This is a genomic window from Streptomyces sp. TBY4 (assembly GCF_024213195.1).
In the GTDB taxonomy this organism is placed as follows: domain Bacteria; phylum Actinomycetota; class Actinomycetes; order Streptomycetales; family Streptomycetaceae; genus Streptomyces.
Genome location: NZ_JANAVF010000015.1, coordinates 57672 through 115342, shown reverse-complemented (window position 1 = coordinate 115342; position 57671 = coordinate 57672). Strand labels below are relative to the sequence as shown.

Annotated in this window: 43 protein-coding genes (1 of these 43 only partly in view); 8 read left to right on the top strand and 35 right to left on the bottom strand. The window is 72.8% G+C overall.

Features of this window, described 5'->3' with window-relative positions; genetic code table 11:
* The 3 genes from NLX94_RS29575 to NLX94_RS29565 all read right to left on the bottom strand — a co-directional run.
* On the bottom strand, positions 1–821 hold the 5' portion of the coding sequence (locus NLX94_RS29575; RefSeq protein ID WP_254386168.1) for a cation acetate symporter. Its footprint begins 772 nt before the window's first position; 821 of the gene's 1593 nt are visible here — the first part of the coding sequence; it begins with the start codon at positions 819–821; the stop codon falls past the left edge of the window.
* Positions 818–1357, bottom strand: a complete 540-nt coding sequence (locus tag NLX94_RS29570) for a DUF485 domain-containing protein (protein WP_254386167.1) — start codon at positions 1355–1357, stop codon at positions 818–820. Before NLX94_RS29570 ends, NLX94_RS29575 begins: the two co-directional genes overlap by 4 nt.
* A gap of 185 nt (positions 1358–1542) precedes the next feature.
* On the bottom strand, positions 1543–3663 hold the full coding sequence (locus NLX94_RS29565) for a DNA topoisomerase IV subunit B (protein ID WP_254386166.1): 2121 nt from the start codon (positions 3661–3663) through the stop codon (positions 1543–1545).
* A gap of 446 nt (positions 3664–4109) precedes the next feature.
* On the opposite strand from NLX94_RS29565, the gene NLX94_RS29560 reads away from it, so the two are divergent.
* Positions 4110–4346 (top strand): hypothetical protein, encoded by a 237-nt coding sequence (locus tag NLX94_RS29560; protein ID WP_112449103.1) that lies wholly within the window; start codon positions 4110–4112, stop codon positions 4344–4346.
* 132 nt (positions 4347–4478) lie between these two features.
* Here NLX94_RS29560 and NLX94_RS29555 read toward each other — a convergent pair whose 3' ends face one another.
* From NLX94_RS29555 to NLX94_RS29515, 9 genes are all read right to left on the bottom strand, one after another.
* On the bottom strand, positions 4479–5438 hold the full coding sequence (locus NLX94_RS29555) for a serine protease (protein ID WP_254386165.1): 960 nt from the start codon (positions 5436–5438) through the stop codon (positions 4479–4481).
* Between the two features lie 140 nt (positions 5439–5578).
* Positions 5579–7168 (bottom strand): RNA polymerase sigma factor, encoded by a 1590-nt coding sequence (locus tag NLX94_RS29550; RefSeq protein WP_302170654.1) that lies wholly within the window; start codon positions 7166–7168, stop codon positions 5579–5581.
* A gap of 389 nt (positions 7169–7557) precedes the next feature.
* Positions 7558–8499 (bottom strand): FadR/GntR family transcriptional regulator, encoded by a 942-nt coding sequence (locus NLX94_RS29545; protein ID WP_308402574.1) that lies wholly within the window; start codon positions 8497–8499, stop codon positions 7558–7560.
* A gap of 150 nt (positions 8500–8649) precedes the next feature.
* Positions 8650–10557, bottom strand: a complete 1908-nt coding sequence (locus NLX94_RS29540) for an ATP-binding cassette domain-containing protein (protein ID WP_254386163.1) — start codon at positions 10555–10557, stop codon at positions 8650–8652.
* A 143-nt stretch (positions 10558–10700) separates the two neighbouring features.
* Complete coding sequence (locus NLX94_RS29535; RefSeq protein ID WP_254386162.1) at positions 10701–11447, bottom strand: NUDIX domain-containing protein; 747 nt, start codon at positions 11445–11447, stop codon at positions 10701–10703.
* Positions 11448–11713: 266 nt separating this feature from the next.
* Positions 11714–13714, bottom strand: coding sequence for a glycogen debranching N-terminal domain-containing protein (locus tag NLX94_RS29530; protein WP_254386161.1), 2001 nt, complete (start codon positions 13712–13714; stop codon positions 11714–11716).
* 281 nt (positions 13715–13995) lie between these two features.
* Positions 13996–15396 carry a DUF4192 domain-containing protein gene (locus tag NLX94_RS29525; protein WP_254386160.1) on the bottom strand — a complete coding sequence of 467 codons (1401 nt, stop codon included), beginning with the start codon at positions 15394–15396 and terminating at the stop codon, positions 13996–13998.
* Between the two features lie 132 nt (positions 15397–15528).
* Positions 15529–16146: a hydroxymethylglutaryl-CoA synthase gene (locus NLX94_RS29520; protein ID WP_254386159.1), complete on the bottom strand. Its 618-nt coding sequence runs from the start codon at positions 16144–16146 to the stop codon at positions 15529–15531.
* 226 nt (positions 16147–16372) lie between these two features.
* Complete coding sequence (locus NLX94_RS29515) at positions 16373–17254, bottom strand: hypothetical protein (RefSeq protein WP_254386158.1); 882 nt, start codon at positions 17252–17254, stop codon at positions 16373–16375.
* A gap of 847 nt (positions 17255–18101) precedes the next feature.
* Between NLX94_RS29515 and NLX94_RS29510 the strand changes: the two genes are divergently transcribed.
* Positions 18102–18848, top strand: coding sequence for a hypothetical protein (locus NLX94_RS29510; protein WP_254386157.1), 747 nt, complete (start codon positions 18102–18104; stop codon positions 18846–18848).
* Between the two features lie 90 nt (positions 18849–18938).
* On the opposite strand, the gene NLX94_RS29505 is transcribed toward NLX94_RS29510, so the two are convergent.
* Positions 18939–21089 (bottom strand): ATP-dependent DNA helicase RecQ, encoded by a 2151-nt coding sequence (locus NLX94_RS29505; RefSeq protein WP_254386156.1) that lies wholly within the window; start codon positions 21087–21089, stop codon positions 18939–18941.
* Positions 21090–21384: 295 nt separating this feature from the next.
* Between NLX94_RS29505 and NLX94_RS29500 the strand changes: the two genes are divergently transcribed.
* Entirely contained in the window at positions 21385–22011 is a 627-nt protein-coding gene (locus tag NLX94_RS29500) for a hypothetical protein (protein ID WP_254386155.1), read from the top strand.
* Positions 22012–22188: 177 nt separating this feature from the next.
* On the opposite strand, the gene NLX94_RS29495 is transcribed toward NLX94_RS29500, so the two are convergent.
* The 3 genes from NLX94_RS29495 to NLX94_RS29485 form a co-directional block, all read right to left on the bottom strand.
* Positions 22189–22788 (bottom strand): hypothetical protein, encoded by a 600-nt coding sequence (locus tag NLX94_RS29495; protein WP_254386154.1) that lies wholly within the window; start codon positions 22786–22788, stop codon positions 22189–22191.
* Positions 22789–22837: 49 nt separating this feature from the next.
* Positions 22838–23548 carry a ribonuclease HII gene (locus NLX94_RS29490; protein ID WP_254386153.1) on the bottom strand — a complete coding sequence of 237 codons (711 nt, stop codon included), beginning with the start codon at positions 23546–23548 and terminating at the stop codon, positions 22838–22840.
* Between the two features lie 179 nt (positions 23549–23727).
* Complete coding sequence (locus NLX94_RS29485; protein ID WP_254386257.1) at positions 23728–24336, bottom strand: TetR/AcrR family transcriptional regulator; 609 nt, start codon at positions 24334–24336, stop codon at positions 23728–23730.
* Between the two features lie 134 nt (positions 24337–24470).
* On the opposite strand from NLX94_RS29485, the gene NLX94_RS29480 reads away from it, so the two are divergent.
* Positions 24471–26024 (top strand): MFS transporter, encoded by a 1554-nt coding sequence (locus tag NLX94_RS29480; protein WP_254386152.1) that lies wholly within the window; start codon positions 24471–24473, stop codon positions 26022–26024.
* Positions 26025–26066: 42 nt separating this feature from the next.
* On the opposite strand, the gene NLX94_RS29475 is transcribed toward NLX94_RS29480, so the two are convergent.
* The 7 genes from NLX94_RS29475 to nrdR form a co-directional block, all read right to left on the bottom strand.
* Positions 26067–27788: a DUF4173 domain-containing protein gene (locus tag NLX94_RS29475; RefSeq protein WP_254386151.1), complete on the bottom strand. Its 1722-nt coding sequence runs from the start codon at positions 27786–27788 to the stop codon at positions 26067–26069.
* A 134-nt stretch (positions 27789–27922) separates the two neighbouring features.
* On the bottom strand, positions 27923–28837 hold the full coding sequence (locus NLX94_RS29470; protein ID WP_254386150.1) for an ADP-ribosylglycohydrolase family protein: 915 nt from the start codon (positions 28835–28837) through the stop codon (positions 27923–27925).
* 11 nt (positions 28838–28848) lie between these two features.
* Complete coding sequence (locus tag NLX94_RS29465) at positions 28849–29508, bottom strand: histidine phosphatase family protein (protein WP_254386149.1); 660 nt, start codon at positions 29506–29508, stop codon at positions 28849–28851.
* A gap of 137 nt (positions 29509–29645) precedes the next feature.
* Positions 29646–30251: a YdbC family protein gene (locus tag NLX94_RS29460; RefSeq protein WP_254386148.1), complete on the bottom strand. Its 606-nt coding sequence runs from the start codon at positions 30249–30251 to the stop codon at positions 29646–29648.
* A 32-nt stretch (positions 30252–30283) separates the two neighbouring features.
* Positions 30284–31126, bottom strand: a complete 843-nt coding sequence (locus NLX94_RS29455) for an arylamine N-acetyltransferase (protein ID WP_254386147.1) — start codon at positions 31124–31126, stop codon at positions 30284–30286.
* Positions 31127–31333: 207 nt separating this feature from the next.
* Positions 31334–34228: a vitamin B12-dependent ribonucleotide reductase gene (locus tag NLX94_RS29450; RefSeq protein WP_254386146.1), complete on the bottom strand. Its 2895-nt coding sequence runs from the start codon at positions 34226–34228 to the stop codon at positions 31334–31336.
* A 144-nt stretch (positions 34229–34372) separates the two neighbouring features.
* The gene (nrdR, locus tag NLX94_RS29445; RefSeq protein ID WP_254386145.1) at positions 34373–34885 is read right to left on the bottom strand and encodes a transcriptional regulator NrdR; all 513 of its coding nucleotides are present in this window, start codon (positions 34883–34885) and stop codon (positions 34373–34375) included.
* A 476-nt stretch (positions 34886–35361) separates the two neighbouring features.
* On the opposite strand from nrdR, the gene lexA reads away from it, so the two are divergent.
* Positions 35362–36153: a transcriptional repressor LexA gene (lexA, locus tag NLX94_RS29440; protein WP_214953278.1), complete on the top strand. Its 792-nt coding sequence runs from the start codon at positions 35362–35364 to the stop codon at positions 36151–36153.
* 86 nt (positions 36154–36239) lie between these two features.
* On the opposite strand, the gene NLX94_RS29435 is transcribed toward lexA, so the two are convergent.
* The 5 genes from NLX94_RS29435 to NLX94_RS29415 form a co-directional block, all read right to left on the bottom strand.
* Complete coding sequence (locus NLX94_RS29435; RefSeq protein ID WP_254386144.1) at positions 36240–38210, bottom strand: ATP-dependent DNA helicase; 1971 nt, start codon at positions 38208–38210, stop codon at positions 36240–36242.
* 52 nt (positions 38211–38262) lie between these two features.
* Positions 38263–40149, bottom strand: coding sequence for an IucA/IucC family siderophore biosynthesis protein (locus NLX94_RS29430; protein WP_374684044.1), 1887 nt, complete (start codon positions 40147–40149; stop codon positions 38263–38265).
* A gap of 134 nt (positions 40150–40283) precedes the next feature.
* Positions 40284–40985, bottom strand: a complete 702-nt coding sequence (locus NLX94_RS29425) for a GNAT family N-acetyltransferase (RefSeq protein ID WP_254386143.1) — start codon at positions 40983–40985, stop codon at positions 40284–40286.
* A 32-nt stretch (positions 40986–41017) separates the two neighbouring features.
* Entirely contained in the window at positions 41018–42886 is a 1869-nt protein-coding gene (locus tag NLX94_RS29420) for an IucA/IucC family siderophore biosynthesis protein (RefSeq protein WP_254386255.1), read from the bottom strand.
* Between the two features lie 2252 nt (positions 42887–45138).
* Complete coding sequence (locus NLX94_RS29415; RefSeq protein WP_254386254.1) at positions 45139–46455, bottom strand: diaminobutyrate--2-oxoglutarate transaminase family protein; 1317 nt, start codon at positions 46453–46455, stop codon at positions 45139–45141.
* A gap of 384 nt (positions 46456–46839) precedes the next feature.
* Here NLX94_RS29415 and NLX94_RS29410 point away from each other — a divergent pair, with 384 nt between their 5' ends.
* Positions 46840–48009, top strand: a complete 1170-nt coding sequence (locus NLX94_RS29410) for a serine protease (protein ID WP_254386142.1) — start codon at positions 46840–46842, stop codon at positions 48007–48009.
* A 73-nt stretch (positions 48010–48082) separates the two neighbouring features.
* Here NLX94_RS29410 and hflX read toward each other — a convergent pair whose 3' ends face one another.
* The 6 genes from hflX to miaA form a co-directional block, all read right to left on the bottom strand.
* Complete coding sequence (hflX, locus tag NLX94_RS29405) at positions 48083–49591, bottom strand: GTPase HflX (RefSeq protein ID WP_254386141.1); 1509 nt, start codon at positions 49589–49591, stop codon at positions 48083–48085.
* A 209-nt stretch (positions 49592–49800) separates the two neighbouring features.
* Positions 49801–51249 (bottom strand): M1 family metallopeptidase, encoded by a 1449-nt coding sequence (locus NLX94_RS29400; RefSeq protein ID WP_254386140.1) that lies wholly within the window; start codon positions 51247–51249, stop codon positions 49801–49803.
* Positions 51250–51333: 84 nt separating this feature from the next.
* The gene (locus tag NLX94_RS29395) at positions 51334–53424 is read right to left on the bottom strand and encodes a bifunctional (p)ppGpp synthetase/guanosine-3',5'-bis(diphosphate) 3'-pyrophosphohydrolase (protein WP_254386139.1); all 2091 of its coding nucleotides are present in this window, start codon (positions 53422–53424) and stop codon (positions 51334–51336) included.
* 140 nt (positions 53425–53564) lie between these two features.
* Positions 53565–54440: a diaminopimelate epimerase gene (dapF, locus tag NLX94_RS29390; protein WP_254386138.1), complete on the bottom strand. Its 876-nt coding sequence runs from the start codon at positions 54438–54440 to the stop codon at positions 53565–53567.
* 67 nt (positions 54441–54507) lie between these two features.
* Complete coding sequence (locus NLX94_RS29385; protein ID WP_254386253.1) at positions 54508–55089, bottom strand: hypothetical protein; 582 nt, start codon at positions 55087–55089, stop codon at positions 54508–54510.
* 133 nt (positions 55090–55222) lie between these two features.
* Positions 55223–56161 (bottom strand): tRNA (adenosine(37)-N6)-dimethylallyltransferase MiaA, encoded by a 939-nt coding sequence (gene miaA / locus NLX94_RS29380; protein ID WP_254386137.1) that lies wholly within the window; start codon positions 56159–56161, stop codon positions 55223–55225.
* Between the two features lie 174 nt (positions 56162–56335).
* Between miaA and NLX94_RS29375 the strand changes: the two genes are divergently transcribed.
* A complete protein-coding gene (locus tag NLX94_RS29375) occupies positions 56336–56554 on the top strand; it encodes a gliding motility protein (protein ID WP_254386136.1) in 219 nt (72 codons plus the stop codon).
* 22 nt (positions 56555–56576) lie between these two features.
* Positions 56577–56822, top strand: a complete 246-nt coding sequence (locus NLX94_RS29370) for an antitoxin (protein ID WP_254386135.1) — start codon at positions 56577–56579, stop codon at positions 56820–56822.
* Positions 56823–56897: 75 nt separating this feature from the next.
* Here NLX94_RS29370 and NLX94_RS29365 read toward each other — a convergent pair whose 3' ends face one another.
* Positions 56898–57611, bottom strand: coding sequence for a hypothetical protein (locus tag NLX94_RS29365; RefSeq protein ID WP_254386134.1), 714 nt, complete (start codon positions 57609–57611; stop codon positions 56898–56900).
* Positions 57612–57671: the final 60 nt, after the last annotated feature.

Genomic DNA, 57671 nt, shown 5'->3' with positions numbered 1-57671 from the left:
GCCGTGGGCACGGTGTAGAAGCGGGACAGGATGTGCGGCAGCCCGGCCGTCCCCAGAACCAGGGCGAGCCCGAGGCTGATGAAGTCGAAGCGGGCCGTCCAGTCCCCGCCGTACTTGAGCCCGGGGCCCAGGAAGCGGTCGCCGTGCCCGCTGCGCTCGGCGGCGGTGCTGAGCAGCTGGTCGAAGTTCCCGTGGAAGCGCAGCAGGACGAGCACCGTCAGGGTGATCGCCCCGCCCATCAGCAGCACGGCCTTGACGATCTGGATCCAGGTGGTGGCCCGCATGCCGCCGAAGGACACGTAGATCACCATGAGGGCGCCGACCCCGATGACGGTCAGCGTCCGCGCGGTCCGGCCCGAATCGGCGAGCAGCAGGCCCACGAGGCTGCCCGCGCCGACCATCTGCGCGACGAGGTACAGCACGGAGACGACCACCGACGAGGTGCCGGCGGCGATCCGCACCGGCCGCTCGCTCATCCGCGCGGCGACCACGTCGGCGAGGGTGAACCGGCCGCAGTTGCGGACGAGTTCGGCGACGAGGAACAGGACGACCAGCCAGGCCACGAGGAAGCCCACCGAGTACAGCAGGCCGTCGTAGCCGAAGAGGGCGATGAGGCCGGAGATGCCGAGGAAGGAGGCGGCGGACATGTAGTCGCCGGCGATGGCGAAACCGTTCTCCATCGGGGAGAACAGCCGGCCGCCCGCGTAGAACTCCTCGGCCGAGCCGTGCCGGTTGCGGCTCACCCAGGTGGTGATGCCCAGGGTGACGGCGATGAAGACGCTGAACAGGAGCAGCGCCAGGGTCTGGTGCTCGGTGGTCACCGGCCGGCCCCCCGTGCGCGGGTGCGCTCCCCCGCGTCCGCCCGGCGGACCTGCTCCTGCTCGAAGACCGTCCAGCGCAGGTCCAGCGCCGCGCGGTCCCGTCGCAGCCGGGCGTGGCGGGCGTAGGCCCAGGTCAGCAGGAAGGTGCTGAGGAACTGGCCGAGGCCCGCCAGCAGGGCCACGTTGACGGATCCGAACACCGGCCGGGCCATCATGCCGGGCGCCGTGGTGGCGGCGATCACGTAGGCGACGTACCAGAGGAAGAAGGCGACCGTCGCCGGGACGACGAACCTGCGGTAGCGGCTGCGCACCTCCTGGAAGGCGGCGCTGCGCTGCACTTCGAGGTAGATGTCGGACGCCGCGCGCGGGGGCGTGCCGCCCGGGGAGGAGTTCGGCGGTGACGTTTCCGCGCCGCCCGCCGAGCCGCCGGGCGCCTCGCCCGTGCCGCCGCCCTCGCCCCAGCCGACGGCCAGCGCGTCGTACCAGGGGTCGTCCAGCCGGATCGTTCCGGCATCACGACCTTCGTGCTTGTCCACCGAACTCTCCTTGTCCGCCGCCGCAGTGGCCGCGTGCCCACAAGGATGTGCGGGAGGGACGGTTTCCGGACTGGTGTCCCGGTGCTCTTCACTCCATCAGGTGATGGAGCGGAGAGCACCGGTGTGCCAGTGCCGCGGAAGTGCCACCGGAGGTCCCGAGGTGGCTTCCGGCGGCCCCGGTGAGGTCAGGCGTCGATCCGCGAGCGGTCCAGCGTGGCAGCGGAGCTGGTGATGAACTCCTTGCGCGGAGCCACCTCGTTGCCCATGAGCAGGTCGAAGACCGACTCGGCCGAGTCCAGGTCGCCGATGTTGATCCGGCGCAGGGTGCGGAAGCGGGGATCCATGGTGGTCTCCGCCAGCTGGTCGGCATCCATCTCGCCGAGGCCCTTGTAGCGCTGGATCGAGTCCTTGTACCGGATGTTCTTGCGCTGGTACTCCAGCAGGGTCTGGCGCAGCTCGTTGTCCGAGTACGTGTAGACGTACTTGTCCTGGCCCTTCTTGGGCTGGACCAGCTCGATCCGGTGCAGCGGCGGAACGGCCGCGAAGACCCGGCCCGCCTCGACCATCGGGCGCATGTAGCGCTGGAAGAGCGTGAGCAGCAGGCAGCGGATGTGCGCGCCGTCCACATCGGCGTCCACGAGCAGGACGATCTTCCCGTACCGGGCGGCGTCGATGTCGAAGGTCCGGCCCGAGCCGGCTCCTATGACCTGGATGATCGCCCCGCACTCGGCGTTCTTGAGCATGTCCGAGACCGAGGACTTCTGGACGTTGAGGATCTTGCCCCGGATGGGCAGCAGCGCCTGGAACTCGGAGTTCCGGGCGAGCTTGGCCGTACCGAGCGCCGAGTCCCCCTCGACGATGAAGAGCTCGCTGCGCTCCACGTCGTCGCTGCGGCAGTCGGCCAGCTTGGCGGGCAGCGAGGAGGACTCCAGCGCGGTCTTGCGGCGCTGCGCCTCCTTGTGCTGACGGGCCGCGATGCGGGTCCGGGCGGCCGCGACGATCTTCTCCATCACCGAGCGGGCCTGCTGCTTGTCGTCCCGCTTGGTGGAGGTCAGGAAGGCCTTGAGCTCCTTGGCGACGACGGCCGCGACGATCCGGGTGGCCGCCGAGGTGCCGAGCACCTCCTTGGTCTGGCCCTCGAACTGCGGCTCGGCGAGGCGGACGGTGACGACCGCCGTCATGCCCTCCATCGCGTCGTCCTTGACCACGTCGTCCTCGGCCACGCGCAGCAGCTTCGCGGAGCGCAGCACCTCGTTCACGGTCTTGGTGACCGAGCGCTCGAAGCCGGAGATGTGGGTGCCGCCCTTGGGGGTGGCGATGATGTTCACGAACGACTTGACGTTCGTCTCGTACCCCGTGCCCCAGCGCAGGGCGATGTCCACGCCGAGCTCGCGGGTGACCTCGGTGGGGGTCATGTGGCCGCGGTCGTCGAGGACCGGGACGGTCTCCTTGAAGGTCCCGGTGCCGGTCAGGCGCAGGACGTCGCAGGCCGCCTTGTCCTGGGCGAGGTACTCGCAGAACTCGCTGATGCCCCCGTCGAAGCGGAAGGTCTCCTCGGTCTTGCCGGCCCCTTCCAGGGCCCGCTCGTCGCGGACCACGATGGTCAGGCCGGGCACGAGGAAGGCCGTCTGGCGGGCGCGCTGGTAGAGCGTGTCCAGAGTGAGCTTGGCGTCCTTGAGGAAGATCTGCCGGTCGGCCCAGTACCGGATGCGGGTGCCGGTCTTGCCCTTGGCGATCCGCTTGACCTTGCGCAGGCCGTTGGCCGGGTCGAAGGGGCTGTCGGGGCCCTGCTCCGTGAACATGCCGGGGACGCCGCGCCGGAAGCTGATCGCGTGCGTGGAGCTGCCCCGGTCGACCTCGACGTCGAGACGGGCGGAGAGGGCGTTGACCACGGAGGCGCCCACGCCGTGCAGGCCGCCGGAGGCCGCGTACGACCCGCCGCCGAACTTGCCGCCGGCGTGCAGCTTGGTCATGACGACCTCGACGCCGGAGAGGCCGGTCTTGGGCTCGACGTCCACGGGGATACCGCGGCCGTTGTCGCGGACCTCCACGGAGGCGTCCTCGTGGAGGATCACCTCGATGTGGTCGCAGTAGCCGCCCAGGGCCTCATCGACGGAATTGTCGATGATCTCCCAGAGGCAGTGCATGAGGCCCCGGCTGTCGGTGGAGCCGATATACATGCCGGGGCGCTTGCGGACGGCCTCGAGGCCTTCGAGGACGAGCAGGTGCCGCGCGGTGTAGTTGGAGCCGTCCCGGTCTGCTCCGGTCAGCAGTGCGCTGGAAGGCACGGACGTGTCGGCGGTCACGCAGTTCGCTCCTCGCTGAATTCTTTTTCTGGCCCGGTCGGGCGCAGTGGTGGCTCGGTTGCCGCTGGAAGGGTACCGAGGCCTGGTAGAGCCGATGCAACGCCACCCCAGCCCCTTCCTCAGCCTAGTGCAGGTCCGTACGCATGTTCGATCCCCCGTGGGAGTGAAGCAAACATCACGTTCCCTTCCGCGCATGAACCATTTAGTGTTCGGGCACGTCCTCATGAACAACCGGCACTCAGCCGGAGAGGGCAGAACTGCGACAAGCGAACGACCTGACAACGCGAAACCGTAAAGCAACGCAATACGGCTCCTTCGCCGCCAACCGGCAACGGCCGGCCAGCTTCGGAAGGAAGTTTCGAGGAAAAGCCGCGAGCGGGAACGTTTTCGGCCTGGTTGGATGTTGACCCTGGTACGACAGCTCGTCGAGCTAGAGAAGAGGCGACGTGACTACTGTTCTGACACCCGCGACCCCGCTGACGGCCGCTGACCGATGCGACCGTTGCGGCGCCCAGGCATATCTGCGCGTCGTCCTGCTGAGCGGCGGTGAACTGCTCTTCTGCGCCCACCACGGGCGCAAGTTCGAGCCGGAACTCAAGAAGATCGCCGCGGAAATACAGGATGAGACCGAGCGGCTTACGTCCGCTCCGGCGGCCAGTGCCGCCGAACCCGAGGACCGCTGACACAGGCCTACACCTCGCATCCGACGAGCCAGGACCGGCGAAGCCGGTCGACGGGCGGTACCTCTGCGACCCAGAGGGACCGCCCGTCCTCATGTCCGGACACGGTTCGGCGGACGGGCTCGGCGGACGGGCTCAGCGCTTCGGCGCGGGCCGGTCCCCCTCCGCGAGGCCCCTCCCGGGCCCCTGGGCGGGGCGTACGCCGATCCCCAGCATCCCCCGGGCACCAGGACGGCCCAGCTCCCCCCGGGCCGCCTCCGGGCCGCTGACGGGGTCGGTGACGAAGCCGATCAGCGGTGCGACGCGCGTGTACACCCCCGGGCTGTCGGCGCGCCCGCAGCCGCGCCCCCAGGACACCAGCCCGATCAGCCGGCCCTGGGCCACGAGGGGGCCGCCGCTGTCCCCCTGGCAGGCGTCCTTGCCGCCCTCGCGGTCCCCCGCGCACACCATGGAGTCGGCCCGGTACTGACCGTCGGCGTCTCCGGGGTAGGCCCGCCCGCACACCTCGTCCGCCAGCACCGTCACCCTGGCGGCCCGCAGCGCGTAGGCGTAGTCACCGAAGCCGCTGGTGTCGCCCCAGCCGTACACGGCGGCCTCGGTGCCCGCCCCGTAGGCCGGATGCCCGGGATCGGCCATCGGCAGCACGCTCTGCGCGGCCACGGCCTCGGCCAGCTCCAGGACGGCCAGGTCGCCGGCATTGCTGCCCGGGTCGTACGCCGGGTTCACCCGGGCGGAACGCACCGCGATCTCCCGGCCCTCGCTCGCGCGCAGCTCCGTACGGCCGGTGATCACCTGGAAGTCGCGGACGGAGTCGACCGGGCCGCCCAGCACCTGACGCCCCAGGCAGTGGGCCGCGGTCACCACTTTGGTCGGGGTGACGAGCACGCCCCCGCAGAACTGGCCGCCGCGCGTACCCCCGAACCGGTCACGGCTCGCGAGGGCCACGACCCAGGGGGCGTCGGCCACCTTCACGGGCTTCCCGCCGATCACCACGCTGTCCGCGGCCGCTCGCGGCGCCTGGAAGAGCGGCGCCGCCGCCGCTCCCGCCGCCAGGGTCAGCGCTCCCGCCAGGACACGGGCAAAGGGACGACGCATGAGGCCTCCTGACTCCGAGTGTGCATGACTCCACTCAGAGTGGGACGCCCGGTGGCCGTGCGCACCCGCGCGGCCACCGGCGACGACCTGCGGCGACCCCCGCGCCGCGCCCGGTCCGGCCCTTCCGGTCCTGGTCCGTGTCAGTCGAGGTAGTCCCGCAGCACCTGGGACCGCGACGGGTGGCGGAGCTTCGACATGGTCTTCGACTCGATCTGGCGGATGCGCTCACGGGTGACCCCGTAGACCTTGCCGATCTCGTCGAGGGTCTTCGGCTGGCCGTCCGTGAGGCCGAAGCGCATGGAGACCACGCCCGCCTCGCGCTCGCTCAGCGTGTCGAGGACCGAGTGCAGCTGCTCCTGCAGGAGCGTGAAGCTCACGGCATCGGCCGGTACGACCGCCTCGGAGTCCTCGATGAGGTCACCGAACTCGCTGTCGCCGTCCTCGCCGAGCGGGGTGTGCAGGGAGATCGGCTCGCGGCCGTACTTCTGGACCTCGATGACCTTCTCGGGGGTCATGTCGAGTTCCTTGGCCAGCTCCTCCGGGGTGGGCTCGCGGCCCAGGTCCTGGAGCATCTGGCGCTGGACCCGGGCCAGCTTGTTGATGACCTCGACCATGTGCACCGGGATGCGGATGGTGCGGGCCTGGTCGGCCATGGCGCGGGTGATCGCCTGCCGGATCCACCAGGTGGCGTACGTGGAGAACTTGTAGCCCTTGGTGTAGTCGAACTTCTCCACGGCGCGGATCAGGCCCAGGTTGCCCTCCTGGATCAGGTCCAGGAAGAGCATGCCGCGGCCGGTGTAGCGCTTGGCGAGGGAGACCACGAGGCGGAGGTTGGCCTCCAGCAGGTGGTTCTTGGCCCGGCGGCCGTCCTCGGCGATGATCTCCAGCTCGCGCTTGAGCTTGGGCGCCAGCTTGTCGGAGTTGGCGAGCTTGTCCTCGCCGAAGAGCCCGGCCTCGATGCGCTTGGCGAGCTCGACCTCCTGCTCGGCGTTGAGGAGGGGGACCTTGCCGATCTGCTTGAGGTAGTCCTTGACGGGGTCGGCGGTGGCGCCGGCCACGGCGACCTGCTGGGCCGGGGCGTCGTCCTCGTCGTCCGAGATGACGAAGCCCTTGCTCTCGGCGCCTTCCTCCTCGTCCTCGGACTCGGCCTTGGCGGCTCCGGGACCCTCTTCCCCGGCCTCTTCCTCGCCCGCTTCGTCCGCGTCCTTCTTGGCGGCGGTCTTCTTCGCCGCCGTCTTCTTCGCCGTGGTCTTCTTGGCGGGCGCGGCCTTCTTCGCCGCCGTCTTCTTCGCCGCCGTCTTCTTGGCGGCGGGCTCGGTCGCGGTCCCCTCCGCGAGTCCGGCGTCGATGTCGACGGGCGCCGGTTCCGCCACCTCGGCCACCGCGTCCGGTGCGGCGGGCACGGCCGCCGCTGCCGCCTTCTTGGCGACGGGCTCGGTGGCCGTCCGCTTGACGGGGCTCTTCGCTGCGACGCTCTTGCGGGTGGTGCGCTTGGGCGACTCCGCGGCACTGACCATCAGCGTCACACCCTCTTCCTCGAGGATCTGGTTGAGGCTGCGCAGAACATTCTTCCACTGGGTCGCAGGAATCTGGTCAGCCTCGAAGGCCCGACGCACGTCATCGCCGGCGATCTGCCCCTCGGCCTTGCCCCGCTCGATGAGCGCCATCACAGACTCGGAATCGGCGATCTCCGGCGGGAGCGTACGGGATGTGCTGGCCGACACGAACAACCTCTCGGAACGATGGAAACGGCTTCCGACCCCGGCCTGGTGGTGCTGGACCGGAGCCGACGACCACCGACTGGGGATGGGCCGGGGGCGCGGGCAGGGGCCGGGGAGCTGCACAGCACCCCCAAGGGCTGCTGTCTTCCCTCCGTCGGCCATCACCTCTTAGGTCATCGCGTGACCTCGCGGAGCGTTACGCCCAATCTTCGTGGCCCGAGTCACACCCCGTTCGATGCCATGCCGGTCATACCGTTATTTCTGCACGCCCGGTGTGTCCGAACACGCCCCGCTTCGCGGGCCGGACGACTCCCCCGGCTCCGGCCGGGGGTGCCGCCCGGGAGCGGCGCCCCACCGGCAGGTCCGCGCCCTCACCCGTGCCCGCGCGCCGCCGCCCGTCAGTGCTCGCGCGGGGCGGGGACCACGCGCTCGACCTCCGGATGCACCGTCAGGAGCTGGCGCATGGCGTTCTCCGCGCCCATCGCGTCACCGGTGGCGAGGGCCTCGACCATGCGCGCGTGGTGCGCGACGCAGGTCTCGCTGGGGCGGTCGCAGGCGGTGACGGGAGCGCCGGACACCTGCAGGGCGGCGGAGACGATGCCGGAGAGGTGTTCCAGCATGCGGTTGGCCGCGACCTGGATGAGCAGGGCGTGGAACTCGTTGTCCGCACGCGCGAAGGTGATCGAGTCTCCCTGCCCGAGCGCGTGTCCCATGATCTCGACCATGTCGGCGAGGCGCTGCTGGACCTCCGGGCGGCCGTGGCCGGCGGCGAGGCGGGCGGCCAGCGGTTCGATGGTCCAGCGGAGCTCGCCGAGCTCGCGGCGCTGGTCGTCGCGCTGCGGGCCGAAGGCGCGCCACTCGATGATGTCGGGGTCGAGCAGGTTCCAGTCGGCGACCGGACGGACCCGGGTACCGACGTTGGGGCGGGCGCTGACGAGGCCCTTGGCCTCCAGGACCCGCAGCGATTCGCGGACGACGGTGCGGGAGACCTCGAAACGCTGCCCGATCTCCTCGGGGACCAGCGGGCGGTCCGCGCCGAGGTCGCCGGAGACGATCATCTGGCCGAGCTGCTGGACGAGTTGGCCGTGCAGTCCGCGGCCGCGGCTGCCGGCGGCGCGGCGGCCGACCCGGCTCAACTCGACGTCGGATCCGTCCCAGTGGGGCACTCCCACCCGGTCGGCCCCCGAGGCCTCCGGGTAGGGGTAGCGGTCGAGTTCGCCCGCGCCGGCGAGGCCGGAATCGGCATGGCGGGCGGCGGTCATCATGGTGTGCGCAAGGGTACTCACGAATCCTTTGTCGGCCGTGTCTCCGCGACCCTTGAGGTCTTTGGTGAAAAGCACACGAAAGGGTGATCGGTGCCACCTACGCAATTGACGACTTATCGTAAAGAACCGGGCCTTTTGCGGGGAGTTGCGGTCCGTCGGACCTGATGTGGACCACAACGGTCCCGTTGGGTCCGGACCGGCGCCGGAACGATCACCAACGATCCCTCACAAACGGACGCGGCCGCGCAGTCCTGTGAACCCATAGGCGCACAACAGGACCATCAGCGACAACACCAGGGCGGTTCCCACCGGTTGGGCCATCACCCGGATCGCCCCGAGCACCACCCGGTCCGCCTCCGGCGGCCACTGCGCCCAGGCCAGCCCGCGCAGCCGCTCCGCGAGTCCGGTGACCGGGTACGCGGACGGCCCGTCCAGCGCCTTGCGCACCAGCGGTACGACCATCACCGGTACGGCGAGCACCGCGGCCAGGCCCGCGGAGGCGGACCGGAAGACGCCGGAGGCCAGGACCCCCGCCCAGGCGCAGCCGATCAGCAGACCCGCCCAACTGGCGCCCGGGGAGAGCCACTCTGCGGGGGTACGGAGCGGCGCGCTGCCGAACACCAGCGTCAGGGCGGCGGCGTCGGCGGTCACCGCGAGGGCGCCGAGCAGCAGCGCCAGGGCCGCGCTGACGCCGAGTTTGGCCGTGAGCAGCCCGAGCCGGCGCGGGACGGTGCCGCGGTCGGCTGCGAGCGCGGGATAGCGGTACTCCTCGCCGAAGGCCAGGGCCCCGAGCAGTCCGGCGCCGAGCGCCGCGGGCGGCAACGGGAGCAACTCCGGCCAGGCAGCGAGCAACCTGTTCTGCGGGGTGTGGCCGGCCCGGGCCAGCACCAGCGCCGTGACGACGGAGACGGCGACGACGAAGGCGGCGGTGAGCGCGGGGGTGGCGGTGCCGAAGATCCGGTGCAGCTCGTAGCGCAGGGGCCGCAGCGGGCCACCGAGCCGGCGCACGGCCGAGGCGGGCCGAGGCGGCCGGGCGGAGCGCGACCGCTCGCCACCACCCGCGCCGGACGCGCCGGACGCGGCGGACGCGGCGGACGCGGCGGACGCGGCGGACGCGGCGGACGCGGCGGACGCGGCGGACGCGGCGGACGCGGTGGACGCGGTGGACGCGGTGGACGCGGTGGACGCAGTGCCCTCGCCGGGCGCGGCCGGGTCCGGGGCCCCGGCGTGGTCCCGGGCGCGCGGCAGCGACGGCCGCGCTCCCGCGTCGCCGGTCTCGTCGGCGAGCTGGTGGACGAGCACGCCGTGCCGGAAGGCGGCCTCGCCGACCTCGGCACAGTTGCTGCCGTAGACGGACAGCCTGATGCCGCTCTCCTCCACGATCTCCACGGTGCGCCGGGCCGCCCGCGCCTCCCGGCCCAGTACGTCGGCCAGCCGGGCGGCGTGCGGGGTGCGCACGGCGACCCGAGGACGCAGCCGGGTCCGGGCGAACTCCGCGGCGTCCTGGTCGGCGACGAGCCGGCCCGCCTCGATGCTCACGACCCGGTCCGCGCTGCGGGCGGCCTCCTTCGCGTCGTCGGTGGTGAAGAGCACCGCGCCACCCAGGGAGGCGTGGCCGCGCAGCAGCCCGTGCAGCCAGCTCCGTTCACGGGGCGAGAGCCCGGCCGCGGGCTCGTCGAGGAGGAGCGTGCAGGGGTCGGCGAGCAGTGCGGCGGCCAGCGCGACCCTGCGCTCCATGCCGAGCGAGAGGGATCCGAGCCGCTCGTCGCGCAGTCCCGCGACCCCGACGACCTCCAGCATGGCGTCGGCCCGCGCGGCCGGCACGCCGGCGGCGGCGCAGAGCATCCGCAGCTGACCGCGCACGGTGCGCGAGGGATTGCCGGGGAGATCTCCGAGGAGCACGCCCACCTCGCGGCCCGGCTGCGGGATCCGGTGCAGGGGGCGCCCGCGGAAGTAGGTGACCCCGCGGCCCGGTTCGAGTTCGAGCATGAGCCGCAGTGCGGTGGTCTTGCCCGAGCCCGGCTCGCCGAGCAGTGCGGTCACGCTCCCGGGGCGGGCCTCGAAGGTGAGGTCGTCCACGAGGGGCGGGAGGTTGCGGCGGGGGGTGCTGGTGAGTCCGATGGCCTGGAGCATCGCTTCTCTCGCGGGGGGTGAGACCGCTCTGCGGCAGGATGAATACCGCTAACAAGATAACGCGATATGTCCGATTTAAGCCGTAACCCCATCCGGCGTGTATCGGCGCCGCAGGGGCCACGGCCGCCTCGGGCCTCCGGTCCTCAGACCTCGGGACGCAGCATCGGCGGGTTGAGCAGGGTGGCCCCGCCGGCCCGGAACAGCTGGGCGGGGCGGCCGCCCTGACGCGTCGTCGTTCCCCCGGCCGGCACCAGGAAACCGGGGGTGCCGGTGACCTTGCGGTGGAAGTTGCGGGGGTCGAGGGCGACTCCCCAGACCGCCTCGTAGACCCGGCGCAGCTCGCCGACGGTGAATTCGGGCGGGCAGAAGGCGGTGGCCAGCGAGGAGTACTCGATCTTCGAGCGGGCGCGCTCGACCCCGTCGGCGAGGATCCGCTCGTGGTCGAAGGCGAGTCCGGCTCCGGTCTGGGCGTCCATCTGGAGGAGCTCGTCGACGGGGGCCCAGCGCGCGCTGTTGGCATCGCCCCCGGCCCGCGGGGCGGGCAGGTCCGGAGCCAGCACCAGATGCGCGACGCTGACCACGCGCATGCGCGGATCCCGCTTCGGATCACCGTAGGTCGCCAGCTGTTCGAGGTGCGCCCCGTTGCCCACGTCCGGAGCAGCCGGGTCGTGGGCGCAGAGGCCGGTCTCCTCGGAGAGTTCGCGGGCCGCGGCCGCCGACAGGTCCTCGTCCCCGCGCACGAAGCCGCCGGGCAGCGCCCAGCGTCCCTGGAACGGCTGCTCACCCCGTCGGACGACCAGCGCGCAGAGCGCGTGGCGCCGTACGGTGAGCACGACCAGGTCGACGGTGACGGCGAAGGGCGGAAAGGCCGACGGGTCGTAGGGCGACATGCGGCGATCATAGTCGTCTGCCTGACGATAAACAGAGCTTTGGGGATCTTCCGAGCCGGGAACCGGAAGCCCCGGCCCGATCCGGCCCGATCCGCGGGGCGCCGCCTAGTGCTGTGGCCGGAAAGGTTTGCCGGGTCGCGGCGTCCGGTGCGGTGCATCGCAAGGCGGAGGACCGCGGCTCGTACTGGACGTACCGCCGCGGTCCGACAACGCGGCGAGGTGCCGTGCCGGGCGTCGCGACCCGGTGAACCTTTCCGGTCACAGCACTAGCCACCCAGTTGCAGCGCATCCGCGGCCTCCTCCACCATGCCCAGGCCCAGCCGGCTGATCCGGACGGCGAAGGGTTCCCCCGAAACCCGAAGCCCCGAGAGGCGGAGCCCGCCGAGCGGAGCGCCGGGGAGCGGTACGAGGGCGACCGTTCCGGCGGGGGCGTCCGGGCGGATCCCGGCCAGCGCGGTCAGGACGTGGATCCCCGCGGCCGCCGCGACCGCGGCCGGGCGGCAGGCCGCCGGATGCGGAAGCGGAGCGCTGCCCGCGGTGCGCTGCTCGGCGGCATACATCTCCGGGAGGCGGTACCCGAAGCGATCCGCCGCATCCAGCAGGCCCCGCAGCAGCCCCGTGGCCTCCTTCTCGAAGCCCGCCTGGGCCAGGCCGGCCACGGCGACCGCGCTCTCGTACGGCCGTACCGCGCCCGAGCGGTACCCGAACGGGTTGTGCCCCGGCTCCCGGACCGCCATGCTCCGCAGCCCCCACCCGCAATCCATGGCGGGGGCTCCGAGGAGCCGGGCCAGCTGCTCGGTACGGACCCCGTCGAGCAGCCCGCGCGCGAGCCTGCCGCCGCCGAGCAGCCCGGTGTCCAGCAGGTGGGCGGCGGCCCCCGTCAGCCGGGGCAGGGGCCGCCCGTCGGGATGCAGGGCCGCCGCGGGCCGGCCCCCGTCGGGGCCGTCGACCCAGAAGCGGGCTGCGAACCGCTCCCGCAGCGCGGCGGCCCGGTCCCGCCACTCGGCGGCTCCGGGGCGCCCGCACCCGGCGAGCAGGTCGGCTCCCAGGAGCGCGGCGCGATGGGCGTGGGCCTGGGTTTCACAGCGCCGGGGTCCCGGATCGGGATCGGCCAGGAAGCCGTCCTCCCCGAAGGCGCCCCGGAGCCAGTCCAGGCACCGCTCGGCGGCGGGGAGCAGCTGGGCCAGCTCCGCCTCGGGCATCCCCCAGAGCCGGGCTTCGGCGAGCACCGCGGGGAAGGCGAGCGTCGCCTCGGTCCCGGTGCACCCCGGGGGCAGCTGCGGCCCCGCCCCCCGCAGCGGCCCCGGGATCCTCCCCGCGTCCCCGCCCCGCCCCCCGGTCTGGGTCCGGGCCAGGATCCGCAGGGTCGCGGCGGCCAGTCCGGTGCCGAGCGGGAGCGCCATGCGGGCCGCCCACAGGGACTCCGCCGGGGCCAGTCCGAGCCTCCACGGCACTCCGGCCGCCGCGTAGCTGTCGGCCGGCTCCTTCGGGTCCCTGAGCAGCAGCGCGCCCAGGTCCTGCACGCTGGTGCGCAGCCAGTCCTCGGCCCGCGGATCGTCCCCCTCGGCGCGGGCGTCGCCGGACAGCGGATTGGCCACCTGCCCGGCGGCGGCCCGGCCCCCTCGGTCCCGGGTGGTCCGCAGCTCGATGGTGCGGGATTCCCCGGGGCGCAGGTCGAGCTGCCAGCGCAGCAGCCCGGCCGAGGCCAGGGCGTCGTCGGGGGGCGGCTCGACCGCAGTGACGGCCTGGGCCCCGCCCTTGGTCCAGCGGAGCCCGGCGGCGTGCACCCCGGCGGGCAGCTCCGGACCGGCCCGGCCGGCGGCCACATCGGCCAGCTCCGCGAGGTCGGTGCCGAGCGAGATCTCCACGGGGATCCGCAGGGCCCGGCCGGTGAAGCTGCGCAGGGTGATCCGCTCGGTGCCGTCGGCGTGCCGGATCCGCTCGACTCCGACGTCGGGATCGGGCCCGGGCTCGGCTCCGGTGCGGACGGTCGCGGTGAAGGAGGCCCGGTCGGCGCCGAGGCTGCGGCCCTGGACCGCGACCGGGTCCCGGCCGGCGACGCGCAGCACGCAGCGGGACAGCAGCCGCAGCCCGGACCGGTAGATCCCGTCGGCCCCCCGCCCGGTGAGCTGGCCGTGCTCGGGCGAGACGACCAGGCACGGCGCGGAGACGCAGATGACGGCGCCGTGCACGGGCGGCAGGTCGGCCCTGCGGGCGGGAGCCGTCCGGGCGGGAGCCGTGCGGGCGGGGGGTACGGGGTGGGACATGGGTCGCCTTGTCTGCGCTCCGGGTGGATCGGCTGGGCGGCGGCGCGGCCGGGTCCCCACCACCCCCCAGCGCAACGCCCCCGCCCCCGCCCGGGTCACGGGCCCCGGTGGGGGCTGCGCCCGGCGGAGCACCCGGCTCCGCGGGGGCCGCCACCACAGGACCGCCCGCACCCCTCCCCGCAGCCACCCGTGGAGCACGTCCCCGCAGACCCGGCCCGGGCCGCGCCCACCACCGCCGGCCCGACCCAGGACCAGGCCCGCCGCCCGGCCCCGTCCGCGCCTCACTGCTCGCTCCCCGCCGTGCTGCCGGACTCTCGGCTGCCGGACTCGTGGCGGCCGAGAGTCCGGCCCGGGCGGCCGGGCGGCCTGGTGGCCGCGCCCGCCCGGCGGGGTGGTGCGGGCCGGCGCCCCCGGCGCGGCTCCCGGCGGCGGCGCTCCTCCCGCAGGCACTCCCGCAGTCCCTCCGGGTCGATCCCCTCGTTGCAGGCGTGGTGGAGCAGCTGCGCGAAGCGGTAGCCGTCGTCCGCCCGCAGGGCCAGCCCCAGGGCGATCCTGGCCGTCGGCTCGTCCCCGGTGGACCAGGAGACCCAGCCCGCCAGGGTGAGGGGAGCCGCCGCGTGTTCCCCGTAGGCCCCGACGCAGCGCCGGGCCAGGGCCCGCCAGAGCCGCAGGGCGGGGGCCGCCTCCTCGCCCTCCATCCACTCGGCGGCGATGTCGCGGATCTCCCGGTCCTGGAGCCCGAGGATCAGGGAGGCGGCCTCGTCGTGGCCGAGCAGTCCGTCGTCCCGGGCGTCGGCTCCCCGTCCGCCGCCTTCGGCCGGCGGGGCCAGGGTCATGCGCTGGATCAGCGCGCGGGCGAGCAGGACGGTCTCCGCCCCGACCTCCTCCCGGGTGGCCCCGTCGAGGATCTTCGGCACCAGCGCGACGGCCGCCCGGTCCAGGGCCGCCTCCATTTCCTCGGCCACCGCCCCGCGCAGCGGTGCCAGCCGGTGCTCGATCTCCCGGAGGGAGCCGCGTACCCGGAGTCCGGCGAAGGTGGCCGCCGCGGCCATCACCGAGGTCCCGGGGGCGGCCAGGGCGGTGCCCTCGGCGGGGCAGCACCGCTCGTCCGGGCAGCAGTAGGACCAGTACCGCTCGGCGGAGAGGCACAGGGCCTCCAGTACCGGGACGTCAAGGGCCCCGCAGGCCAGCCGGATCCGCTGGGCGAGCGGGCGCAGCCTGGTCATCACCCGTTGCGCGCTGTCGCCGCGGCGCGGGTCCTGGCAGAGGAAGACGATGATGCCGTCGGGCCTGGCCCCGCGCCGTACGCTGCCGCGGATTAGGCAGTCGGCGACCTGCCGGGCGGTGTCCTCCCATTCCTCGGGTGCGGCGGGGATGCCCACCCGGAGCCGGCCGCCGAAGCGGCCGGCCTCCCCGTGGACGGCGACCATGACCAGGGAGTCGCTCGGGTGGAAGCCGAGCATGTAGGGCAGCGCGTCGGCCAGTTCGGCCGGGCTGCGCAGGGTGATCCGGGATGCGTCGACGCCTCCGGACGAACCGGTGGACGAGGGAGACGAGGAGGACGAGGGAGACGACGAGGAGGACGACGGGGACGAGGAGGACGGGTGGGACGAGGACGGGTGGGACGAGGAGGACGAGGGATCGGACGGGTTGCGTGCCGCTTCGTGGCTGTTGTTCGTCATGTCCCGAAGGTCCCGTGTCCGGCCGGATCCGGAAACCCCTGTGGATAACCCGCGGCAGCGGTGAGCCGGTGAGCCGGCGGCGCGCCGCGGGACACCGCGGGACGCCACGGAACCCCGCCGGCAACCTGCCCGCTACCTCGGCTCGTAGGCCCGCTTGCGCCCGAACAGCCCCGCCAGCCGGTACGGGCCGGTGGTCTCCCTCGGTGCGGGGTGGTCCCCGCCGGCGACCGGGAAGGCCCGCTGGCGGCGCTCCCGGCAGTCGGCGTAGCCGATCTCCCGGCGCCGGGAGATGGCCTCGCGGTGCTGCTCGGACCGCAGGTGCGACCGGTAGCCCGGGACGGGGACGCCGGCGAAGAACTCGGCGACGCTGCCCGACCCGTAGCTGAGCAGGCCGATGGCCCGGCCGGTCAGATCATCGGCCTGGTCGAGCAGCGCGGCCAGGCCGAGGTACACCGATGCGGTGTAGCTGTTGCCGATGTCCTCGTTGTAGGTCGTCGTCAGCCCGATGGCGCGGCTGACCTCGGCCTCGTCGATCTCCTTGCCGCAGCTCTCGAGCAGGGCCCGGTGCGCCTTGTGGGCCATCTTCGTGAAGGGCTGGTGGTAGCAGAAGGCGGCGAACTCCTCGAGCTCGCGGCCGCCTTGTTCGGCGTAGTCCTTCCAGGCGCCGTTCATCGCCTGCAGGTACGCGGAGACGGACTCCTTGCCGTCGACCAGGGCGGTGGTGAGGTAGTTCGGCCGCCAGAAGTCCATGATGTCGGCAGGCCTGCTTGAGCTCGACGACCCGGGTGGCGGAGGGCATCGACAGCAGCGAGTGCACGTGGATGCCGGCCGCCTTCGCCTGGTCCACGGCCGATGCCCACGTGGTACTTGCCCAGCTCGGTGCCGTTGTGGGCGGCCAGCGTCTCCTGCGTCAGGACGAGCTGGCCCGTGGCGAAGGAAAGGTCGTGGATTCCGACCGCAAGATCCCCGGGCATGTCTACCGTCCGATCTTCGTGGTCGTCGCGGCGGCGCCGGCCGTAGCCGTAGCCGTGACCTCAGCCGTGGCCGTGGTCGCGCTCCTGCGCTCCAACGCGACGTGCGCCCGCATCAGTTCGCCGGGGTTGGTCTGCGCCGCCATGAGGGAGAGCTCGCCGCACAGCACCGTCGAGGCCACCATGACCGCGAGCCGCCGTGCGTTCTCGCCGGGCTCGCGCTCCTCGCGGCAGCCCAGGCGCGCCAGGTTCTCCTCGACGAAGTCGAGTCCCTTTCCGTTGCCGACCGTTCCGACGATCAGGTTCGGCAGGGTGCAGGAGAAGTACAGGTCGCCGTCCCGGTCCTCGGCCACGGTCACGCCCTGCGAGCCCTGGACGATGTTGGCCGCGTCCTGGCCCGTCGCCAGGTAGAAGCCGAGCAGCATGTTCGCGTAGTGGGCGTTGGCCGAGCGGATGCCGCCGGCGAGCAGGGTGCCGATCAGGTTCTTGCGCACGTTCAGCTCGGCCATCTTCGCGGCCGTCGTGTGCAGGCGGTCGCGGACGATGTCCCGCGGTACGAGCAGCTCGGTGACCACGTTCTTGCCGCGGCCGAGGATGCCGTTGATCGCGGTCGCCTTCTTGTCGGTGCAGGAGTTCGCGGAGATCGAGCCGTACGAGATCCCCGGAATGGCGCCGAGGATGTGCGTCAGGAGCGCGTCCGCGGCCAGCGTCGCCGTGTTGTGCCCGGAGGCGTCGCCGGTGCTGAACTCGAAGCGCAGGAACAGCAGGTTCGCCGTCCACCAGTGCGTTCGCGTGCAGGGCGCCGAGGCCGAGGACGGAGATGCCGGGGTTGTCGCCCGCGAGGCCGTCGACCGTTTCGAGGACGCTGCGCCTGAGGTGGGTGTCACCCACGTCCAGCGCCAGGCGGACCAGGAAGGCGGCGGCGGCCAGATCCTCGATGTACAGGCTCCGCTGCGTCGGCAGATGGCCGTACTTGTCGGAGAACAGCTCGACCGCGGCCCGCGGGCCCTCCCGTTTCACCGCGATGCGCACCTCCGTCCAGGCGTACTGCGGCGAGTAGAGAACCGCCTGGTCCGTCTCGAACTCCCCCTGCACCCGCCTCAGGTACTCGGTCGCCGCGGGCAGGTTCCCCTTGTAGAGGTGGATGGTGCTGAGCACCGAGCAGGCGAGGGGCCGCAGCAGGGGAACCGCGTCCCGGCCGGCCGTCGCGATCGCCGGTTCCGCCTGCCGGCGGGCCTCCCCGAACCGTCCGGCCTGGAGGAACAGCCGGGCCCGTACCGCCGCGGGCGCGGCGTCCCAGACGCGTGTGCCCCGTTCGCGCAGGCCGGCTTCCGCTTCGCCGATCAGCGACTCGGCCTTGTCGAACTCCCGCAGGTTCGCGAGCTTCCCGGCCAGTACCAGCCGGAAATGGAGGCGCCACACGGGATCCGCGTCCTCGCCGTACCGCACCGCGGCGCGCCCCAGGCTGAGGCCCTCGCCCAGCTCCCCCGCGCGCCAGCGGGCATGGGAGAGCGCCGTGAGCGCCATCAGCGCGGCGACGTCGCCCGGCCCGGCTCCCCGGTCCCGCAGGATCCTCGCGGAGCGCTTCTCCGCTTCCTCCGTGCCGAGGAGGGAGTACCCGAGGATCACGGACGCTTCCGCGTCGAGCCGTGCGGAAGCCGGACTCGTGGAGGCGGCGAGAACGCGCTCCGCCGTCCGGATTCCCGCCGTCGCCCTTCCGTCCATGATCAGGCCGTGGGACTTCGAGTGGACCTCTCCGGATCCGGCCGCGGCCCCTTCGGACGGGCCGGCCGGACGATCGGCCGTCCACAGCGGGTGACCGGTCACCCAGAACTGCCGGTCCGCCGGCTCCGCGCGCCTGCCGGAGCGGCCCATCGCCTCGCGCCGCAACGCGCCCCGCGCGGGAGCGGGGATCGATTCGATGGCTCCCGCCAGAAGGAAATCGTTCTGGAATACCAGCTGGTGTTCCGCGGCGACGACGAAACCGGAGGATATCGCCTCGTCCAGCGGGGAAAGCAGGCTGGCCGCGGATTCGTCCAGCATCCTCGAAACATCCTCCAGCATGAAGGAACGGCCCAGGACGGCCCCCACTTTGAGGAAGCGCTGGCAGTCCGTACTGAGATCGCCGAGAAGACGCTTCACGAAGGCCACCACACGGCCCGGGACCCGCGGCTCCGTCAGTCCGACCGTTCCGCCGTACTCCTTTACCAGCCCTTCCTCCACGAGCCCGGTCGCGCATTCGGCGAGCAGCCGGGAATTCCCGCCGGCCTCGGCCGTGACGTCGATCAGCCCCTGGTCCGGTTCGCCCCCGAGGACGTCCCGCAGGATCTGCTCGACGGTGGCCTCGGGGCCATGACCCTCCATGAGCAATTTCGTTGCCATGAGCCCGGCCTACCCCCGTATTCAGTCCGCCGCGCCACGACTTCGGCGCAGAAGGCTCGACCTCCTGCGGGGATCCTACGAAGCCGGGCCCGGTCTTGACTTGGCGGACAACCGGCCCCGACTTGGCGAAGAGTTGCCGCCGACTCCCGCTTCGAGGGGCCTACGAGTGCTGCGTGCGCCGGGGCGCTCTCAGCCCGCCAGCGCGAGCGTCAGCGGGAGCACCTGGTCCGCCCCGCTCTGCCTCAGGAGGCGCGCTCCCACGGCCAGGGTCCAGCCGGAGTCGGCGTAGTCGTCGACGAGCAGGACCGGCCCGGGGGCGGCGGCCAGGGCGGCGGCGAGTTCGGCGGGGACGGCGAACGAGGCGGCCAGGGAGCGCAGCCGCTGGGCGGAGTTGCTGCGGTGGGCGCCGTACTCGCCGGCCTCCGGGGTGTAGGCGAGGCTGCCCAGCAGCGGGAGCCGGCCGACCCGGGCCAGGCCCTCGGCGAGCGATCCCACCAGCTGCGGGCGGGAGCGGGAGGGCATGGCCACGATCCCCACGGGCCGGGCCGCCGGGCCGCCGGCCCACCCGCCCGGCGAACGGGCCCAGTCGGCCACCACCGTCACCACGGCCGCCAGCACGTCGTCCGGGACCGGGCCGTCCGCGGCCTGCTCCGCCAGGAGCGGGCGCAGGCGGTTGCCCCAGCCGATGTCCGACAGCCTTCCCAGGGCGCGCCCGGTGGCCGCCTGCTGGCCCGCGGGGATGCGTCCCTTGAGGTCGACGCCGACAGCGGGCATGCCCGAGGGCCACATGCGGCGCGGTTCGAGCTCGACCCCCGGGCGGTCCAGCTCGCCGGTGGCCGCCGCGAGGGCGCCGGGGGAGACCGCGGGATCGAGCCAGGGTCCGGCGCAGGAGTCGCAGCGGCCGCACGGGGCCGCCTTCTCGTCGTCGAGCTGCCGCTGCAGGAACTCCATCCGGCACCCCGCGGTCGCCACGTAGTCCCGCATGGCCTGCTGCTCGGCCTGCCGCTGCCGGGCGACCCACTCGTAGCGCTGGGCGTCGTACTCCCACGGCCGGCCGGTGGAGGTCCAGCCGCCCTTCACCCGCTTGACCGCTCCGTCCACGTCCAGGACCTTGAGCATCGTCTCCAGCCGCGAACGCCGCAGGTCCACCAGCGGCTCCAGGGCCGGCAGGGACAGGGGGCGGCCCGCCTGCTCCAGTACGTCCAGGGTCCGCCGGACCTGCTCCTCCGGCGGGAACCCCACCGAGGCGAAGTAGGCCCAGATCGCCTCGTCCTCCCGGCCCGGCAGCAGCAGCACGTCCGCGTGGTCGACGCCGCGCCCCGCACGCCCCACCTGCTGGTAGTAGGCGATCGGGGACGAGGGGGAGCCCAGGTGCACCACGAACCCCAGGTCCGGCTTGTCGAAGCCCATGCCCAGCGCGGAGGTCGCCACCAGCGCCTTCACCCGGTTGGCGAGGAGGTCCTCCTCGGCCTGCAGCCGGTCGGCGTTCTCCGTCTTGCCCGTGTAGGAGGCCACCGGGTACCCGCGCTGCCGCAGGAACGCCGCGACCTCCTCGGCGGCGGCCACCGTCAGCGTGTAGATGATCCCCGACCCCGGCAGGTCCCCCAGCCGCTCACCCAGCCACGCCAGCCGGTGCGCCGCGTTCGGCAGGTCCAGTACGCCGAGGCGCAGGCTCTCCCGGTCGAGCGGTCCGCGCAGGACCAGGGCGCCCCCGCCTCCCGTGCCCAGCTGCTCGGCCACGTCCGCGGTGACCCGGGCGTTGGCCGTCGCGGTGGTGGCGAGCACGGGCACGCCGGGGGCGAGCTCGGCGAGCATGGTGCGCAGCCGGCGGTAGTCGGGGCGGAAGTCGTGGCCCCAGTCGGAGATGCAGTGGGCCTCGTCGACCACGAGGAGGCCGGTCGTGGCCGCGAGCTTGGGCAGCACCTGCTCCCGGAAGTCCACGGAGTTCAGCCGCTCCGGGCTCACGAGGAGGACGTCGGTCTCGCCGCGCTCGACCTCCCCGTAGATCGTCTCCCACTCCTCCGGGTTCGCCGAGTTGATCGTCCGTGCCTGGATCCCGGCCCGGGCCGCCGCGTCGACCTGGTTGCGCATCAGGGCGAGGAGGGGCGAGATGATCACCGTCGGGCCGGCTCCGCGACGGCGCAGCAGGGCCGTCGCCACGAAGTAGACCGCCGACTTGCCCCACCCCGTGCGCTGCACGACCAGCGCCCTCCGGCGCTCCTCCACCAGGGCCGACACCGCCTGCCACTGGTCCTCCCGCAGCCGCGCCGACCCCCCTGGGGCGCCGACCAGCTCAGCGAGGACGGCATCGGCTTCAGCGCGGAGCTCCAGGTTGTCCATGCCCCCATGCAACCCGATGCCTAGGACAATCGGCCAATTCACCCAGCGTGTCGTCCGGCCCGCGAACGGTCCCCGCTTGACCGGATGAGTCGTCTTCGGCGTGGCGGGGCAAGGATATGAACGGCATACCGGCGAATTCCGGTCGGCGGCTCCAATTGCTCGTTGCCGCATGCTCACGGGCCACGCGAGAATTGTCCTGCCCCCGCTCGGCTCGCCGGCGCCCTCCCGGGCCGGGCCGCGGCGCGCCCGCATCCCAGCTGTGCCCGTTCGCGGGCGTGTACCCGAAGGGAGGACCGTGACCTTCGGATTCGCCCCGCCCTCGACCACGTCCCTGACCACGGCCACCGGCGGCGCCAGCCGGCACGGCAGACTGCTGGAACCCTCCCAGTGGACGGCGTCGGGCGTCCCGCTGCTGCGCAATCCGCGCGAGGTCGTCAGCGGACTGCACTCGCGGCACAGCCCCGTCCCGTCCACGGCGGTGATCGCGGTGCTCGGGCCCGAGGAGCGGCTCGTGGCCAGCGCCTCCTTCGTTCAGCGCGCCACGACGGCCGACGGCTGGGAGTACCGCAACGCCCTGCTCTCGCGGCTGCGCCGGGTCATCCCGCACGACCTGCGCAGACGCACCCCGGTACGGACCGCCGTGCTGATGTTCTGCCGCGACGGGGACGAGCGGTGGACCGAGGAGGACGGGGCCTGGATGTGGGGGCTGCGGGACGCCTGCACCCTGCACGGACTGCGCTGCGGGGCGTACATCACGCTGACCCGGGGCGGCTGGCAGGTGCTGGGCGAAGGCCGCGGCGGCCGGAGCCCCAGCTCCGACTCCCGGCCTGAGCGCCTCGGCGACACGCCGTCCGAGTTCGCCCCGCTCGCCCTGCGCGGCGGCGGAGCCGCGGAGGCACTGCGCCGCACGGCGGCGCGCTGATCCCGTACGCCACCGACGCGTACGCCACCGAGGCACGCCGAGCGTGCAGGGCCCCGTACCCCGGGAACGACCAATGGCCGTACACCCGGAACGGGCGTACGGCTGGTCAGGCCTCGGACTTCGGCAGGGCCGGCCACCGACCCGCCCCACCCCTCGACCGTACGGGGGTACGGGGCGTCAGACGCCCGCGCCCAGCACGGAGTTGATCTGCTGCGGCTCGCCGCACACGATCAGCAGCGCACCGGCTCGGGCGCGCGCGACCTGCAGGGCGGCGGCGTCGGCCGGTCCGCCGTTGGCCGCGAAGACCACGACGGGACGGCCGGCGGCGCGCTGGACCTGCGCCGCGTCCGCGTAGAAGACGTCGTCCCCGGCATCGTGCAGGGCCCAGTACGCGGCCTCGCCGAAGGACAGCTCGTGCGCGGCCCACGGGTGCGGGTCGCCGGTGGTGAGCACCAGGATGTCACCGGGCGCGCGCCCGGTGTCGAGCAGCAGGTCCACGGCCTCTTCGGCCGCGTCCAGCGCACCCTCGGCGGATGCCGGGATCAGCTGGACCTGCGGTACGGATGCCGAGACCGAGGGTGCGGTGGCGGCTGCGGGTACACGGGCGGCCTGCGGTTTCCGCGGCGCGGGCGGAGCGGGCCTGGGGGCGGGACGGGGACCGGGTACGGGGCGGGGGGTCTGCGCGCTGCGGCTGGCGGCCGGCGTGACGCGGGGACCCTGGGCACTCTCGTGAATCTGAGGCTCCTCGGGGCGGGGGTGAGAGGCGTGAGCTGACAACTATCAAACACCGGTGCGAAACGTACCGGTTGGTGGCACCTGTGTGCGATCAGAAATCGAAGCCGAGTTGGCCTCCGTTTTCCAGCTCCATCGATTCCTCGCTGCGCCGGACCTTCTTGAGGTGGCTCCAGCGGGGCAGTGCGTCGAGGTAGGACCAGGAGAGCCGGTGGTACGCGGTCGGACCGCGCTCCTCCAGGGCCGCCCGGTGCACCGGCGAGGGATATCCGGCGTTGGCGGCGAAAGCGAAGTCCTCGATTCCGCCGCCCTGTTCACCGATCTCGGCCATCATCCGGTCGCGCCGGACCTTGGCGATCACCGAGGCCGCGGCGACGGCGACGCAGGACTGGTCGCCCTTGATCACCGTCCGGACCTGCCAGGGCGCACCGAGGTAGTCGTGCTTGCCGTCGAGTATCACCGCGTCGGGCCGCACGGGCAGCGCCTCCAGGGCGCGCACCGCGGCGAGGCGCAGGGCGGCGGTCATCCCGAGCTCGTCGATCTCCTCGGGGGACGAGTGGCCCAGGGCGTAGGCCGTGACCCAGTCCTCCAGGACGCCGACGAGCACGTCGCGGCGCTTGGGGGTGAGCAGTTTGGAGTCGGTGAGTCCGGCGGGCGGCCGGCGCAGACCGGTGACCGCCGCGCAGACGGTGACGGGACCGGCCCAGGCCCCTCGTCCGACTTCGTCGACCCCGGCGATGACCTTGGCGCCGGTGGTCGCCCGGAGGGAGCGTTCGACGGTGTGAGTGGGTGCTTCGTACGGCATGGCGCCAGCAAGGTTACGCCGCCCCGGGCCGCCTGCACACCCCGCCCCCTCGCGGCCGCTCCGGCGCCCCTCCCCCGGCCGTGCCGTCGCCGCTTCCCGGCCGTGCCGCCGTCCCCTCACGGCCGCTCCCCGGCCACCTCCGCGCCCTGCGGACCGCCCCGCGGACCGCCCGCCCCGTCTCACGCCCTGAGCAGCGGCACCATCACCCCGTCGATCATCTCGGCGATCTCCGCGTCCGGCCATTCGCTCCCGCACACCTTCGCGCGGTACATCAGCAGCGCCGGGATGACCTGGACGAGAAGCGGACCGGTCGCGTCCGGCCGGACGTCGCCCCGCTCGATTCCGCGGTGCACCAGTTCACCGATCCGTACGTGCGCCGGTTCGTACAGCCCGGCCCGGACCAGGTCGCGGAACCGCTCCGCGTGGGTGTGATCGCACTCGTGAAGCACCCTCCGCAGCGCCTGCCCGGCCCGCGACCGCATCACGTCCCGCATCCGCACGCACAGCGCGTACAGGTCCTCGCGCACCGATCCCAGGTCCGCGATCTCACCGAGCGGCGGCAGCCGCGTCCGCAGCGCCTCGGCCACCAGGTCCGCCTTGGAGGGCCAGCGCCGGTACAGGGCGGCCTTGCCCGTCTGCGCCCCCGAGGCCACGCCCTCCATGGTGAGGGCGTTCCAGCCCGTGGTGCTCAACTGCTCCAACGCGGCATCGAGAATCGCCCGTTCGAGTTCGGGTCCGCGTCTGCGGCCCGGGGCCGGATCCGGCCCGCGTGAGCCCACCACTCCCATGACCTCCGACCGGCTCATGCGTCCGTCGCACACATTTTCAGCCTTAGTGAACGGTTGCGTTCACTAAGGCGGGCTCCCTACCGTGGAATCGCCGTGAACGATTGCGTTCACTATTTCACTTGGGGGGACCCACAGTGACAACTCCTCAGCTCTCCACACCCCGGATACCGGCCGCGGCCCGCCGAGGGGGGCGCCCCGGAGTGGCGCTCACCGTCATCGCCGCCTGCCAGCTCATGGTCGTCCTCGACGCGACGATCGTGAACATCGCGCTCCCGCACATCCAGAACGACCTGGCGATCTCCACCACCGACCTGTCCTGGGTGATCAGCGCCTACACGCTCGCCTTCGGCGGTCTGCTGCTGCTCGGCGGCCGGGCCGGCGACATCCTGGGCCGGCGCCGCGTCTTCCTGACCGGCATCCTGCTCTTCACCCTGGCCTCCCTGCTCGGCGGATTCGCCGAGGAATCCTGGCAGTTGCTCGCCGCCCGCGCCCTGCAGGGCGTCGGCGGCGCCATCGCCTCACCTACCTCGCTCGCCCTGATCACCACGACCTTCGCCGAGGGCCCCGAGCGCAACCGGGCCTTCGGCGTGTTCGCCGCCGTCTCCGCGGGCGGCGGCGCCATCGGCCTGCTGGCCGGCGGCATGCTCACCGAATGGCTCGACTGGCGCTGGGTCTTCTTCGTCAACGTGCCGATCGGGCTGCTGATCGCGTTCCTGACCCCGCTCTACATCAGCGAGTCCCAGCGCCACCCGGGCCGCTTCGACATCGCCGGAGCCCTCACCTCCACCGGAGGCATGACCGCGCTCGTCTACGGCTTCATCCGCGCATCCCAGGACGGCTGGCGCGACGGCATGACCATCGGCTCCTTCGGCGTCGCCGTCCTCCTGCTCGCGGCCTTCGTGCTCGTCGAGTCCCGGGCCGCCGATCCGATCATCCCGCTGCGCATGTTCGCCGCGCGCAACCGCACCGGCACCTACGTGATCATGCTCAGCCTGGCCGCCGCGATGTTCGGCATGTTCTTCTTCATCGTCCAGTTCGTGCAGAACGTGCTGGGCTTCTCCCCGATCCGCTCCGGCATCGGCTTCCTGCCCATCACCGCCGCCATCGTCATCGCCGCCGGACTCTCGCAGCGCCTGCTGCCGCGCCTCGGCCCCAAACCGTTCATGGTGACCGGATCCGCCCTCACCGGCGCCGGCCTGGCCTGGCTGTCCTTCATCGACACCGACAGCTCCTACCTGTCCGGGGTGCTGGGCCCGATGCTGCTCTTCGGCTTCGGCATGGGCCTCAACTTCGTCACCCTCACCCTCATCGCCGTCTCCGGAGTGGCCCCGCAGGAGGCGGGCGCGGCCTCCGGACTGCTCAACGCGAGCCAGCAGGTCGGCGGCTCGCTCGGACTGTCCATCCTGGTCACCGTCTTCGGCACGGCCGGCCGCGGCGAAGCCGCCCGGCAGGTCCCGGACTTCCGGGCCCGCGCCGACCAGGGACAACTGGAGGCGTTCCTGCGGACCGGCCGGCTGCCCGACCCCTGGGGGGACCTCGTCCTCACCCGCGGCATCGCCGCCGCCTTCGTCGCCGCCGTGGCCATGGCGGCGATCTCGCTCCTCACCGCCCTGCTGGTGATCCGGGTGCGCGCGAGCGACCTGGAGGCCCTGAACGGAACCGCCGCCAAAGCCGGTCCGGCCGCCTGAGCAGGCGGTCCCGTACGAGGGGTCCGGGCGGGCGCCTTCGGCTCAGTACTCGATCCGGGTCCCGAAGGCGCCCAGGCTCCTGCACTGCTCGTACGAGGCGCTCACCGGGCGTTCGCCCAGGATCTCCCGGGCCCGGCGCTCCCCCAGGCTCGTCGCGTACCAGGGCGCCGGGTCCGCCGCCGCCAGCTCCCTGGCGATCCCGCGCAGCGCGCAGGATCGCTGGGGCTCGGGCAGCCGGTCCAGGGCGGGCACCGCGTCCGCCGACAGCGACTGGAAGTAGGCCAGGTCGATCTTGCCGTCCCGCTCGTACCGCGTGACGTTGCCCTCCGCGATCACCCCGTCGGGGGAGATCAGCCCGAAGGCCAGTACGGCCGCCACGGCGCTCCCCGCGACCGCCCGGGGCAGCCAGCGCGCGCCGAACAGCCCTCCGACCATGATCAGTACGATGACCAGCCCGAGCCACAGCTCCATGCCGGCCACCGACAGGCGGAGCCTGGTCAGCCCGTACGCATCCACGTACAGGTCCATGCGGCGCAGCGCCGAGGCGACGACGACGAGGGTCAGCGCGCAGAGCGTGCCGAGCACGACCCGCACCAGCCGCCGGTCGCCGGCCCCGGCGCGCGGGGCCCAGCGCAGGGCCAGCGCGATGACGGCGAGGGTGAGCAGGGTGGCCCAGAGCAGCTGCCAGAAACCCTGCCGCGCGTAGGCGGCGTAGGTGAGGCCGGTGGACTCCAGGACCTTGCGGTAGCCGCCGAAGAGGACGGCGAGCTGGACGGCGTTGAAGGCGGCGAACAGCAGGTTCAGCACGATGAGCGGAAGGGCCCACTCCACCCGGGAGCGCGCCTTCCCCGGCCGCACCTCGATCCGGTCCCAGCGGGAGGGGGCGGCGGCCGTGCGGGCCACGGTGATCGCGACGAGCAGACCCAGCGCGAAGAGCAGGAAGCGGACGGGGCCGCCCATGCCGCTGACGTCGGGGGTCAGCCCGCTCAGCAGATCCGCGAACGCCGCGTCGGCGGAGGCGAACAGGGTGCCGAAGAGCGCCAGCAGGACCACCGCCACCAGGGCCGCCTTCGCCACGGGCAGCCAGCGCTCCCGGCGCCCCTCGCCGCGCGAGCGCAGGCCCTGCCAGACCCAGCGCACCCCGAGGACGGCGGAGTCCAGGAGGCCGACGGGGCCGAGCAGGATGCCGGGCCAGCGGCGGCTGCCGTGCAGGGCCAGTGCGCCCGTCAGGAGGGCCGCGAACAGGGCCGCGACGGCCGGCCAGGCTGAGGCGCGCAGGGCGGGCACGGCGAGCAGCGCAAGACAGCCGAGCGCCCAGAGCGCGGTCCACGGGCGCAGCGTGCGGCCGGCCGCGCGGGCGGCCGCCCAGGCGGCGACGAGCGCGGGCACCACCGCGAGGAGCAGTCCGGGGCCGAGCCCCTCGCCGAGGAGCAGGGAGGCGGCGACGCCGGAGGCGAGTACGGCGCCCAGCACGAGGACCGGCACCGGCCCGACGGCGGCCGGGCGCGCGGCCTCGGCCCAGGCGAGCGGGGCCATCGACCAGGCACCGGAGGCTGCGCGCTCCTTGCGCAGCTGGTGGGCCTGCCAGGCCTTGGGATCCCAGCCGGGCGGCGCGAGTGGCACGGGGACGCCCGGCACGGGCCCCGCGGAAGCGGGCTCCGCCGGCGTGGCGTCCGCCGTCCCGGCGTTGTCCGCACCGGCGTTCTCCGCACCGGGACCGGCGTTCTCCGCACCGCTGTTCCCCGCGGTGTTCCCTGCTGACATCGGGTTCCCCTCCCCTGCCGGCCTCCCACCGCCGTCGGGCAGGGGGAGGCGAAGCCGACAGAGTAGGCAGCTGACCCACACTTTTGAACAGGATCAAAAGATGCCTGTGGCAGGACCGTGACAAATGGAGGGACCTACCCCGCCGCCTCCGGCAGCCAGGCCGGCAGCGCTTCGGTCCGGGCCAGCCAGGCCGGCGGCAGCACCGCGTCCCCGCGCGCACCCAGCACTCCGCCGACGATCGCGCAGGTCGTGTCCACGTCTCCGCCGACCTGGGCGGTGGTCCAGAAGGCGCGCTCGTAGTCGTCCAGGCCCCGCGCCGCCGACCACAGGGCGAACGGCACGGTGTCGTGGGCGCTGGTGCGCCGCCCGCAGCCCAGTACGGCGGCGACGGTGGTCGCGTCGCCGTAGTCGAGCATGTCCCGAGCCCGCCGCACCCCGGCGCCCACCGCGCTCCGCGGGACGAGTGCGGTCACCCCGTCCAGCAGGTCGGCGGCCTTCGGCGGCCCGGCCGGATCGGCCGCCAGCGCGGCCGCGGCGGCCACCGCCATCGCGCCGCACACCGCTTCGCGGTGCTGGTGGGTGGTGTAGGCGGAGATCTCCGCCTGGTGCGTGGCCTGCTCGGGGTCGTCGGCGTACCAGGCGCCCAGCGGGGCGACCCGCATGGCCGCGCCGTTGCCCCAGGAGCCCTGGCCGTTGAACAGTTCCGCGGCGAGCGTGCGCCAGTCCGCGCCCTCGCGGATCAGGCGCAGCATCCGGTTCACGGCGGGCCCGTAGCCGCGGTCGAAGTCGTGGTGGCCGGCGAAGGAGGCGGCCAGCGCGTCCTGGTCCACCCGGCCGTGCCCGGCGAGCACGGCCACCACCGAGCAGGCCATCTCGGTGTCGTCGGTCCACTGCCACGGATCGCTGCCCGCGGGCAGCTCGCGCCGCTTGAGCAGCGGGTAGTTCACGGGGACGAAGTACTGGGAACCCAGTGCGTCACCCAGGGCCAGCCCGCGGAGGCTGGCCATGGCGCGTGCGTAGCGCCCTTCGGGAGAGGAGTCAGCGGTCATCGCGCGTCACTCTAGCCGTCCAGGTCATAAGGCTCGGGTGTGGTCCACCGCTCAAACGGGCGGTCCATCCGGTACCGGCCGTCGGAACCGAGCATGAGCACCCGGTACTCGCCGTTCCCCGGGTTGGAGAGGGCCTCGAACTCGGCCACGGACCAGTGGAACCAGCGCATGCAGAACAGCCGCATCGTCAGACCGTGCGTCACGAGCAGCACGTTCTCCGGGTGGTCCGGGGCCTCGAAGCTGCGGTAGAGGCTCTCCAGGAAGGCCCCGACCCGGTCGTACACGTCCGCGCCCGACTCCCCCTGCGCGAATCGGTAGAAGAAGTGCCCGTACGCGTCCCGGTACGCCTTCTGCAGCCGTACGTCCTCCCGCTCCTGCCAGTTGCCCCAGTCCTGCTCGCGCAGCCTCGGTTCCTCGCGCATCCGCACGCGCGTCGGGTCCAGGCGCAGCTCGCGGAAGGTCTGCAGGGTCCGGCGGTAGGGGGAGACGTACGCGCTGACGTGCTCGTCGCCGAAGAGCTCGCGCAGGCGCACGCCGGCCTCCGCCGCCTGCTCGCGGCCGGTGCGGGTCAGCCGGAGGGCGTGGTCGGGCTCCCGCTCGTACACCGTGTCATCGGCATTGCCCTCCGATTCCCCGTGCCGGACAAGGACGATGCGCCGTGGTCGAACCATCCCACGACCCTATTCGGCCACCGCCGGGCTCACCCACCGGGGCACGCCGGTCAGGGGCGATGACCGTACGGTCATCTCGTCCGACCGGCTCCGGACCGGCCCCCGGCCGGACCGCGACCGGCCCCCGGCCGGACCCGTCACACCGTCCAGGAGGGTTCGAGGTCCACGACGTCCCCGGTGAGGGCCTCCACGTCGGCCTGGATCTGGGCGCGCAGCGACAGCCGTTCGACGCGCTCCTGCCGGTACTTGCCGTGCTCGGCCGCCGCGTGCCACATCGAGAGCACCAGGAACTCGCGGCCGGGAGCCTCGCCGAAGAGCCCCCGGACCATGCCGGGCGAGCCCGCCATGGCCGGATTCCAGACCTTCTCCTGCATCAGCGCGAAATGGTCCACCCGGCCCTCCCGCACCCGGGTGTGGGCGACCCGGACGACGTCGGCGTCGGTGAATCGGGGCTCGAAGCCGGTCTTCACGTCGAAGCGGTGGTCGAAGAGCGTGACCCGGGCGTCGGTGTAGGTGCCGTTCTGCGCGGCGGCCAGCCGGTCGTGGGAGCGGGCCATGAAGGAGTCGTAGAAGGAACGGCTCTCCCAGAAGGTGAAGACGTGCGCCACCCCCTGCCGGCCCCGGCTCCAGCCGCCGCCCTGCCCCCGGAATCCCGGTTCGCCGGGCAGCCCCGCCCATTTGCGCTGCCCGCGCTCGAACCCGCGTCGGTCCGTCACCGTGCAGCGAATCCACTTGACCAGCACTGCGCCATCGTACGGGCCCGGCGGGGCCCGGGTCAGTCCTCGGCGCGGTACATCCGAAGGAGTTCGGCCGCATCCCGCTCGGGCAGCCGAAGCCCGAACTCCCGTCCGAGCAGGGCGAGGAGCTCCCCGGCCGGCACCTCCCGCCGCTCGGTCCGCCCGTCGGGGAGCAGCCGCGAGAGCTCCCGCCCTACGAGGGCCAGGCGCTCGGAGTCGCCCTGCCGCTGGACCACCACCCGGCCGACGAAGGCGGAGCGCGGGTGCGAGGAGCTGTAGTGGTTGAGCACCACGTAGTCCACGGGGTGGTAGGGCTGCGGGGTGAAGGCGTACAGGTCCCGCCAGACTCCCTCGCGCGGAACGCACAGCACGAGGACCCCGTCCGCCTCCTCCCGGACGCGGAACACCCATGCCCCCTGCTGCAGTTCGGCGCCGGGGCGCGCCAGCGGCACGGGCTCGCGCGGCCCCTGCCAGCCGAACCCGGCGTCGCAGAGCCAGGGTTCCCCTTCGACGGTGACGACGAGGACGGCGTGCGTCACCGCGGTCAGAGCTCCTCCCCGGGAGCGGTTGCGGGCACCGCGTCCGGAGACCTCGAAGCCGATCCGCTCCAGGGCGGCGGCCAGCAGGGTGTTCTGCTCGTAGCAGTACCCGCCGCGGCGGCCGTGCACGAGCTTGTCCTCGACCTCCTTGACGTCCAGCCCGACGGGGCGGCCGAACAGCACGTCCAGGCTCTCGAAGGTGATCGCACCGGTGTGCGCCCGGTGCACTGCCTTCAACGTCTCGAGATCCGCCCGGAGTTCCCCGCCCTCCCAGCCGATCCGCTCCAGATAGGCGTCGAGGTCCAGCTCGTCGCCGCCCCACACCGCGCCCCTGCTTCCCATGGCTCCCCCGTTCTCCGCACCGCGATATTCGGGGGCGGCCGTCGGGCCACCCCCGCACAATGATCGCCACGCCCGCCCTCCACACCAACCCCGCTGTTCATCCCCCGAGGAGGACATGACCAGCGTGTCCAAGGGAACGCGGAAGCGGGGACCGGCCCTGGGCCGGTCCCCGCTTCTTCAGCTACTCAGCGGCAGCGTGCGTACTCGTCAGCTGCAGCCGCTGGTGGAGCCGCAGCCCTCGCAGATGTAGCAGGAGCCGGCGCGCTGCATCTTCGTACCGCAGGAGAAGCAGAGCGGGGCGTCGGCGGAGACGCCGAGCTGCATCTCGACCAGTTCGGCGTTGGAGTGCGCCGTCTTGGTGGCCGGGGCCGGGACGACCGCGACCGGCTTGGGGGCCGGAACGGCCTGGACCGCGGCGAGCGGGGCCGCCTGGGTCAGGGACTCCGTGTCGAGCTCCTCGTCGAGGGGCTCGTAGGAACCGGTGTCCAGGTGGCGCTGGCGCTCCTCGGCGGAGTGGATGCCGAGGGCCGAGCGGGTCTCGAAGGGCAGGAAGTCGAGCGCCACGCGGCGGAAGATGTAGTCGACGATCGACTGCGCCATCCGCACGTCCGGGTCGTCCGTCATGCCGGCCGGCTCGAAGCGCATGTTCGTGAACTTCGCGACGTACGTCTCCAGCGGGACGCCGTACTGCAGACCGACCGAGACGGCGATCGAGAAGGCGTCCATCATGCCCGCGAGGGTCGAACCCTGCTTGGACATCTTCAGGAAGACCTCGCCGAGACCGTCGTCCGGGTAGGAGTTCGCGGTCATGTAGCCCTCGGCGCCACCGACCGTGAAGGAGGTGGTGATCCCCGGGCGGCCCTTCGGGAGGCGCTTGCGGACCGGGCGGTACTCGATGACCTTCTCGACGGCCGTCCGGATGGTGTCCTCCGCCTTGGCGGTGACCTCCTCCTTCTCCTCTTCCTTCTTCTTCGCGGAGAGGGGCTGGCCGACCTTGCAGTTGTCGCGGTAGATCGCGAGCGCCTTGACGCCCAGCTTCCACGCCTCGAAGTAGATCTCCTCGATCTCCTCGACGGTCGCCGTCTCCGGCATGTTGACCGTCTTCGAGATCGCGCCGGAGATCCAGGGCTGGATCGCGGCCATCATGCGGACGTGGCCCATCGCGGAGATGGAGCGCTCGCCCATCGCGCAGTCGAAGACCGAGTAGTGCTCGGGCTTGAGGCCCGGGGCGTCGACGACCACGCCGTGCTCGGCGATGTGGGCGACGATCGCCTCGATCTGCTCTTCCTGGTAGCCCATGCGGCGCAGGGCCTGCGGCACCGTGCCGTTGACGATCTGCATCGAGCCGCCGCCGACGAGCTTCTTGAACTTGACCAGGGCCAGGTCCGGCTCGACACCGGTGGTGTCGCAGGACATCGCGAGACCGATGGTGCCGGTGGGCGCGAGGACGGAGGCCTGCGAGTTGCGGAAGCCGTTCTTCTCGCCGAGGCGGATCACGTCCTGCCAGGCCTCGGTGGCCGCGGCCCAGATGACGTTGTCCAGGTCCTCGGTGCGCGGCGCGACGGCGTTGGCGTCGGCGTGCTGCTTCATGACGCGCTTGTGCGACTCGGCGTTGCGGGCGTAGCCGTCGTACGGGCCGACGATCGCGGCCAGCTCGGCGGAGCGCTTGTAGGCGGTACCGGTCATCAGCGAGGTGATCGACGCGGCGAGGGTGCGGCCGCCGTCGGAGTCGTACGCGTGGCCGGTGGCCATCAGCAGGGCGCCGAGGTTGGCGTAGCCGATGCCCAGCTGGCGGAAGGCGCGGGTGTTCTCGCCGATCTTCTGCGTCGGGAAGTCCGCGAAGCAGATGGAGATGTCCATCGCGGTGATGACCAGCTCGACGACCTTGGCGAAGCGCTCGGCGTCGAAGGACTGGTTGCCCTTGCTGTCGTCGTCGAGGAACTTCATCAGGTTCAGCGAGGCGAGGTTGCAGGACGTGTTGTCCAGGTGCATGTACTCGCTGCAGGGGTTGGACGCGGTGATGCGGCCGGACTCGGGGCAGGTGTGCCAGTTGTTGATCACACCGTCGTACTGGATGCCCGGGTCGGCACAGGCCCACGCGGCCTCGGCGAGCTTGCGGAAGAGCGACTTGGCGTCGACCGTCTCGATGACCTCGCCGGTCATGCGGGCGCGCAGGCCGAACTCGGTGCCGTTCTCGACGGCCGTCATGAACTCGTCGTTCACGCGGACGGAGTTGTTGGCGTTCTGGTACTGGACGGACGTGATGTCGTCGCCGCCCAGGTCCATGTCGAAGCCCGCGTCGCGCAGGGCGCGGATCTTCTCCTCTTCCTTCACCTTGGTCGCGATGAAGTCCTCGACGTCCGGGTGGTCCACGTCCAGGACGACCATCTTGGCCGCGCGGCGGGTGGCGCCGCCCGACTTGATCGTTCCGGCGGACGCGTCGGCGCCGCGCATGAAGGAGACCGGGCCGGAGGCGTTGCCGCCGGAGGAGAGGAGCTCCTTGGAGGAGCGGATGCGGGAGAGGTTCAGGCCGGCGCCGGAGCCGCCCTTGAAGATCATGCCCTCTTCCTTGTACCAGTCGAGGATCGACTCCATGGAGTCGTCGACGGCCAGGATGAAGCAGGCGGAGACCTGCTGCGGCTGGGGCGTGCCGACGTTGAACCACACCGGGGAGTTGAAGCTGAAGATCTGGTGGAGGAGCGCGTAGGTCAGCTCGTGCTCGAAGATCTCCGCGTCGGCGGGCGACGTGAAGTAGTCGAAGTCCTCGCCGGCCTTCGTGTAGGTCTTCACGATCCGGTCGATGAGCTGCTTCAGACCGGTCTCGCGCTGCGGGCTGCCGACCGCGCCGCGGAAGTACTTGCTGGTGACGATGTTGACCGCGTTCACCGACCAGAAGTCGGGGAACTCGACGCCGTACTGCTCGAAGTTGACCGAGCCGTCGCGCCAGTTGGTCATGACGACGTCGCGGCGCGCCCAGGTCACCTCGTCGTACGGGTGCACGCCCGGGGTGGTGTGGATGCGCTCGATACGCAGGCCGCTCTTGGCAGTCTTGGTGCCCTTGGCGCGGGAACCTCGTGCCGAGCTGCTCGCCGTCTCTGTCATGCCGTTCCTCCCAATGCGGGCAAAACGCCCTAAAGTGCCAGCGCTATTCCGCGGCACGGTGCTGTGTGTCTTGTATCTACGTCTTCTTCGCCAGACCCACCGGCCGTTCCACGACGCACGCACGGCGCGGAACGGGCCGTCCGGTCAGTCGGCGGCGGAGGCGGGCACGGGGACCGGAACGGTCCCACCGGGCTCGCACTCTTCGGGGTGAGACCGCGGCACGCGGAGTTCCGCGATGGCGGTCTCGAAGTCTTCGAGTGTGTCGAACGCCTTGTAAACGGACGCGAACCGGAGGTACGCGACCAGATCGAGGTCCTGCAGGGGGCCGAGGATGGCCAGACCCACGTCGTGGGTGGTCAGCTCGGCGCTCCCGGTGGCGCGCAACGCCTCCTCGACCCGCTGGCCGAGTTTGGCGAGGGCGTCCTCGGTGACCGGACGTCCCTGGCACGCCTTGCGCACGCCGGAGATGACCTTGGTGCGGCTGAAGGGTTCGGTCACCCCGCTGCGCTTGATCACCATCAGCGAGGCCGTCTCCACCGTCGTGAAGCGACGGGAGCAGTCGGGGCACTGGCGGCGCCTGCGGATCGACGTGCCGTCGTCGGTGGTGCGACTGTCGACGACACGGCTGTCGGGGTGCCTGCAGAAGGGGCAGTGCATGGTTCCCTCACCCTCCTCTTGGCACGACTGAATCACCCCGGGAGCCCCTGGGCGACAGGGCGGAAGCTCTGTCGGAGGCTCTCGAAGCAGCCACAAGCATATGCGATGCCGGGGGCCCCGGCAGACCGAGGACCACAACTTCTGGGTGGCAGCGCTCATCCAACCACTAGATCTTGGGTTGTGGTGGATTTACACCGCTCCGCGTGTCGCGGTGTCCGATGGCCGGATCACAGGCCTTGCGGTGCCAGACTGGGCACAGACCCGGACGGCGCCGACCCGACCCGGAAGGGTACCGTAAGCAGTGGCTCCGCAGCCGAACCCCCGTTCGGTCCGGACGGCCCGCCAGCGGCATATACACCTCACGAAGTGAACACGGTGGGTGATCTCCGATTTTTCACTCGAACGTGTGTTTGGCGCAACCTTTCGAAAGCAACTACCGTTGTCCAGCTAGGGAGAACATTTCGAGAGGGGCCGACGTGACCACCACCGCAGACAGTGCCACCATCACTGCCCAGAACCGCTCCCAGAGCCGACTCGAGCCGGTGCATGCCATGAATGACGCAAGCCTGAACCCGGAGGCGGAGCCCGTACGCCCCGCACGCTCGCTGCCAGGGCGACCTCCAGGCATCCGCGCCGACAGCTCGGGGCTCACGGACCGGCAGCGGAGGGTCATCGAGGTCATTCGCGACTCGGTGCAGCGGCGCGGCTACCCGCCGTCGATGCGGGAGATCGGCCAGGCGGTCGGCCTGTCCAGCACCTCGTCGGTCGCGCACCAGCTGATGGCCCTGGAGCGCAAGGGCTTCCTGCGCCGCGACCCCCACCGCCCCCGGGCGTACGAGGTCCGCGGCTCCGACCAGCCCAGCTCGCAGCCCACGGACACCACGGGCAAGCCCGCGGCCTCGTACGTGCCCCTGGTGGGCCGGATCGCGGCCGGTGGCCCGATCCTCGCCGAGGAGTCGGTGGAGGACGTGTTCCCCCTCCCCCGCCAGCTCGTGGGCGACGGAGAGCTGTTCTGCCTCAAGGTCGTCGGCGACTCGATGATCGAGGCCGCCATCTGTGACGGCGACTGGGTCACCGTCCGCCGCCAGCCCGTCGCGGAGAACGGCGACATCGTCGCCGCCATGCTGGACGGCGAGGCCACGGTCAAGCGATTCAAGCGCGAGGACGGCCACGTCTGGCTGCTCCCGCACAACGCCGCCTACCAGCCGATCCCCGGTGACGAGGCCACCATCCTCGGCAAGGTCGTGGCGGTACTGCGCCGGGTCTGACTCCCCGCGCCCTCATCCAGCTCCGGGACCTACTGCGCCGGTCCCGGAGCTGCTTTGTATGTACGGGGCCCTCGCCCTACCTGGCCCTACTTGTCCTCGGCCTGCGCCGCCGCGTCGATCGCGGCCAGCGAGCGGCGGACCTGGTTGCGGTCCGTGGTGTACCAGAAGTCCGGCAGCGTGGCCCGCAGGAAGCTCCCGTACCGGGCCGTGGCCAGCCGGGGGTCCAGTACCGCCACGACGCCCTTGTCCCCGGTGGCCCGTACGAGCCGGCCCGCGCCCTGGGCCATGAGCAGGGCCGCGTGCGTCGCCGCGACGGACATGAAGCCGTTCCCGCCGCGCTCCTCGACCGCCTTCTGGCGGGCGCTCATCAGCGGGTCGTCGGGACGCGGGAAGGGGATCCTGTCCATGATCACCAGCTGGCAGCTGGGCCCGGGAACGTCCACGCCCTGCCACAGCGACAGGGTCCCGAACAGGCAGGTCTTCGGATCGGCCGCGAAGGCCTTGATCAGCTCGCCGAGCGTCTCCTCGCCCTGGAGCAGGATCGGGTTGTCGAGCCGGCCGCGCAGCTCCTCGGCGGCGGCCTTCGCCCCGCGCATGGAGGAGAACAGTCCGAGGGTGCGGCCGCCCGCCGCCTCGATCAGTTCCGCGAGCTCGTCCATCATGTCGCCGCGGGTGCCCTCGCGGCCCGGGGTGGCCAGGTGCTTGGCGACGTAGAGGATGCCCTGCTTGGGGTAGTCGAAGGGCGAGCCGACGTCGAGGCCCTTCCACTGCGGCACGTCCTCGCCCTCGACGCCCTCCGGGGACAGTCCCATCGAAGCCGCGACCCCGTTGAAGTCGCCGCCGAGCTTGAGGGTCGCGGAGGTCAGGACCACCGAGCGCTCCGCGAACAGCTTCTCGCGCAGCAGGCCGGACACCGACAGCGGAGCCACGCGGAGGGTGGCGCCGAAGCGGTCGTGCCGTTCGTACCAGACCACGTCGTACTCGGAGCCGGCCATGATCCGCTCCGCCACCCCGTGCACGCTCTCCACGGCGGCGAGCGCCTGCTTGCGCACGGCGTCCTCGTCGTGGACGGACTTGTCCCGCGTGTTGCCGATCGCCGAGATCACGGTGCGCGAGGCGTCCCGCAGGGCCATCAGCGCGTAGCCGAGGTCCTCGGGGATCTGCTCCAGCCGGCCGGGGAGGGCCAGCTCCATGACCCGCTCGAAGGTCTCGGACGCGGTCTGCAGGGAGTCGGCGGTCTTCTCGTCGACCAGCTTCGCCGCCCGCTTCACGGCGCGGTTGACCTGACCCGGGGTGAGCTCTCCCGTGGCGACCCCGGTCACCCGGGACACCAGCTCGTGGGCCTCGTCGACGATCAGCACCTCGTGCTGCGGGAGGACCGGGGCCCCCTCGATGGCGTCGATGGCGAGGAGCGCGTGGTTGGTGACGACCACGTCCGCGAGCTTGGCCCGCTCTCGGGCTGCCTCAGCGAAGCACTCGGCTCCGTACGCGCACTTCGTCGCGCCCAGGCATTCGCGGGAGGAGACGGAGATCTGCGCCCAGGCCTTGTCCGAGACGCCGGGAGTGAGGTCGTCGCGGTCGCCCGTCTCGGTCTCGTCCGCCCAGTCGCGCAGCCGCAGCAGGTCCTGGCCCAGCTTGCTGGTCGGGGCGGCCGCCTCGAACTGGTCGAAGAGGCCCTCCTCCTCGTCCTGCGGGGCGCCTTCGTGCAGGCGGTGCAGGCACAGGTAGTTGGAGCGGCCCTTGAGCATGGCGAACTGCGGGCGGCGGCGGAGCTGCGGATGCAGCGCCTCCACCGTCCGGGGCAGGTCGCGCTCGACGAGCTGGCGCTGCAGGGCCAGCGTCGCGGTGGCCACGACCACGCGCTCGCCGTGGGCGAGGGCCGGCACCAGGTAGCCCAGGGACTTACCGGTGCCGGTACCGGCCTGGATGAGCCGGTGGGAGTTGTCGTCGATCGCTTCGGCGACGGCTTCGGCCATGGCCACCTGGCCGGGCCGCTCCGTGCCGCCGACGGCGGAGACGGCGGCGTGCAGCAGGTCGGGGAGGGAGGGCTTCGTCATAGCAGTGCCAACCCTACGGGGCTCCGCCGACAGTGGCCGCACCGGCGAGCGCTCATGACCGGCGAAGGGGGTTCGGCACGGTGCCGTGGCGCACGGCGTGCGGGCGGTCGGGCCGGTCGCGGTAGCCGTCCTCATAGAGGCGGTTCCTGTTCAGGCAGAGCCTCACGATGCGTTCACCGAGGAGCTCGAAGAGTTCGTAGCGCTCCTTGAGCTCCGGGAAGCGGGCCTGGTGGCGCAGGATCTCCGCCCTTACGAGGGACCAGAACGTCTCCTCCGGAACCCCGAGCTGGTCCTCGCAGAGCGCGGAGAGGTAGCGGAAGACGCCGACGAAGAGCCCCGAGTGGATGAACTGGGGCAGGAAGTCCGCCGGCTCGGTGAGCAGGACCGCGCGGACCTCCTCGGGCATGGCCGCCAGCTCGGGCAGCGGCTGCGCGCAGATGTTGACGTCGTCGACGAAGTCCTTGACCGCGAGCCGGACCGGGACGTCGTGCTCGTCGAAGATCACGACGGTGTTCTCGCCGTGCGGGGAGAAGACGGTGCCGTAGCGGTAAAGGAAGCGGAGCAGCGGGGGCAGCAGTGCGGCGAAGAGGCGCTGGAGCCAGACCGTGGGGGTCAGACCGGAGCGGGCGACGAGCTCGGCGGTGAAGGACCGGCCTCGGGGATCGGTGTGCAGGAGCGAGGAGAGGGTGCGGGCGCGCTCGCCGGGGGCGAGGTGTCCGGCCAGCGGCTCGCGCCAGATCGCGCCGAGGAGTTCCTTGTATTGGTACGGGACTTCGGGGAGCGCGTCGTAGACGGGGTGGCGGACCGTGACGGAGGCGACCTCGCCGAGCAGGATCACTCCGCATTCCTCGCGGAGGAAGGGGTCGCCGTCGCGCAGGGAGTGGATCCAGGCGGTGACGGCGGGCGCCGCGAGGGCCAGGTCCGAGGGCAGGCCGCGCCAGACCATGGTGTTGAGGACGGAGAGCGGCAGTTTGACGCTGTGGCGGTCGGGGCGGGTGAGGTTGAGGAAGGTGCGGATCGACTGCTGGGGAAGTCGGAGGTCCGGGTCGGCGGGGAGCGGGACCAGGGTGCCGGCGGCGAGGGCCGGGGCGAAGAGGGGGAGGACGACCTCGTCCCACTGCCAGGGGTGGACGGGGAGGTAGAGGTAGCCGAGCGGGTCGAGGCCGCGGTCGCGCAGGGTCCGGTCGAAGCGGGCGCGGGTGACGGGGTCGAGCTCGGCGGAGTAGAGGCGGGCGGGGTCTTCCAGACCGGCGGTGCCCCGGTAGTGCGCGAGGGAGGTGTGGGCGGCGAGCCAGGGCAGCCGCTGGGCGGTGCGCGCCTCGGGGGCCCAGGCGGCGGTGTCGGAGGCGGAGAGTCCGATCCGCCCCTTGTTGAGGACGAGCCAGGGGTGACCGGTCTGGTGGCCTTCGAGGGCCGCGTAGTCGAGGTCGGCGAGGACGTCCGCGGTGAGCGCGGTGTGGTCGAGGCGGGCGTCGGCCGCGAGCGTGGCGCTGAGCTCGCGGACGAGGTGGCCGAGGGTGGCGCCGTCGAGGCCGAGGAGCGTGCGGGCGCGGATGAGGAAGGCGTACGGGTCACCGAAGGCGGTGGGTGACCCGGGGGCGGTCGGTGACCCGGGGGCGGCGGGTATCGGGGTGAGGGTGATCGTGTCGGGGGTGACGTGCCAGCTGCCGTACGCGCGACGGCGGGCCCGGAAGCCGAGGCTGCTGCCGTCGTCGAGGGTCAGCGTCCAGGCGTCGCCGGAGGCGGCCGGGGCGGGGACCGGGGTGATGATCTCCTCGTACGCGAACTCGCCGAGCATCTTGGCGAGCAGGCGACGGGAGGCGGCGTCCCAGGTCGGACGGTTCAGTTCGGGCGGTGTGCACGGGTGCTGGGGCGACGGGGGCACGGTGTCCGGGAAGTGGGGGCCTGGGGAGTCGGGGGCTGCGGAGAAATTCTGCACGGGACTCCTCGAGGTCGGGGGTTTTGCTGCGTGACGCAGTGTTTCAGGTGTGAGAGGTACGGGAAATGAAGGAATGTACGGAAAGGACGGGGCGGGACAGAGGGAGGCGGGGGCAGGGGAAAGCGGGGCGGCGCTCAGAGGAGATTGCGCAGCGCCCGCTCGCGGATCATCAGGGCGGCTCTCTTGCCGGGCAGTTCGATCTCGGTGGGGCAGCGGAAGCCGGAGTTCAGGAAGGCTGATACGGAGGGGGTGTTGCGGATGTCCGGTTCGGCGACGACGCGCATGCAGCGGGGGCGGTTGTCGAGCACCAGGTCGGCGACGGCACGCAGGAGCGCGGTGCCCAGACCTCGGCCGCGATTCGTACCGTCTCCGATGAGCAGGTGGATACCCGTGTCGTGGGGACGCGCCGGGTAGTACCCGGAGAGCGGGTCGAGGTCGGCCCGGTAGATCTCCCAGTAGCTCATCGGCGTGCCGTCGAGGAGGCCGAGGCACGGGATGCTGCGGCTGTCCCCGTCCAGCTGGGCCCAGACGTGGGCGGCGGTCAGGGCGGCCGGGCCGGCGAGTTCCCAGTAGGCGTCCACCTGCGGGTCGTTCATCCAGCCGGTGAGCAGTTCCAGGTCGCGGTCGAGCCGTACGGGTTCGAGGCGGAAGACCCCGTACTGCGTCGTGACGGCGCCCCAGGCCGCCGGAGAGTCGAGCAGATCGGCTTCGGCGAGCCGGGGCAGCGACTCGGCGCTGAGGCGCGGCTTGACGGTGAGGAACCCCTCGGTGCCCAGCACATCGGTGGGGAGCACATCGGCGAGGAGCAGGCCGGTGTGGAAGTCGGTGGAGGGCATCGGGAGCTCTTCTCCGTTTCGGTGCTGACGCGTCAATCGTGAAGGGGGTTGGCGATGGTGACGTAGACGGACTGGGTGTCGACGGGGCCGACGAGCTCGTCCAGGCCTCCGAGGCGGGTGAGCAGATTCGCCTTGCAGCGCAAGGTGGGCGAGTGGAGCAGCCTCTCGGGGAGCGGGCCGAGGTCCCTGGCCTTGCCGAGGAAACGGCGGAAGGCGGCCAGCAGGACGCGCTCGTCGGCGAGCCGCTGGGATCCGAAGGCCCCGATGAGACCGAGCACGTTGTTGATGCCGAGGTAGTAGGCGAAGCGTTCGTCGGTGACGGCGTCGGAGACGAAGGTGTCGCTGGTGGCGCCGATTCCGGGGAGCCGGCGCTCCAGTTCTGCGCGGCGGGAGGCGCGGAAGTAGTAGCCCTGGTTGTCGCGGTAGCGGCCGCCGACCGGCCAGCCGGCCGGGTCGAGGAGGACCAGCGTGTTCTGCTGGTGCGCTTCGAGGGCGATGCCGGCGAGCGCGTCGAAGGCGAGGACCGGCAGGACCACGTGTTCGAGGTAGCGCAGGAACCACTCGGCGGCGACGGCGGAGGTCGTCCGCCCGGTGGTGGCGGCGAGGTGCGAGACGGTCTCCGCGAGCCGGGAACTCATGGTGGTCCGCCCGGGCCACGGGCGGGGTGCGGTGAGCGCGGCGACACAGAGGGCGTCGTCGCCCGGCTGGAAGGGGTTGTGCCGGAGCAGGACGTCGAGCCCGGGGACGGGTGCGCCGTCCGGGGTGTCGACGGCGACCCACGCGGGATCGCGGACGATGTCGAAGCCGGGGTGATCGGCCTGCCAGCGCTCGGCGAGTCCGGTACGGAGCAGCCGGTGCACCTCGATGCCGCGGTGCAGTTCCTTGCGGAGGTTCTCGCGGCGGGAGTTGGTGATGCGCAGGCCCAGGGAGAGCTTGAGCATCGCGGGGGCGCCGGGCTGGTGGACGGTGCGAATGGAGGAGGTCGGGTACCAGGGGGCGCCGTACGGGCCCAGGTCGTGGAGGAGTCCCGCGTCGCGGAGGGCGGCGACCGCGGGGCGTTGGAGCAGGTCGGCGGCCTGCCAGGGGTGAAGGGGAAGGGGGATGGCACCGTCGGGCACCGGGAGCCCGGGGGCGAGGCGGCCCAGGAGCCGGGGGGCGGAGACCGGACGGCCGCGTTCGGTCCAGGCGGAGTCGGTGGCGAGCACGGCGGGTGCGACCGCCACCCAGTGCAGGGGGAAGGAGCCGTGCAGTTCGGGTGAATAGCGGCGGACTTCGGCTTCGGAGAGCCCCTCACGGCTCTTCGGGGTCGGGTGCAGCGGGTGGCCGAGCAGGAGGGACTGTTCGGCGGTGAGGAACCGGTCCGCGGCGATGGGGGCGGGTGCGGCCGGGTGCCTGCGGCGGTCGGTGATGAACTCGGCGGTCCGGCGCACCGAGTCGGCGACCCGGCCGACGAGCTCGGCGCCGCCGGGGGCGCAGTCGCTGGGGGCGGCGCTGCCCGGGCCGGAGCTTCCCGGGGTGGGGTCGCCTTCGCGGGAGATCAGCGCCGCGAGGGTGACAGCGTCCACGGCGGGGGCGTCGGCGGGGACGCCTTCGATGCGGGCCGGGCCGAAGCGGTGCCAGCCTGCCGCGGACCAGTAGCGGACGGCGACGAGCAGGGCGGCGCCCGATGCGGGGAAGGGGATGCGCAGGACGGAGCCGGCGGGCTGGTCGAGTCCGGTCTCGCGGACCCAGCAGCGCAGCAGGTTCTCCACCGAGGCGGCCTCGGCAGCGACCCCGGGGTCGGGGTGGTCCAGCGGGTCGGCCGCTCCAGCGCGGGGGCGGACGGAGCCGTCCTTCTGGCGCGGCACCGCGGCGGGTGGCTGCGACTCGGCCGCCGGCCAGGGCATGCCCGCGGCCGGCATGCCGGGGAACGCACCGGCCGAACCGGCGAAGCCGTCGCCCGGCGGCGCCGACGCCACGGCCGGCTCCCCCGCCACCGAGTCCTGGGCGGCGCAGGGCGTACCGGTGGCCTCCGGTGCCGCCGACGTAGGCCCCTGGGACACGGCATGGCCCTGTCCCCCCGAGGACGGCTCGTCCGAACGCCCCGCGCCGGACGGCGCCGGTTCGCCCGTCGAGCCGGACACGGCCGCAGCTCCCCGGACCTCCACCGCGGGCCACCCCTGTGCCGGGCCTGCCGTACCGGCACCGGAAGCGGGCAGCGCTGCCACGCCCGACGGCGCACTGCCCCAGGTTCCACCCAGCACGGGCGGTTCGGCCGCGGCCTGGTGGCGGCCGGCGGCCGGCGCGAGCAGTGGCGGCCACGCGGTGGGCGGGAGGGACGGTTCAGGCCGGGGAGAACGTTCCGCCGGTGCGGGGGTTGCGGGACCGCCGTCCGCAGGCGGTTCGGGCTCGGCGCCGGGGGTCGGGGCCGACGGCAGGGCCGTAGCGGATGTGCCGCCGTGGGAGGGCGCCGGAGGGCAATCGGCAACGGGCCGGGCGCCGGCGGCGGGGGCCTGCGGTTGTGGAAGCCCGGTGGGGATGGGCGGAAGCGGCGCGAGCCGGTGCTCGGCCGCAGCATTCGCATCGGGGGCGAACCGTGAGGGTGCCGTGGGCGGGAGGGCGGATGCCACCGAGAAGGGTTCGGCCTCCTTCGGGGCCGGCTGCGGTGAGGGGTCGACGGGGAGGGGCCTCGGGGGCATGTGCCCGTACCGGAGGACAGGAGGAGAGGCCGGTGCTTCCGGACCGCCCCCTGCGCTGGGCGGCGTACCCAGCGCCGATACCGACATCGCCGCGGGAGCGGCGGGCGCTGGCGCCGGCTGCGGCGGTTGAGCATGCGCCGACAGCTGGGCCCCGGGGTCGGGCGAAGAGTCCGGCGGCAGCGGCGAATCGGTTGCCACCTGCGACGGGGGAACGGGCTCACCCGGAGCGAACAGGGAACGTGGCGCGTCGTCAGACGCCGGGGCGATCGGCACCGAGCCGGTCGGAGGGAGCGGGGAAGCCGGCAGCACAGGTACGGAGGCCTCCGGGGAGCCCGGTGACGCCAGCGGCTCGGCGTCCATCGGCATCGGCGGAGCGGGCTCAGCCGGAGCGAGCGGGTGCCCTGGCGCAGCGGCGGGCGGCGACGACGGGGCCGACTCGGCCGGGGGGTGTGGGGGCCCCAGCGCAGTGGCGAGGGTCGGGGACGGAGTGGCAGCGGTCGGAGTCTGCGACGAGTGTGCGGGGCCGGCCGGTGGCCGCGCGGAAAGGGGCGGGTTGAGGGTGGGCACCCAGGGGTTGAGCGGGGCCTCGGTCTGTGCCGGGGACTCCGTCCGAGTGCCCGGGGGAACGTCAGAGCCCGAAGCTGCGGACGGCGGCACTGCCGAAGTGGGCGTGGGGATTGCAGTGGTGCCCAACCCGCCGAGAGGCGGCGCCGCCGGGGCGGCCGACGGGAAGGCGGAGCCCGGCCCTTCGGACCGCGACGCCGCGGGATTGGCCCGGGTGATTGTGGGGCCCGAGCCTGCCGGCGGCGGCACCGCGGGGGCGGCCGACGACAAGGGGGAGCCCGACCCTTCGGACGGCGACATCACAGGGATGCCCGACGGCAAAGCGAGGCCCGACCCTGCTGGCGACAGTGTCGTCGCGGTGGCCGACGCGACGGCCTGGCCCGCCGCTGCGGACGACGGGGTCGCCGAGATGGCCGACCCATCGGACGGCGGCACCGGCGGGACGGTCAACGGGAGGACGGCGCCCGGCCCTGCGGCGGGCGGGGTCGGCGCGGTGCCCGTCAGGACGGTCACGCCCGGCCCTGCGGACCGCGGCACCGCCGGGGCCTTCGAAGAGAAGGCGGAGCCCGACTCTGACGGTGGCGGTGTCGTGGGAGCGGTCGGGGGGACCACAGCGTCCGCACCTTCGGACGGCGGCACCGGCGGGGCGGCCGGCAGGAAAGCGGGGATCGGCGCTGCCTGCAGGGGTGCTGACGGGAGGCCGGGGCCCTGCCCCGCGGGCAGCGCGGCCGACGGGGAGGCGGGGCCCGGCGCTGCGCGGGATGGCGTCGCAGGAGGGGCAGGGTCCGGCCTTGTGGGGGATGGCGTCGCGGGGGCTGCGGCTGCCGGGGGTGGGGTCGGGGGGGACGGGGTGGGTTGTGGAGGGGTGGAGGGAAGGGGCGCGGGGTGGAGGGGGTCGGGCATGGGGGTCCTTAGCGGCGGGTGGCGGCGGGGATGGCGTCGGCGAGGCGGTCGAGGACGGCCGCGGCCTGTTCGTCGGTCAGGGTGAGGGGCGGGAGGAGGCGGACGACGCTGGAGTGGCGGCCGCCGAGCTCGACGATGAGGCCGCGGTCCAGGCAGGCCCGACGGACCGCCACGGCGAGGTCGGGCGAGGCTTCCCCGGTGTCGGGGTCGGCCAGTTCGACGCCGATCATCAGCCCGCGGCCCCGTACGTCCGCCACGCACGGGTGGGCCGGGATCAGGCCGCGCAGGGCGGTGAGCATGCGCGCGCCCAGCAGCTGGGCACGCTCCGCGAGGCCGTTCTCCCTGACGTAGGCCAGCGTCGCGGTGCCCGCCGCCATGGCGAGCTGGTTGCCGCGGAAGGTGCCGGCGTGGGCGCCGGGGGCCCACTGGTCCAGCTCCGCCCGGTACACGATCACCGCGAGCGGCAGGCTGCCCCCGATGGCTTTGGAGAGCACCATCACGTCGGGGACGACCCCCGCGTGGTCGACCCCCCAGAAGGCCCCGGTGCGCCCGACCCCGGTCTGGACCTCGTCGGCGATCAGCGGGATCCCCCGCTCCGCCGTGATCTCCCGCATCCTGCGCAGCCAGGCGTCGGGGGCGGGGTGCACCCCGCCCTCTCCCTGGACGGGTTCGACGATCATCCCGGCGGGCACGGGCACCCCGCTCTTGGGGTCGTCCAGCAGGCTCCGCGTCCAGCGGACCGACAGTTCCGCCCCCTCGGCCCCGCCGACCCCGAACGGGCAGCGGTGGTCCTGCGGATACGGCAGCCGGGTCACCCGTACGTCCGCGGCCCCGCCGGAGGCGGCCAGCGCCCCCGCGGTCATGCCGTGGTAGGCCCCGGTGAAGGCGAGCAGCCCCGACCGGCCGGTCGCGGTGCGGACGAGGGTGAGCGCGGCCTCCACCGCGTCCGTCCCGGCCGGGCCGCAGAACTGGATGCGGGCGTCCGCGGCCAGCTCCGCCGGCAGGTTGGCGAACAGTTCGGTGGTGAAGGCGTCCTTGACCGGGGTCGCGAGGTCCAGGACGTGCAGCGGGGCCCCCGAGTCGAGGACCCCGCGGACGGCTTCGAGCACCACCGGGTGGTTGTGGCCGAGGGCCAGGGTTCCGGCGCCGGAGAGGCAGTCGAGGTAGCGGCGTCCGTCCGCCCCCTCGATGGTCAAACCCCGTGCGCGCACGGGCACGATGGGCAGGGAGCGCGCGTACGTCCGCGCCGCGGACTCGCGTTGCGCCTGCCTGCGCAGGATCCCCTCCCCGAACTGCCCTTCCTCCGGAACCCCGTTCGCCCGCACCGGGACCTGCGCCCCGACCGCGGCCTCCTCGCCCGTCCACGCCGTCAAAGGCACGAGTGTCGCTCCTCCCGCACGGTTGCTCTTCCGGGGTGCGCTTCGAACACCCACGCTGCTCCCCCATCCCCCGTACGTACCAACGACGATGGAGGCGACGGATCACGGGCGGACCCAAGATCCTTGTCCGGCCCGGGATCCTCGTCCGGGGTCAAGATCCTTACCGGGCCCGGATCCTCGTCCGGCCCGGATCCTCGTCCGGCCCCCGGGGAACCAGTGCCCCGGGCTGTGCCGTCCCCCACGGCAGCGGCATAGTGGGGTGCTGCAACCCAGGCGCCCGCCAACCCAGGCACCGTCCCGAACCAAGAACCATCCAGGGGGATTCACGACATGCGACCGATCCGACCGGTCACCGCGATCCTGTGCTCGGCCGCGCTCGCGCTGACCGCCGCGGCGTGCGGGCCCGGCGACGGTGAGACCGACGCCAAGCCGACCGTGGCGGTGAGCCTTCCCACCAGCCTGGACGGGGTGAAGATCCCCGACGGGCTGAAGGACAAGCTCAAGGAGCACGGCATCGACCTGGAGAAGTGGAAGGGGGGTGAGTGGAAGAACTGGAAGAAGGAGGACTGGCTCCGCGAGGCGGGCGACTACATCAACCCGATCATCGAGGACCTCTGGAACCCGGACCGGATGCGCGACGCGGCCAAGACTCCGCAGCCCCCCGCCGTCGACCCCGATGCGGGCAAGGACCAGGGCGTCACCGACCCGACCCCGGCTCCGGTGGCCGCCAAGGCCGCGGCCACGCCCTACCACGACAGCGTCCCCGCCTCCGGCAAGGTCTTCTTCGACGGCCCCGAGGGTTCGATGGTCTGCTCGGCGACCGTGGTCAAGGACCCGGCGCACCCCGGCAAGTCCAACATGGTCTGGACGGCCGGCCACTGCGTGCACGCGGGCAAGTCCGGCGGCTGGTACCGCAACATCGCCTTCGTCCCGTCGTACAACAACAAGGGCAAGTCCGCGGCCGCGCTCAAGGGTGCGCCGCGCGAGGAAGTGGCCCCGTACGGCGTGTGGTGGAGCGACTGGGCACAGACCTCCGACCAGTGGATCGCGACCGGCGGCCCGACCGGCGGCGCGGGTGCCCCGTACGACTTCGCGGTGCTGCACGTGACCCCGGAGAAGGGCGGCGGCAAGTCGCTGGAGGAGACGGTCGGTACGGCGCTCCCCGTGGAGTTCAACGCCCCGGCGGCGCCCAAGATCGAGAAGATGACGGCCACCGGCTACCCGGCGGCGGCTCCGTTCGACGGGCAGAAGACCTTCCAGTGCGCCGACAAGCCGGGCCGGCTGTCGCTGAACACGACCGACCCCACGATGTACCGCATCGGCTGCACGATGACCGGCGGTTCCTCGGGCGGCGGCTGGGTCGCGGCGGGTGCCGACGGCAAGCCCGCACTGGTGTCGAACACCTCCATCGGCCCCGCCAAGGCGGGCTGGCTGGCCGGTCCCCGGCTGGGTCCGGAGGCGAAGGGCGTCTTTGACGCCGTGAGCGGCAAGTTCAAGTAGCCACGAGCACCGCACGCACCGCATGACTGAGGGCCCCCGCGAAAGCGGGGGCCCTCAGTCATTCAGCCACTCGTCAGTGCTTCGCGAGCACGTACGGAGCCAGCTCCGACGCCAGTTCCGCGTGCACCCGCGCCTTGAGCAGGGTGCCCTCCGCCGTGTGCTCCTCGGAGATCACCTCGCCCTCGGCGTGCGCCCGGGCGACGAGCCCGCCGCGCGTGTAGGGCACCACGGCCTCGATCTCGATCGCCGGCCGCGGCAGCTCGGAGTCGATGAGCGCGAGGAGTTCCTCGATGCCCTGACCCGTGCGCGCCGAGACGGCGATGGAGCGCTTCTCGATCCGCAGCAGGCGCTGGAGCACCAGCGGATCGGCCGCGTCCGCCTTGTTGATCACCACGATCTCGGGCACCTTGACGGCGCCGACCTCGCGGATGACCTCGCGGACCGCCGCCAGCTGCTCCTCCGGCGCCGGGTGCGAGCCGTCCACGATGTGCAGGATGAGGTCGGAGTCACCGACCTCCTCCATCGTGGAGCGGAACGCCTCGACCAAGTGGTGGGGCAGGTGCCGGACGAAGCCGACCGTGTCGGCCAGGGTGTAGATCCGGCCGGACGGGGTCTCGGCCCGGCGCACGGTCGGGTCGAGGGTGGCGAACAGGGCGTTCTCCACCAGGACGCCCGCGCCCGTGAGGCGGTTGAGCAGCGAGGACTTGCCTGCGTTGGTGTACCCGGCGATGGCGACCGAGGGCACCTTGTTGCGGCGCCGTTCCTGCCGCTTGATGTCGCGGCCGGTCTTCATCTCCGCGATCTCCCGGCGCATCTTCGCCATCTTCTCGCGGATCCGGCGCCGGTCGGTCTCGATCTTGGTCTCACCGGGACCGCGCGTGGCCATGCCGCCACCGCCGCCGCCACCCATCTGCCGGGACAGCGAGGCACCCCAGCCGCGCAGTCGCGGCAGCATGTACTGCATCTGCGCGAGCGCGACCTGCGCCTTGCCCTCCCGGGACTTGGCGTGCTGGGCGAAGATGTCGAGGATGAGGGCGGTCCGGTCGACCACCTTCACCTTGACGACGTCTTCGAGGGCGATGAGCTGGCCGGGGCTGAGCTCACCGTCGCAGACGACGGTGTCGGCGCCGCTCTCCATCACGATGTCGCGCAGTTCGCGCGCCTTGCCGGAACCGATGAAGGTGGCCGGGTCGGGCTTGTCGCGGCGCTGGATCACGCCGTCGAGTACGAGTGCGCCCGCCGTCTCGGCGAGGGCGGCGAGCTCCGCGAGGGAGTTGTCCGCGTCCTGCACCGTGCCGGAGGTCCACACGCCGACGAGGACGACCCGCTCCAGGCGGAGCTGGCGGTACTCGACCTCGGTGACGTCCTCGAGCTCGGTGGAGAGGCCGGCCACACGGCGCAGGGCCGCGCGCTCGGAGCGCTCGTACTGCTCGCCGTCCCGGTCTCCGTCGATCTCGTGGCTCCAGGCGACGTCCTCTTCCATCAGGGCGTCGGCCCGAAGGCTCTCGGTGAAGCTCTGCGGGTCCGGCGCACCCTGTGCGTCGTCCCGCGCGTCCTGGGAAGGGGAAGAAGAGGAGGTCATTGGATCCTTACGTCGATTTCGAATGCGTCCGCGACAGGCGAAGCGGAGCCAAGGCCAAAGCTACTCCCGCGCGTGACATAACACTGTCACGTCCAACGTGTGACACTCCCCCGAGATTCCCCGGACTGCGGAGATTCCCCGGCGGCGCCCCGCCGGTTGCCCGGTCGCCGAACGGCCTCGTCGATGGTGGCATGCCCCTTCCGTACGCGTCACACGCTTTTCGCAGCGCTCCACTCCGGGTGGCCCGGCATGGCCGGGGTCTTCTTCCCGTACAGCCAGGGCTCCAGGAACGCCCGCAGGTCCCGGCCCGCCTCCTCGGAGGCCAGCCGGACGAAGTCCTCCGTACCCGCGACCGCGTCCCGGTGCTCGGAGACCCAGCGCCGCTCCACCCGGTCGAAGGCCTTGGCCCCGATCTCCTGCCGCAGCGCGTACAGGATCAGCGCGGCGCCGTCGTAGACCGCCGGCCGGAACAGCCCGATCTTCTCGCCCGGGGGCGCCGGCTTGGGCGCGGCCGGGGGGCCGCCGGCCGCCCGCCACTGGTCGGAGCGCTGGTAGGCCTCGCGCATCCGCCGCTCCAGGGAGTACTTGCCGAGGCCGTCCGCGTACAGGGCCTCGTACCAGGTGGCGTGGCCCTCGTTGAGCCACAGGTCGGACCAGGTGCGCGGGCTCACGCTGTCGCCGAACCACTGGTGGGCCAGCTCGTGGACCATCACGGACTCCACGTACCACTCGGGGTAGCCGCCGCTGCCCGCGAACAGCGCGCTCTCGAAGAGCGACAGGGTCTGCGTCTCCAGCTCGAAGCCGGTACGGGCCTTCGCGATCAGCACCCCGTAGTTCTCGAAGGGGTAGCGGCCGACCCGCGCCTCCATCCACGCGACGTGCCCGGCGGTCTTCTTCAGCCACGGCTCCAGCCGTTCCCGGTCCGCCGCGGGGACCACGTCGCGCAGCGGCAGTCCGTGCGGCCCGGTGCGGTGGACCACGGCCGAGTCTCCGATCGAGACCTGGGCGAGCTCGGTGGCCATCGGGTGCAGGGTCCGGTACGTCCACGTGGTCCCGGCGCCCGCCCGGCGGGCCGGGAGCGCGCCCGGCACCCCGTTGGCCACGGCCGTCGTCCCGGTCGGGGCAGTCACCCGGAAGGTGAAGTAGGCCTTGTCGGCGGGGTGGTCGTTGCAGGGGAAGACCCGGTGGGCGGCGTCGGCCTGGTTCGCCATGGCCAGCCCGTCGTCGGTGACCACCCAGCCGCCGTCTCCGCGGCCGCGCGGGTCGCTCGTGTGCCGGACGGTGATGTGGAGGGGCAGGTCCGGCTCCACCGGCCGGGCGGGGGTCAGGACGAGGTCCTCGCCGATGCTCGCGAAGCCGGCGGGTTCCCCGTTGACCTCGGCGGAGGCCACCTTCCCGTGGGTGAAGTCGAGGTTGACGGTTTCGAGCCGGGTGAGGCTGCGCGCGTCGATGACGGTGACCGCGTCGAGGGGGGTGCGGTTGTCCTTGTACGCGAAGGACAGGTCGTACGAGAGCACGTCGTAGCCGGGGTTCCCCAGCTCGGGGAAGAGCACGTCGCCGATGCCGAGCGCCCTGGGCGGGGGCACGACGGCGGCGACGAGGGTGAGGGAGGCCGCGGCCAGCAGGGCGGCGCGCAGGCGCGGGGAGGTGAGCTGCATCCCCCACCGCTTATCAGCGCCCGCCCGGCGCCCGCGAACGGCGCGCGACGGATCCACCCGAAAGGGGTCGGGCGGGCCGCCCGCTCACGCCCGGCTGACGTCGTAGACCCCGGGCACGTCCCGCATGGCCCGCATCAGCGCCGGGAGGCCCGTCGCGTCGGGCAGTTGCAGCGTGTAGCTGTGCCGGACCCGCTGTTCGACCGGGGGCTCCACGGTCGCGGAGACCACTTCGACCCCCTCGCGGGCGATGGCCTCGGTCAGATCGGCCAGCAGATGCGGGCGGCCGAACGATTCGGCGAGCAGGGTGACCCGGCAGTCCGCGGTCGCCCGCCAGTGCACGGCGACGGGGGTACGCCCCACCGCCCGCATCTGGGCCACGGTGGCGCAGTGGACCCGGTGCACGGTGACGGCCCCGCCGCGTACGACGAACCCCTCGACGGCGTCCGGCGGCACCGGGGTGCAGCACCCGGCGAGCCGCACGGTGGCGTCCGGCAGGTCGGCGACGGCGTTGCCCCCGCCGCTGCGCAGGCCGATCACCGAGAGCGGCGGCCTGGGGGCGGCGTCGGCGGGCCGGGCCCCGTCGGGGTGGGCCTCCAGCCAGCTGCTGACGGCGATCCGGGCGGCCGGGGTCTTCGCGTGGTCCAGCCAGTCGGCGGTGGGCCCCGAGGAGGCGTCGTGCGCGAGCAGGAGCTGGACGGTGTCCCCGTCGGAGAGCCGGGAGGACAGGGAGGTCAGGCGCCCGTTGACCCGGGCGCCGATACAGCCGTGGGCCGCCTCGCCGTACTGCGCGTAGGCGGCGTCGATACAGCTGGCGCCGGCCGGCAGGCCCAGAGTGCCGCCGTCGGCCCGGAACACGGTGATCTCCCGGTCCTGGGCCAGCTCCGAGCGCAGGACGTCCCAGAAGGTGTCGGGGTCGGGCGCCGACTGCTGCCAGTCGAGCAGCCGCGACAGCCAGCCGGGCCGGGTCGGGTCCACCCGCTCCTCTTCGCAGTCGGCCGCGGCGGTCTGCTCGGCGGACGGCAGGGCTGTGTACGGATTCCCCAGCGCCACCACGCCCGCCTCCGCGACCCGGTGCATCTGCCGGGTCCGTACGATCACCTCGGCCACGGACCCCTCGGGGGTGGCGAAGGCGGTGTGCAGGGACTGGTAGAGGTTGAACTTCGGGGTGGCGATGAAGTCCTTGAACTCGGAGATGACCGGGGTGAAGCAGGTGTGCAGCTCCCCCAGCACGGCGTAGCAGTCCGCGTTCTCCCCCACGAGGACCAGCAGGCGGCCGAAGTCGGAGCCGCGCAGCTCCCCGCGCTTGAGGGAGATCCGGTGCACGGAGACGAAGTGCCGGGGCCGCACCACGACCTCGGCGGCGATGCCCGCGTCGCGCAGGACGGCCCGTACCGAGTCGGCGATGGCGGGGAGCGGGTCGCGTTCGCCCGCGTGGGCCGCGATGAGAGCGCGGGTGTGCTCGTACTCCTCGGGGTGCAGGATCGCGAAGACGAGGTCCTCCAGCTCCGTCTTCAGGGCCTGCACGCCCAGCCGTTCGGCGAGCGGGATGAGCACGTCGCGGGTGACCTTGGCGATGCGTGCCTGTTTCTCGGGCCGCATGACCCCGAGGGTGCGCATGTTGTGCAGCCGGTCGGCGAGTTTGATGGACATCACGCGGACGTCGTTGCCGGTGGCGACGAGCATCTTGCGGAAGGTTTCGGGCTCGGCGGCGGCGCCGTAGTCGATCTTCTCGACCTTGGTGACCCCGTCGACGATGAAGCAGACCTCGTCGCCGAACTCCGTGCGGACCTGATCGAGGGTCACGTCGGTGTCCTCGACGGTGTCGTGGAGGAGCGAGGCCGTCAGGGTGGTGGTTTCGGCGCCCAGTTCGGCCAGGATGAGTGTGACGGCGAGCGGATGTGTGATGTACGGCTCACCGCTCTTGCGCATCTGGCCGCGGTGCGAGGTCTCCGCGAGCAGGTACGCACGGCGCAGGATCGACAGGTCCGCGTCGGGGTGGTGGGCGCGGTGCGCTTCGGCGACGTGGCCGATGGCGTCCGGCAGCCGGTCCCTGGGCGTGGGTCCGAGCAGCGCGGCGCGTCCGAGTCGTCGCAGGTCAAGCCTGGTCCGGCCACGTCTGCGAAGTTCAGGGAGCGCTTCGGGACGTGCTTCGGGGTTCGTGGCCTCTGCACTCATGGGCACCTCCGACGGCTTCGGCCGGCGGTGGTGGGCATGGGGTGAGCCCTCAGGGCCGGTGCCTGATGCTACCGACCCCACCACGTGGCGCAGTCCACCTCTCGCTCAGCGTGAAATGGATCACCCATTAGAGGGAAGCTTCAGACGAATGCCGTTTCGGTGAGCCAGGCGGGGTCGAACTCGCCCTCGGCCACGATCACGGCCGGTCCGGTCATCTCGATCCGCCCGTCGGGGTGCTCGGTGATGACCAGGGTGCCGCCGGGCAGATCGACGGTGTACGTGGCGGGCGCGCCGGTGAGCGCCGGGTCGGCGCCGTCGCGGCGGATGGCCGCCACGGCGACCGCGCAGGCGCCGGTGCCGCAGGAGCGGGTCTCGCCGGAGCCGCGCTCGTGCACGCGCATGGCGACGTGCCGGGGGCCGCGGTCGACGACGAACTCGACGTTGACGCCCGTCGGGTAGGCGGAGGCCGGGCTGTACGGGGGCGGGTCCAGCAGCTTCCCGGCGTCGTCCAGGCTGTCGACGAAGGCCACCGCGTGCGGGTTGCCCATGTTGACGTTGCGCGCGGGCCAGGAGCGCTCGCCGACGGAGACCGTGACCTCGCCCTCGGGCAGCTCGGCGCGGCCCATGGAGACGGTCACGTCACCGGTCTTGTCGAGGTGCACGCGCTTGACCCCGCCGCGGGTGGCGACGGCCAGGTCGCCCGGCTCCACGTGTCCGGCGTGCTGGAGGTAGCGGGCGAAGACGCGGACGCCGTTGCCGCACATCTCGGCGATGGAGCCGTCGCTGTTGCGGTAGTCCATGAACCATTCGGCCTCGTCGGCCAGGTGCGCCGCCTCGGGGTGCGCGGCCGAGCGCACGACGTGCAGCACGCCGTCCGCGCCGATCCCGGCCCGCCGGTCGCACAGCCGCGCCACGGCGGAGGCCGGCAGGTCGATGGCGTTGTCCGGGTCCGGGACGATCACGAAGTCGTTCTCGGTGCCGTGGCCCTTGAGGAAGGAGAGGCTGGTCTGCGTCACCCGCCCATGGTACCGAGCCCGTGTCCGGCGCAGCCGGGCCGTCCGCCCACCGGGCCGGGCCGTGCCGCTACCGGAGCCGGGCCACCCGGTACACCGCGAGCGCTACGACCCCCAGCGCGACCAGCGCGTACAGCAGGGCGAGCCGCCAGTCGGGCCGCCGGCCGGAGCCGCGGGCGGGGAGCCCCGGCAGGGCGTAGCCCACGCGGCGCGCGGCCATCAGGCCCCAGCCGCCGGCGCAGCAGCTGATGAGGAATCCGAGCATCGCGACGACCGCTCCGCCGTCGCCGAACTCGAAGGCGAGCGGGAAGGCGAACATCAGGGATCCGGCCGCGCCCAGCATGACGATGGGGGCGATCTGCCAGAGCCTCAGCCTGCGCTGCGGGCGCAGTTCCACCTCGAACGCGGGGGCGGCGGCGGCCTCCGCCTCGGCGGTGTCGGGCGCGTCCGGGCCGTCGGGGGTCAGCCGCGCGGGATCCGCGGGCAGTCCCAGTCCCAGGCCGCCGTCGGCGTCCGCGGGCAGGGCGAGCCCGTCAGTGTCCGCCCGCGCCGCATCGGGCGGGCCGTCGCCGTCGGCGGGGGCGCCGCGCAGCATCGGGTCCGATTCCCGTCGGGTGTCGTCCCGACCGGTGTCACGAGGGCCGGCCTCCATCGCCACGCGCCCTCCCCACTTGGACTTCGTACGCCGTCGCTCACCGCCGGTGACGGCACCGGTGGTGAGTTTGATGATGGCACGCCGTCAGGCCCCGGACGGGCGTGCGGGGCGTCCCGATGCCATCACGTGATCAGGCTGTGACCGCTCGTTCGACCAACGACTGCGCGAGTCCGGCGAGTTCCCCCCGGTCCTCGGCGGCCCCGCTGAGCCAGTGCACCCTCGGGTCGCGGCGGAACCACGAGTCCTGGCGGCGGGCGAACCGCTTGGTGGCGCGGACCGTTTCGGTGCGCGCCTCCTCCTCCGTGCACTCCCCGGCGAGGGCGGACAGCACCTGCTGGTAGCCGAGCGCCCTGGAGGCGGTGACTCCGCCGCGCAGGCCCGCGGCCTCCAGCGTGCGGACCTCGTCCACCAGCCCGTCCTCCCACATCCGGTCCACGCGCAGCGCGATGCGCTCGTCGAGCTCGGGCCGGGCCACGTCCACGCCGATCTGGACCGTCTCGTAGACGGACTCGTGGCCGGGCAGGTTGGCGGTGAACGGCCGGCCGGTGATCTCGATGACCTCCAGCGCGCGCACGATGCGGCGGCCGTTGCTCGGCAGGATGGCCTGCGCGGCGGCCGGGTCGGCGACGGCGAGGCGGGCGTGCAGGGCTCCGGGGCCGCGCAGGGTGACCTCGGCCTCCAGCCGGGCCCGGACCTCGGGGTCGGTGCCGGGGAACTCCATGGCGTCGAGCGCGCCGCGCACGTAGAGGCCCGAACCGCCGACGAGGACCGGCGTGCGGCCCTGGGCGAGCAGCTTGTCGATCTCGGCGCGGGCGAGGCGCTGGTACTCGGCGACGCTGGCCGTCTCGGTGACGTCCCAGATGTCGAGGAGGTGGTGCGGGACCCCTCCGCGCTCCTCGGTCGTCAGTTTGGCGGTACCGATGTCCATCCCCCGGTACAGCTGCATCGAGTCGGCGTTGACGACTTCGCCGTCGAAATGACGGGCCAGGGCTACGCCCAGATCGGACTTTCCGGCCGCGGTGGGTCCTACGACGGCGATGACCCGCGGGGCGGGGGCTGCATTCCTCACCGCACCAGTCTCGCAGCCCCGCGTCAAGGCATCGCCATGTACCCGATCGAGCTACGTGACGGGACGTGACCGGGGTCGTTGCCTTGGCGGGGTTCCGGCCGGGCGCACGCCCGCCGTACGGCGGCCCGCCCACGGCGGAACTTCACTCACACGAGTAACGTTATAGGAGTAGACATGGGCATTTTGGACCGGCTTCTCGGCCGCAAGACCCAGGCGACGACCGAAGAGGCCGTTTCCGCGGATCTGACGGTGGAGTCCGCGACGGCCGACGAGGCCGGGACCGAGCAGGCTGTGGCGGAGGAGAGCCCGGCGGCGGAAGCCGTCGAGATCCCGAAGCAGCAGACGGCTGAGGTCAGCGCGGACAGCGAGGCCGCAGAAGGTGCCCGCACGTAGCCTCGCTATTGGAAGGTGACCCATGGGCCTGCTGGACAATCTGAAGGCCAAGCTCGCGCCCGCCAAGGACAAGGTCGGCGACCTCGCGCAGCAGCACGAGGGCAAGATCGCCCAGAATCTGGACAAGGTGGCGAAGGCCGTCGACTCCAAGACCAAGGGCAAGTACAGCGGCCAGATCTCTAGCGGCGCGGACAAGGCGAAGGACGCCCTGGGCAAGATCGCGCACAAGGACTCTCCCGGCGGGCCGACACCGCCGGCCGCTTCCTGACGCGCGGTCCCGGAATCCCCGAAGGGGCGCGGCACCACTCGGTGCCGCGCCCCTTCTCCGTGCGTTCCGCCTTCGCTACGACCAGGCGGCGACGAAGTACCCGACCCCGTACGGGGCGTCCTCGTAGAGCAGCCGCCCCTCGAGCCCGGCGCCCTCGGCGGCGCCCGCGAGCACCTGCCAGGGGGCCCGGCCGGCGGCCTGGAGCTCCGCGGCGAGTCCCGCATCGAGGGCGGCGAGGGCGGGCAGGTCGGCGGCGCCGAGGGCGCGGGCGGCCTCGGCGTCGAAGGCGGCGGCGCGCTCGTCGAGGTAGCCGGGGGCCTTCAGCGACCGGCAGGCGCTGCCGTCACCCATGACGAGCAGGGCGACCCGCTCCTCGCGGGCGGCGAGCTCCCGGCCGGCCTCCAGGCAGCGTGCGGTGTCCAGCGGCCCGGCGACCCCGAACCCCTCCAGGGGCGCGGCCCCCCAGCCCGCCCGGCCGAGCAGCCAGGCGCCCACCGCGAGCGGGGCCGGCAGCAGCCGCGGACCCTCCTCGCCCTCGCCCAGCCGTACGTCGGCCCCGGCGCCGGCGCCGAATCCGCGGAAGGTGCCGCGGGCTCCCTGCGGATAGGCACCGTGGTGATCGGGGTCGCAGGCTCCGACCACGACCAGCAGATCGGGCCGGGAGGCGGCGAGCACGGACAGCGCGTCGGAACACGCGGTCCGGGCATCGCCGAGTTCGGCGGCGGCGCCCGTGGCGAGCTCCGGCAGGAGCATCGGCGGGGCGGGGCAGACGGCGGCGGCTACGAGCATGATCCGCAGCGTAGCCGCCCGTGCTCCGGCGCGGGCTCACACCCTCCGAGCGGTGCGCGG

Coding starts and splice junctions, on each gene's coding strand:
- NLX94_RS29555 (WP_254386165.1), bottom strand. CDS start 5,438: ATGCGTCGTCCCTTTGCCCGTGTCCTGGCGGGAGCGCTGACCCTGGCG.
- NLX94_RS29540 (WP_254386163.1), bottom strand. CDS start 10,557: ATGCTCCAGGCCATCGGACTCACCAGCACCCCCCGCCGCAACCTCCCG.
- NLX94_RS29535 (WP_254386162.1), bottom strand. CDS start 11,447: ATGTCGCCCTACGACCCGTCGGCCTTTCCGCCCTTCGCCGTCACCGTC.
- NLX94_RS29530 (WP_254386161.1), bottom strand. CDS start 13,714: ATGTCCCACCCCGTACCCCCCGCCCGCACGGCTCCCGCCCGGACGGCT.
- NLX94_RS29525 (WP_254386160.1), bottom strand. CDS start 15,396: ATGACGAACAACAGCCACGAAGCGGCACGCAACCCGTCCGATCCCTCG.
- NLX94_RS29520 (WP_254386159.1), bottom strand. CDS start 16,146: ATGGACTTCTGGCGGCCGAACTACCTCACCACCGCCCTGGTCGACGGC.
- NLX94_RS29505 (WP_254386156.1), bottom strand. CDS start 21,089: ATGGACAACCTGGAGCTCCGCGCTGAAGCCGATGCCGTCCTCGCTGAG.
- NLX94_RS29490 (WP_254386153.1), bottom strand. CDS start 23,548: ATGCCGTACGAAGCACCCACTCACACCGTCGAACGCTCCCTCCGGGCG.
- NLX94_RS29485 (WP_254386257.1), bottom strand. CDS start 24,336: ATGGGAGTGGTGGGCTCACGCGGGCCGGATCCGGCCCCGGGCCGCAGA.
- NLX94_RS29475 (WP_254386151.1), bottom strand. CDS start 27,788: ATGTCAGCAGGGAACACCGCGGGGAACAGCGGTGCGGAGAACGCCGGT.
- NLX94_RS29470 (WP_254386150.1), bottom strand. CDS start 28,837: ATGACCGCTGACTCCTCTCCCGAAGGGCGCTACGCACGCGCCATGGCC.
- NLX94_RS29465 (WP_254386149.1), bottom strand. CDS start 29,508: ATGGTTCGACCACGGCGCATCGTCCTTGTCCGGCACGGGGAATCGGAG.
- NLX94_RS29455 (WP_254386147.1), bottom strand. CDS start 31,126: ATGGGAAGCAGGGGCGCGGTGTGGGGCGGCGACGAGCTGGACCTCGAC.
- NLX94_RS29450 (WP_254386146.1), bottom strand. CDS start 34,228: ATGACAGAGACGGCGAGCAGCTCGGCACGAGGTTCCCGCGCCAAGGGC.
- nrdR (WP_254386145.1), bottom strand. CDS start 34,885: ATGCACTGCCCCTTCTGCAGGCACCCCGACAGCCGTGTCGTCGACAGT.
- NLX94_RS29435 (WP_254386144.1), bottom strand. CDS start 38,210: ATGACGAAGCCCTCCCTCCCCGACCTGCTGCACGCCGCCGTCTCCGCC.
- NLX94_RS29425 (WP_254386143.1), bottom strand. CDS start 40,985: ATGCCCTCCACCGACTTCCACACCGGCCTGCTCCTCGCCGATGTGCTC.
- NLX94_RS29420 (WP_254386255.1), bottom strand. CDS start 42,886: ATGCCGGCCGCGGGCATGCCCTGGCCGGCGGCCGAGTCGCAGCCACCC.
- NLX94_RS29410 (WP_254386142.1), top strand. CDS start 46,840: ATGCGACCGATCCGACCGGTCACCGCGATCCTGTGCTCGGCCGCGCTC.
- hflX (WP_254386141.1), bottom strand. CDS start 49,591: ATGACCTCCTCTTCTTCCCCTTCCCAGGACGCGCGGGACGACGCACAG.
- NLX94_RS29400 (WP_254386140.1), bottom strand. CDS start 51,249: ATGCAGCTCACCTCCCCGCGCCTGCGCGCCGCCCTGCTGGCCGCGGCC.
- NLX94_RS29395 (WP_254386139.1), bottom strand. CDS start 53,424: ATGAGTGCAGAGGCCACGAACCCCGAAGCACGTCCCGAAGCGCTCCCT.
- NLX94_RS29385 (WP_254386253.1), bottom strand. CDS start 55,089: ATGGAGGCCGGCCCTCGTGACACCGGTCGGGACGACACCCGACGGGAA.
- NLX94_RS29375 (WP_254386136.1), top strand. CDS start 56,336: ATGGGCATTTTGGACCGGCTTCTCGGCCGCAAGACCCAGGCGACGACC.
- NLX94_RS29370 (WP_254386135.1), top strand. CDS start 56,577: ATGGGCCTGCTGGACAATCTGAAGGCCAAGCTCGCGCCCGCCAAGGAC.
- NLX94_RS29365 (WP_254386134.1), bottom strand. CDS start 57,611: ATGCTCGTAGCCGCCGCCGTCTGCCCCGCCCCGCCGATGCTCCTGCCG.